This is a genomic window from Chloroflexota bacterium (assembly GCA_016219275.1).
GTDB lineage: Bacteria > Chloroflexota > Anaerolineae > UBA4142 > UBA4142 > JACRBM01.
The window spans coordinates 1-57,671 of the sequence record JACRBM010000002.1; the positions used below are offsets into that span (position 1 = coordinate 1).

Annotated in this window: 48 protein-coding genes (1 of these 48 running past the window's edge); 24 read left to right on the plus strand and 24 right to left on the minus strand. The window is 56.9% G+C overall.

Features of this window, described 5'->3' with window-relative positions; all coding sequences use genetic code 11:
- Window positions 1-200 precede the first annotated feature (200 nt).
- The gene (locus HY868_00025) at window positions 201-2,252 is read left to right on the plus strand and encodes an ADP-ribosylglycohydrolase family protein (protein ID MBI5300491.1); all 2,052 of its coding nucleotides are present in this window, start codon (window positions 201-203) and stop codon (window positions 2,250-2,252) included.
- 43 nt (window positions 2,253-2,295) lie between these two features.
- Here HY868_00025 and HY868_00030 read toward each other — a convergent pair whose 3' ends face one another.
- The 11 genes from HY868_00030 to HY868_00080 form a co-directional block, all read right to left on the minus strand.
- On the minus strand, window positions 2,296-4,008 hold the full coding sequence (locus HY868_00030; GenBank protein ID MBI5300492.1) for a sugar phosphorylase: 1,713 nt from the start codon (window positions 4,006-4,008) through the stop codon (window positions 2,296-2,298).
- Complete coding sequence (locus HY868_00035) at window positions 4,005-6,011, minus strand: alpha-galactosidase (GenBank protein ID MBI5300493.1); 2,007 nt, start codon at window positions 6,009-6,011, stop codon at window positions 4,005-4,007. Before HY868_00035 ends, HY868_00030 begins: the two co-directional genes overlap by 4 nt.
- 45 nt (window positions 6,012-6,056) lie before the next feature.
- The gene (locus HY868_00040) at window positions 6,057-7,079 is read right to left on the minus strand and encodes a Gfo/Idh/MocA family oxidoreductase (GenBank protein ID MBI5300494.1); all 1,023 of its coding nucleotides are present in this window, start codon (window positions 7,077-7,079) and stop codon (window positions 6,057-6,059) included.
- An 82-nt stretch (window positions 7,080-7,161) separates the two neighbouring features.
- Window positions 7,162-8,205 (minus strand): zinc-binding dehydrogenase, encoded by a 1,044-nt coding sequence (locus HY868_00045; GenBank protein ID MBI5300495.1) that lies wholly within the window; start codon window positions 8,203-8,205, stop codon window positions 7,162-7,164.
- Window positions 8,206-9,525 (minus strand): glycoside hydrolase, encoded by a 1,320-nt coding sequence (locus tag HY868_00050; GenBank protein ID MBI5300496.1) that lies wholly within the window; start codon window positions 9,523-9,525, stop codon window positions 8,206-8,208.
- Between the two features lie 106 nt (window positions 9,526-9,631).
- Window positions 9,632-10,723 (minus strand): ABC transporter ATP-binding protein, encoded by a 1,092-nt coding sequence (locus HY868_00055; GenBank protein ID MBI5300497.1) that lies wholly within the window; start codon window positions 10,721-10,723, stop codon window positions 9,632-9,634.
- Between the two features lie 75 nt (window positions 10,724-10,798).
- The gene (locus HY868_00060; protein ID MBI5300498.1) at window positions 10,799-11,626 is read right to left on the minus strand and encodes a carbohydrate ABC transporter permease; all 828 of its coding nucleotides are present in this window, start codon (window positions 11,624-11,626) and stop codon (window positions 10,799-10,801) included.
- 20 nt (window positions 11,627-11,646) lie between these two features.
- The gene (locus HY868_00065; protein MBI5300499.1) at window positions 11,647-12,735 is read right to left on the minus strand and encodes a hypothetical protein; all 1,089 of its coding nucleotides are present in this window, start codon (window positions 12,733-12,735) and stop codon (window positions 11,647-11,649) included.
- Entirely contained in the window at window positions 12,731-13,594 is an 864-nt protein-coding gene (locus HY868_00070; protein ID MBI5300500.1) for a sugar ABC transporter permease, read from the minus strand. Before HY868_00070 ends, HY868_00065 begins: the two co-directional genes overlap by 5 nt.
- Before the next feature lie 109 nt (window positions 13,595-13,703).
- Window positions 13,704-15,134: a carbohydrate ABC transporter substrate-binding protein gene (locus tag HY868_00075; GenBank protein ID MBI5300501.1), complete on the minus strand. Its 1,431-nt coding sequence runs from the start codon at window positions 15,132-15,134 to the stop codon at window positions 13,704-13,706.
- Window positions 15,135-15,294: 160 nt separating this feature from the next.
- On the minus strand, window positions 15,295-16,311 hold the full coding sequence (locus HY868_00080; GenBank protein ID MBI5300502.1) for a LacI family DNA-binding transcriptional regulator: 1,017 nt from the start codon (window positions 16,309-16,311) through the stop codon (window positions 15,295-15,297).
- A 282-nt stretch (window positions 16,312-16,593) separates the two neighbouring features.
- On the opposite strand from HY868_00080, the gene HY868_00085 reads away from it, so the two are divergent.
- The 6 genes from HY868_00085 to HY868_00110 all read left to right on the plus strand — a co-directional run bounded on the left by HY868_00085 (window position 16,594) and on the right by HY868_00110 (window position 22,441).
- Window positions 16,594-17,706: an ABC transporter permease gene (locus HY868_00085; protein ID MBI5300503.1), complete on the plus strand. Its 1,113-nt coding sequence runs from the start codon at window positions 16,594-16,596 to the stop codon at window positions 17,704-17,706.
- Window positions 17,706-18,821: an ABC transporter permease gene (locus tag HY868_00090; GenBank protein ID MBI5300504.1), complete on the plus strand. Its 1,116-nt coding sequence runs from the start codon at window positions 17,706-17,708 to the stop codon at window positions 18,819-18,821. The genes HY868_00085 and HY868_00090 overlap by 1 nt, the downstream gene beginning before the upstream one ends.
- A gap of 4 nt (window positions 18,822-18,825) precedes the next feature.
- A complete protein-coding gene (locus tag HY868_00095) occupies window positions 18,826-19,740 on the plus strand; it encodes a DUF692 family protein (GenBank protein ID MBI5300505.1) in 915 nt (304 codons plus the stop codon).
- 87 nt (window positions 19,741-19,827) lie between these two features.
- Window positions 19,828-20,385 carry a hypothetical protein gene (locus HY868_00100; protein ID MBI5300506.1) on the plus strand — a complete coding sequence of 186 codons (558 nt, stop codon included), beginning with the start codon at window positions 19,828-19,830 and terminating at the stop codon, window positions 20,383-20,385.
- Window positions 20,386-20,446: 61 nt separating this feature from the next.
- Window positions 20,447-21,595 carry an acyl-CoA dehydrogenase family protein gene (locus tag HY868_00105; GenBank protein ID MBI5300507.1) on the plus strand — a complete coding sequence of 383 codons (1,149 nt, stop codon included), beginning with the start codon at window positions 20,447-20,449 and terminating at the stop codon, window positions 21,593-21,595.
- 12 nt (window positions 21,596-21,607) lie between these two features.
- Window positions 21,608-22,441 carry a hypothetical protein gene (locus tag HY868_00110; protein ID MBI5300508.1) on the plus strand — a complete coding sequence of 278 codons (834 nt, stop codon included), beginning with the start codon at window positions 21,608-21,610 and terminating at the stop codon, window positions 22,439-22,441.
- A gap of 56 nt (window positions 22,442-22,497) precedes the next feature.
- On the opposite strand, the gene HY868_00115 is transcribed toward HY868_00110, so the two are convergent.
- Window positions 22,498-24,447 carry a hypothetical protein gene (locus HY868_00115; protein ID MBI5300509.1) on the minus strand — a complete coding sequence of 650 codons (1,950 nt, stop codon included), beginning with the start codon at window positions 24,445-24,447 and terminating at the stop codon, window positions 22,498-22,500.
- A 103-nt stretch (window positions 24,448-24,550) separates the two neighbouring features.
- Here HY868_00115 and HY868_00120 point away from each other — a divergent pair, with 103 nt between their 5' ends.
- The 6 genes from HY868_00120 (at window position 24,551) to HY868_00145 (ending at window position 30,149) form a co-directional block, all read left to right on the plus strand.
- Window positions 24,551-26,176 carry a hypothetical protein gene (locus HY868_00120; protein MBI5300510.1) on the plus strand — a complete coding sequence of 542 codons (1,626 nt, stop codon included), beginning with the start codon at window positions 24,551-24,553 and terminating at the stop codon, window positions 26,174-26,176.
- Window positions 26,177-26,491: 315 nt separating this feature from the next.
- The gene (locus HY868_00125; GenBank protein MBI5300511.1) at window positions 26,492-27,031 is read left to right on the plus strand and encodes a YIP1 family protein; all 540 of its coding nucleotides are present in this window, start codon (window positions 26,492-26,494) and stop codon (window positions 27,029-27,031) included.
- 180 nt (window positions 27,032-27,211) lie between these two features.
- The gene (locus tag HY868_00130; protein MBI5300512.1) at window positions 27,212-28,750 is read left to right on the plus strand and encodes an AAA family ATPase; all 1,539 of its coding nucleotides are present in this window, start codon (window positions 27,212-27,214) and stop codon (window positions 28,748-28,750) included.
- A gap of 55 nt (window positions 28,751-28,805) precedes the next feature.
- Complete coding sequence (locus HY868_00135; GenBank protein MBI5300513.1) at window positions 28,806-29,021, plus strand: hypothetical protein; 216 nt, start codon at window positions 28,806-28,808, stop codon at window positions 29,019-29,021.
- A 92-nt stretch (window positions 29,022-29,113) separates the two neighbouring features.
- Window positions 29,114-29,737: a dTMP kinase gene (locus tag HY868_00140; GenBank protein MBI5300514.1), complete on the plus strand. Its 624-nt coding sequence runs from the start codon at window positions 29,114-29,116 to the stop codon at window positions 29,735-29,737.
- An 82-nt stretch (window positions 29,738-29,819) separates the two neighbouring features.
- The gene (locus HY868_00145; GenBank protein MBI5300515.1) at window positions 29,820-30,149 is read left to right on the plus strand and encodes a cyclic-di-AMP receptor; all 330 of its coding nucleotides are present in this window, start codon (window positions 29,820-29,822) and stop codon (window positions 30,147-30,149) included.
- A gap of 91 nt (window positions 30,150-30,240) precedes the next feature.
- Here the strand turns inward: HY868_00145 and HY868_00150 are convergent, their stop codons facing one another.
- Complete coding sequence (locus tag HY868_00150; protein MBI5300516.1) at window positions 30,241-30,636, minus strand: zinc ribbon domain-containing protein; 396 nt, start codon at window positions 30,634-30,636, stop codon at window positions 30,241-30,243.
- Window positions 30,637-30,924: 288 nt separating this feature from the next.
- Here HY868_00150 and HY868_00155 point away from each other — a divergent pair, with 288 nt between their 5' ends.
- The 11 genes from HY868_00155 (at window position 30,925) to HY868_00205 (ending at window position 45,237) form a co-directional block, all read left to right on the plus strand.
- Window positions 30,925-31,620, plus strand: a complete 696-nt coding sequence (locus HY868_00155; GenBank protein ID MBI5300517.1) for a DUF1016 family protein — start codon at window positions 30,925-30,927, stop codon at window positions 31,618-31,620.
- 1 nt (window position 31,621) lies between these two features.
- Window positions 31,622-32,173: a GNAT family N-acetyltransferase gene (locus HY868_00160; GenBank protein ID MBI5300518.1), complete on the plus strand. Its 552-nt coding sequence runs from the start codon at window positions 31,622-31,624 to the stop codon at window positions 32,171-32,173.
- 243 nt (window positions 32,174-32,416) lie between these two features.
- A complete protein-coding gene (locus HY868_00165; protein ID MBI5300519.1) occupies window positions 32,417-33,532 on the plus strand; it encodes a glutamate synthase in 1,116 nt (371 codons plus the stop codon).
- Window positions 33,533-33,648: 116 nt separating this feature from the next.
- Window positions 33,649-35,250: a 4Fe-4S binding protein gene (locus HY868_00170; GenBank protein ID MBI5300520.1), complete on the plus strand. Its 1,602-nt coding sequence runs from the start codon at window positions 33,649-33,651 to the stop codon at window positions 35,248-35,250.
- Between the two features lie 57 nt (window positions 35,251-35,307).
- Window positions 35,308-37,635, plus strand: coding sequence for an FAD-dependent oxidoreductase (locus HY868_00175; protein ID MBI5300521.1), 2,328 nt, complete (start codon window positions 35,308-35,310; stop codon window positions 37,633-37,635).
- 162 nt (window positions 37,636-37,797) lie between these two features.
- Window positions 37,798-38,064, plus strand: coding sequence for a hypothetical protein (locus HY868_00180; protein ID MBI5300522.1), 267 nt, complete (start codon window positions 37,798-37,800; stop codon window positions 38,062-38,064).
- Complete coding sequence (locus HY868_00185; protein ID MBI5300523.1) at window positions 38,049-38,540, plus strand: type II toxin-antitoxin system VapC family toxin; 492 nt, start codon at window positions 38,049-38,051, stop codon at window positions 38,538-38,540. Before HY868_00180 ends, HY868_00185 begins: the two co-directional genes overlap by 16 nt.
- Window positions 38,540-38,683, plus strand: coding sequence for a 4Fe-4S binding protein (locus tag HY868_00190; GenBank protein ID MBI5300524.1), 144 nt, complete (start codon window positions 38,540-38,542; stop codon window positions 38,681-38,683). Before HY868_00185 ends, HY868_00190 begins: the two co-directional genes overlap by 1 nt.
- A 715-nt stretch (window positions 38,684-39,398) precedes the next feature.
- Window positions 39,399-43,073, plus strand: a complete 3,675-nt coding sequence (gene gltB, locus HY868_00195; protein MBI5300525.1) for a glutamate synthase large subunit — start codon at window positions 39,399-39,401, stop codon at window positions 43,071-43,073.
- A 28-nt stretch (window positions 43,074-43,101) separates the two neighbouring features.
- On the plus strand, window positions 43,102-43,971 hold the full coding sequence (locus tag HY868_00200; GenBank protein ID MBI5300526.1) for a hypothetical protein: 870 nt from the start codon (window positions 43,102-43,104) through the stop codon (window positions 43,969-43,971).
- A gap of 279 nt (window positions 43,972-44,250) precedes the next feature.
- Window positions 44,251-45,237 carry a DMT family transporter gene (locus tag HY868_00205; protein MBI5300527.1) on the plus strand — a complete coding sequence of 329 codons (987 nt, stop codon included), beginning with the start codon at window positions 44,251-44,253 and terminating at the stop codon, window positions 45,235-45,237.
- 17 nt (window positions 45,238-45,254) lie between these two features.
- Here HY868_00205 and HY868_00210 read toward each other — a convergent pair whose 3' ends face one another.
- The 11 genes from HY868_00210 to HY868_00260 form a co-directional block, all read right to left on the minus strand.
- Window positions 45,255-46,559, minus strand: coding sequence for an AAA-like domain-containing protein (locus tag HY868_00210; protein MBI5300528.1), 1,305 nt, complete (start codon window positions 46,557-46,559; stop codon window positions 45,255-45,257).
- A gap of 69 nt (window positions 46,560-46,628) precedes the next feature.
- Window positions 46,629-49,130 carry a tetratricopeptide repeat protein gene (locus HY868_00215; GenBank protein ID MBI5300529.1) on the minus strand — a complete coding sequence of 834 codons (2,502 nt, stop codon included), beginning with the start codon at window positions 49,128-49,130 and terminating at the stop codon, window positions 46,629-46,631.
- Between the two features lie 110 nt (window positions 49,131-49,240).
- The gene (locus tag HY868_00220; GenBank protein MBI5300530.1) at window positions 49,241-50,383 is read right to left on the minus strand and encodes a M20/M25/M40 family metallo-hydrolase; all 1,143 of its coding nucleotides are present in this window, start codon (window positions 50,381-50,383) and stop codon (window positions 49,241-49,243) included.
- A gap of 81 nt (window positions 50,384-50,464) precedes the next feature.
- The gene (locus tag HY868_00225; GenBank protein ID MBI5300531.1) at window positions 50,465-51,355 is read right to left on the minus strand and encodes an ABC transporter permease; all 891 of its coding nucleotides are present in this window, start codon (window positions 51,353-51,355) and stop codon (window positions 50,465-50,467) included.
- Window positions 51,356-51,411: 56 nt separating this feature from the next.
- Entirely contained in the window at window positions 51,412-53,106 is a 1,695-nt protein-coding gene (locus HY868_00230) for a hypothetical protein (GenBank protein ID MBI5300532.1), read from the minus strand.
- Window positions 53,107-53,211: 105 nt separating this feature from the next.
- The gene (locus HY868_00235; protein ID MBI5300533.1) at window positions 53,212-54,159 is read right to left on the minus strand and encodes an ABC transporter permease; all 948 of its coding nucleotides are present in this window, start codon (window positions 54,157-54,159) and stop codon (window positions 53,212-53,214) included.
- Between the two features lie 276 nt (window positions 54,160-54,435).
- Entirely contained in the window at window positions 54,436-54,729 is a 294-nt protein-coding gene (locus tag HY868_00240; GenBank protein ID MBI5300534.1) for a DUF433 domain-containing protein, read from the minus strand.
- A 234-nt stretch (window positions 54,730-54,963) separates the two neighbouring features.
- Entirely contained in the window at window positions 54,964-55,674 is a 711-nt protein-coding gene (locus tag HY868_00245) for an HAD-IA family hydrolase (protein MBI5300535.1), read from the minus strand.
- Window positions 55,671-56,459, minus strand: a complete 789-nt coding sequence (locus HY868_00250) for an SURF1 family protein (GenBank protein MBI5300536.1) — start codon at window positions 56,457-56,459, stop codon at window positions 55,671-55,673. The genes HY868_00245 and HY868_00250 overlap by 4 nt, the downstream gene beginning before the upstream one ends.
- 123 nt (window positions 56,460-56,582) lie before the next feature.
- Window positions 56,583-57,395, minus strand: coding sequence for an SURF1 family protein (locus HY868_00255; protein ID MBI5300537.1), 813 nt, complete (start codon window positions 57,393-57,395; stop codon window positions 56,583-56,585).
- Window positions 57,392-57,671, minus strand: partial view of a hypothetical protein gene (locus HY868_00260; GenBank protein ID MBI5300538.1) — the 3' portion only. Its footprint extends 236 nt past the window's final position; only the last 280 of its 516 coding nucleotides appear in the window; the start codon falls outside the window, past its right edge — the gene reads right to left on this strand; it ends in the stop codon at window positions 57,392-57,394. Before HY868_00260 ends, HY868_00255 begins: the two co-directional genes overlap by 4 nt.

The following is a 57,671-nucleotide window of genomic DNA, read 5'->3' on the forward strand; positions in this document are numbered from 1 at the left end:
GTAGCACCGTTACTGATACGTCGGAAATTTTACCGCCGAGGCGCGGAGCACGCTGAGAACGCAGAGTTCTTTTGATTTTTCTCTGCGCCCTCTGCGTCTCGGCGGTAAACACCAAATTCGCAGTAGCAATGCTACAGTCTCAGATAAACGCGGATTGAATTTTTCTGCGTTCATCCGCGTTCTTTTTTTGAGAGGCAAAGATGGCAACATTGCCACACGATTATCGCGAACGCGTGTATGCCGGCTGGCTCGGCAAATGTATCGGCGTGCGGCTCGGCGCGCCGGTCGAAAATTGGACCGCGAAAGAAATCGCGGACAACTTGGGCGAGGTGAATGATTTTTTGCCACTGCCGCCCGGTAAAATTTTCAAGCCCGACGACGACACCGCGATGCCGATGGTGCTGATTCGCGCGCTCGAAGATTACGGCGTTGATGTCACCGCCGAACAAATCGGCGAAACCGTGCTCAATTATCTCGCCGATCAGCGCGACACGATTTGGTGGGGCGGTTACGGCGTTTCGACCGAACACACGTCGTATTTGAACCTGGCGAACGGCATCGCCGCGCCGCGTTCCGGTTCCATCGCGCAAAACGGAAAAATGATCGCAGAACAAATTGGCGGACAAATTTTTTCCGACGTCTGGGGGTTAGTCGCGCCGAACGACTCGGGGCTTGCCGCCGACCTTGCCGCGCGCGCGAGCAGTGTCGCGAACGACGGCGAGGGAATCCTGGGAGGACGCTTCATCGCCGCGCTCGTGAGCTGCGCGTTCGGCGAAGCCGATCCCGTGCGTTTGATCGTGTGCGCGCTCAAACAAATTCCACGCGCGAGCGAGTACGCGCGCGTCGTGAATGCGATGCTCGATTTTTATCGCGCGCACCCGGACGATTGGCGCGCGGGCTACCAATTCCTCGCGCAGAATTTCGGCTACGATAAATATCCCGGCGTCGTGCACATCATTCCGAATGCAGGCGTCGTCGCGATGGCGTTGCTGTATGGCAATGGCATTTTCTCGCGCGCCGTCCAAATCGCGACGAACGCGGGCTGGGACACGGATTGCAACGCGGGCAACGTCGGCGCGGTGATGGGCGTCGCGGTCGGGCTGGATGGCATTGAACGACACTGGCGCGACGCGATGAACGATGTGCTCGTCGGCGCGAGCGTCATCGGCGCGCGCAACGTGATGAATATTCCTGGGTGCGCGGATGTGCTCGCGCGGCTCGGCGAACAAATCGCACGCGTCGAGTCTGAATCACGCCCGCGTTATCATTTCGATTATCGCGGCTCGACCCAGGGTTTTCTCGCGCAAGCGCAGTTGGGCGAATTTTTTTTGCAGCCGGCAACGGACAGCGCGTTGCAAATTCATTTGCGCGGCTTGAAGAAAAAAGGCGAGGCGCGCGTGTTCGTTCGCACCTACTATCGCGCGAACGAGTTGAGCGCGAATTATTACGGCGCGAGTTTTTCGCCGCTCATTTATCCGGGGCAAACACTCACCGCGCGCGTGTTCATTCCAGCGGACGCGCCGGAGGGATTGATTGCGTCGCTCTTTGCGTGGGACGACAACGCGCGCGTAACACATCAAGAACCCGGCGCAATGCTCAAAACAGGGCAATGGCAAACCATCGCGTTTACAATTCCGTCGCTCGACAATGCGCTGTTCTCGCAGGTCGGCATCGCGTTTCGCAATATCGGCGAAGCATGGACGGGAAATGTTCTGCTCGACGCACTCGATTGGAATGGCGCGCCGAATTTCGCTTGCGATTTCAGTCGCGAACGCAATGAGTACGGCGCGATCAGCGGTTGGACTTTACTGCGTGGGTTCTGGCGAATCGAAGAGGGCGCGTTTCACGGGAGCGGCGCGGGCATGAGCGAAGCGTACACTGGCGACGTGACCTGGCGCGATCTCTCGTACGAAGTTGATCTCGTGCCGGTCGTCGGCGACGATCATCGCGTTCTCGTGCGCGTGCAAGGCGCGCGACGTTCTTACGCGGTCGGGCTGGCATCGAACGATCGGTTCGTCATTTACAAGAACGCGGGCGGCTACGCGCCGGTCGCGGAAACTCATTTCGCGTGGACGCTGGGCGCGCGTTATCGTTTGCGTGTTCAAGCGCGCGGCGCGAACATCGCGGCATCCATCAACAATCAGGTCGCACTAACGTGGACGGATGCCGCGCAACCGTACTGGCATGGACAAGTCGGTCTGTCGAATTTTGCGGGTCACACGCGATACGAACGATTCAAGATCGCATCGTGAGTTTGCCCATCCGTTGAAAACGCCTGCCAGCTGGCAGGCGTTTTCATTTCTGTGTTAGCCAGAGCGCCTGGTACGGTTGTAGCGATAACAAAGTTCCGTCGCCGATCTCCGCGCGCGTAATGAGGTCTATCACGCGTGCAGATTTGTCGCCGAACGCGCGCGTCCAATCCAGGCGCACGCCGACGACGCGATTGCAAACATTGTACAGCGCGATAACGGTCGCGCCGTTCGATGCGGTACGTTGGACTGCGAACACCGATGCGCCCAGGTCGAGCACGCGCATCGCGCCGTGCGGATCGAACGCGGGATGTGCGGTGCGCGCGCGCAGCAAGCGCGCATAGCGCGCGAATACCTGGGAACGCCGTGACCCAGGATCGCCCAGTTCGCGTTCGAGCGGCGCGCGCTCGAGTTTTTCGCGATTGATCGCGCGCGGGTGCCCCGTCTCGCTCACACCGGCTTGCCAACCGCGTGAACCGAAAAGACTGTGAAAATAGATTCCTGGCACACCGACAAGCGACAGCATAATCGCCTGCGCCGCGATGAAACGCTGCATCTGGGTTTCGCGCGATTCGCCCGCGTGCGGATCGTTGAGCGCGTCGAATAGGTTGATGTTTAATTCGTACGGGCTTGTCATACCGTCGGGATCATTTTTGTGCGACACCAAACCGTCGTGCATTTGTGTGTGCGCGACGAGCGCATCCAACTCGGCATCGCTCAGAATACCGCGCGCCGGATTCAAGCCGATGCCGTCGTGCGACGCGAGAAAGTTGAAAAACGTCACATGCGACGAAGGCAACATCAGTGTGTTTGCCCAGCGCGTCAGCGCCGTTGCGTTGCCGGTGTGAAACGTGTGGAGCGTGAGCGGCGGTAGCGCAAAGTTGTACACCATCTGCGCTTCGTTCGCGCCGTCACCAAAGTACGCCACGTTGTCCGCATGCGGCACATTCGTCTCGGTGATCAACACGACGTGCGGCGCGATCTCGTCAAGCACCCCGCGCATGAGTTGAATAACGCGATGTGTTTGCGGCAAGTGCAAGCACGTTGTGCCAAACTCCTTCCACAAAAATCCAATCGCGTCAAGCCGAATCAATTCTGCGCCGCGCGCGACATACCCCAGCAACACATCCATCATGTCGAGCAGAACATCCGGGTTGTGATAGTTCAAATCAATTTGATCCGCGCTAAAGGTCGTCCACACGTTCTTTGTACCGCGCGGCGTAGCGAACGGCGTCAACAGCGGTAGCGTGCGCGGGCGCACCACGCGCGACACATCCGCGCCGTTTGGCGCGACGATAAAGTAATCGCGATAACGCGGCTCGTCGCCGAGAAAACCCTGAAACCACGCGCTCTGCGCCGAAACGTGATTCGCGACGAGATCGAACGTCAGGCGAAAGTGTCGTCGGAATTGCGCGAGATCGTCCCAGGTTCCCAGGTCTGGGTTGACCGCGCGATAATCTATCACCGAAAAACCATCATCGGACGAGTACGGAAAAAACGGCAAGAGGTGAACGCCAGTGACCAGATCGCCGAGATAGCGCGCGCAAAATTCGGCGAGCGTGCGCAACGGCGCTTCGCCCGGCGCACGCACTTGATCGCCATACGTGATGAGAAACGCGTCGCGTTCGGTCAGCTCCGTCGCGCGCGGCGGCGGAATGCGCGCGCGATAGTGCGCGATGAGCGACGACAAGCGCGCCAGAGTTGGCGGCGCGCTATCCTCGCCGTAAAGCATCGTCACGTGTTCGGCGATTTTCGTCATGGCAGATGCTCTGGCGCAGTTGTGATCGGCGTCGGACTCGTGAACAGCAGCACGCCATCGTGCGGCGCGAGTGTGACCGCGATCTTCGAGGTCTTGGCGATCTCGAAGGTCTGATTGATCCAATCGTACACGTACTGCGTGCCCGCGATGCCGAGCGCGTCCAGCGAGTACGTGCGTTGCGTCGGAGTTTCACCGGTGTTGAAGATAAAAATCGCCGCAACTCCATCCCCGGTTGCGGGGGTTCGCACTTGAACGAGTACCGGGTCGGCGACCGGTTCATGGCGCACGCGTTGCGAATGTAGATCGCTAGGCAAGCGTTCGTACGTAGTCGGCGATTGAGCCAGGAATGGAAAATGACACGTCGCGCGTGGCGAATTGACCAGGAACTTGCACAAGCGCAAACGCTCCGGCGAAAGTTCGTCGAGCGCGTCGCTCGTCATCCGCACACCGCCGGTCATGCCGGCGTACAGCGCGAGCGCGCGCACTTCGGCGTCGGTGAGATGATGAAAACGGTCGCGCAACAAGATGCAATCGGGGTCGGTCTGCCACAAGATGTGATTCGCAAAATTGCGCGTGGCTTGATCGCGCAACAACGATTGCGCCGATAAATGCCCGCGCCACTCCACGCCGACATCGCCGCCGATGCGGACGCCGTCCACCAAGCCGACCGATGCCCAAAGCGGACAGCCGCAACCGAGCCAGGTCGCATCGCCGATCTCTTCGCGAATCATTTCCGCGACGCGCCGCCAGATTTCAATGCGCGTCATGCCGGGTGTGTGCCAACGCGCGCGGTCGGGTCCGTACTCCGCGCCCCAATACATGAAATCCGTTTTGAAATATTCGGACCCCCATTCGCGTCGCCACACGCGAAACACGCGCCGCAAATACTCGAACGCGTCCGGGTGGGTCGTATCGAGAATGTAATATTCTTCGCTCCGTTTGTGCCAGCGATTCTCGCCGTACAATTTCCACTGCGCGAGCGGCGCGTCCGTCGCGCGCTCGCGCACGACCCAGTCCGGATGTTCGCGATACAAACGACTGCGATTGCCGACGACGAACGGTGCGATCCACAACCCAGGGACAAATCCCGCCGCGCGAATATCGTCGAGCAGCGGTTTTATGCCGCGCGGAAACTGCGGTTTCACGTCGAGCCAGTCGCCCATTTCCGGTGTAAAGCCATCGTCAATCTGAAACACGCGCAGCGCCACATTTTCTTCCCGCGCGATTTTTTCTGCGCCGCGCAAATGCGCCAAGATATTTTCTTCGTTGATGTAGCCGTAGAGGTTGTACCACGAACACCAACCGGTGATCGGTTCGGCGTGATGCGGTTTTGCGACGATTCCGCTCAACATGTGCGACGCGTCCGCGACAATGCGCGCCCACTCGCGCAACGCGTCTTCGATTTCAGGATGCTCGAAGATGACGAGGCGCTCCGATTCATATCGTCCGGTATACGGCTTGCGATCCCACAACGTTTGAATCGTCAACGCCGTTGGACTAGACCGCGTGTCGAATGTGAACGTGTGTTGAAAACGTTCGTGGCGATCAAAACCCAGGATGACACTGCTCGCACCCGAGCGCGGTACGAGTTGCGTCATCGCAAAACCGGTTTCGGGACGCGTCTCGTACTCTTCCCAAGCACGCAGCGCGTCCGGCTCGACGTAGAAACTGCCATCCCAACTCGTATAGCCGTTTCGCAAATACGCGCGCAGATTTTCGATTTGCGCGAAGCGAATGCCGAATGAATCGAGCGCGAAATTTTGCGATGGATTGGCGATCCAGTATCGCAACCAGACGCGCGATTCGTTTTCGCGCGTGACCTCTACGCCGAACGCGCCATCCGGCAACGAAAAATTCAGTTCGCTGCCGCGCGCGTCATTGTGCACAACTTGGACCGGCGCATCGTTCAGCGCAACGCCGTTCACCACCGGGCGCAAACCGGAGAGTGAGATGTTGGAAAATTCGATACGAATGGAATGGTCAGGAGTGGGTGCGATTTTCATAAAGCCAATCTCCGATGGGATGCGGATAAAAATAGAAAGGCGCGTTCATCCGCGCGCGGAGGAGTCCGCGTCCAATTTGATTTCACTATGCGTCTCCGCCGAACGCGCCGCCGTGAGCACGAGGTCAAGCGATTTTGCGCCTTCGCGCAGCGGCGTGCGCGTGGCGCTATTCGTGCGAATCGCGTTCACCAAATCGCGCAGCTGAAGCGCGAACACATCTTGCGCCGAGACGATGCGCTCGGTTTCCAATGGTTGCATGTCCGAACGTGTGAACGTCGCATTGTTCCAATCCGCAAATTCCGCGACGAGGTTCTGCGTGACAACGCGCCACTCTTTGATCCACACGCCGGGCAGCGCGCCGTTCGTCGCGTAAATTACACCGAGCGCGCCATTCGCGAAACTACACACGGTTGCGCTGACATCTTCGATGGTATAGTCCACAAGGTCGCGATGAAACACATTCGCTTGGCGACCATACACCATGGTCGGCTCACCCAGCAAATAGCGCATCACGTCGAAAAGGTGAATCGCCTGCTCGACCAACTGCCCGCCGGATTTTTCGCGCGCACGCCACCACGGCGCGTGGAGCGCGTTGCAAAAATAGCGCGCGCTGAACAACCCAGGATCGCCGATCTCGCCGCGCGCGAGTTGCTTTTTCAAGTGCGTCACCGCCGCGCCGAAACGATACATGAACCCGACCTGGGTCTTGATCCCCACGCGTTCGGCGGCGTCCACCATGCGCCACGCGTGCGCGGACGTGAGCGCGATCGGTTTCTCGACGAGCAAGTGAACACCGCGCGCCGCCGCGAGTTCCACTTCATCGCGGTGCGCGAATGGCGGCAAGCAAACGACGAGCAAATCCAAATCCACCTGGTCGAGCATCACGCGATAATCGGTAAACGTTTTGGCGCGTCCCGCCGCGTACTGTACCGCGAACGCGCGCGCCTTGAATTCAGTGTGATCGCAAAACGCGACGAGTTCGATTTCATCATTCAGCGCGCGCGCGGCTTGCGCGTGCTTTTGCGCGATGCCGCCGCAACCCAGGATTCCTGTTCGTAGTTTTTTCACAGTGGTTCTGAAAGTTGGAAATTGGAAACTGGAAGTTGGAACTGTGTCCAACATCTATCGTCCAACTTCCAACATCTAATTTCTAATCTCCAAATTCAATCATCGCTTGCACGACCTGCTCCGGCGCGCGGTCGAGCAGTTCGAACAATTCCGTCGCGCGCTCAAACGACGCGGTGTGCGTGATGAGCGGACGCAAATTTAAAATGCCTTCGTGTTGCAATCGAATCGCGGTCTGCCACAATCGCAGTTTGTCCCAACGATATTTCGCTTCGGGGTCCACGCCGGAAATTTGCGAGCCGACGAGATTGACACGATTGTGATGGAATTCTTCGCCAAGATACAATCCTTTCGCTTCGCCCTGGAAAAATCCCATCGCGACAACGCGCGCCGAGTACGCCGCCGCGCGAATCGCTTCGTTCAGCGCCGGCGTCGCGCCGGATACTTCGATGCACACATCCGCGCCGCGACCATCGGTCAGGTCTTTGATCGCTTCCGCGATTTTTTCGCGCGCGTTCAACGTGACGGGCGCGCCCAACTGTTTTGCCATCGCGAGGCGCGTCTCGTGCAGATCAATGCCAATCACGCGCGCGCCGGATTGCCGCGCCGCTTGTGCGACGATTTGTCCGAGCGCGCCGAGACCGAACACCGCGACCGTATCGCCGATGCGAAGGTGCGCGTCGTGCACGCCGTTCAGCGCGACCGCGCCGATGTGCGAAAAGATGCCGAACACTGGGTCGGCGGCGCGCGGCATCACGCGCGGGCGCACGTAATCGAGATTCGCGACGTGATGCGTACGATGTCCCCAGGTTCCGAACACGCGCGCGCCAAGCGGCACATCGGTAACCGCCGCGCCAATTTCAATGACCTCGCCGACTTCTTCGTAACCCAGGTTGTGGATCGGATACTCCCAGCTGATTCCTTCGCCGGGTAGAAACAACCGGCGCGCCTCGTCCCAATGCTTTTGCATGAACGGATTCGTACCGCGATACTGGGTCATCTCCGTTCCCGCGCTGATACCCGAGTACAGCATCTTGATTCGAACTTGATCCGGTTCCAACACCGCGTCGTCGTCGTACGTTTCGTACTCAAGTTGACGCGGCGCGGTCACGATCAGCGCCTTGCCCATTCAAGCGTTCCTCTCGCGTAACAATTCCAGCGTCAATGCTGCCGACCACGAGAACTCAGTCGCGCCGCAACCGCTTCCGTCGCGCGGATCATAGTATTCGCGAAAGCCGCTCTGCTCGATCAATGTGAGACTATCGCGGCGCAGTTGTTCGGCTTGCGCGATGTAACCGTACCGGCGTAATCCTTCGGCGATGATCCAATTGATTTGAATCCACGCGGGACCGCACCAGTATCGTCGCGGGGCGTACCCTGGTTCGTCTTTGCTCGCGCTCGGCAACATGTAACGCGAGTCTGCGCCCGGCGCGTACTCGTGTGGATTCGCGAAATGTTCGTTGACGAGGCGCGCGGCTTGTGCGGGCGACGCCAGCCCGGCGAACAACGGCGCAAACGTTTGACACGCGTTGACGCGAATCGGCGCGCCGGCGCGCGCGTCGTAATCAAAGTACAGACCGCGCGCGTCATCCCAAAAACGTGAATCGAAAACATCGCGCGTGCGCGCGAGCCAGCCGTCCAGTTCCTGGGTCGGCTCGCCGAGTTCGACTGCGAGCGCGCGCAAATCCTCATCCGCGCGATGCAAGATCGCGCAGAACATCACATCCTGGACGAGAAACGGCATTTGCGCGAGAAGCGCGCGCGGTTCCCAGCGCGCGCGCCGACCCAGGTCAATCAAATGCACGAAGCGTTCATAGTCCGGCGCAAGCGGGCGTTCGTCGGGCGAAACGAACTGTGTATCGCGGCGACGGTACGGCGGCAAATCTACCGGCGTGATTTGGTCGAGCGCGGGCGACCAGCGCGGCGAATTGTCCGCGCCGGATTCCCAGGGATGGATGATGCACGGCAAGCCGGTGCCGTCTACGTCGCGCGCGGTGTGGAGCCAGCGATGCCAGGCGAGGAGACGGGAAAAATCGTAATTCGTAATTCGTAATTCGTTTATCGCCGTGTCTGATTTTGATTCCTTGCGCCATCGGTCAAACAACATCCTCACAACCGTCGCAAGAATCGGTGGCTGGGTTAGACCCGACGAAGGAATGTCACCCGCGCGTGCGAGATTTTCGGTTTGCCAAAATTCCGGCGGTGGAAAATACTCGGACGCGCCAGTCGGATAAACGATGTGCGGGACCATTCCGTCGCGCCACTGTGCGGCGAGCAAGGAATGTATTTCGGCGCGCGCGCGCGGCAAATCAAAATGCGCCCAACCGAGCGCGACGAGCGCCGAGTCCCAGTTCCATTGATGCGGGTACTGTCCCAGCGAGGGCTTGGTAAAATTGCCGGCGTCGTTGAGGCGCAGGACGCGTTGTGCGCGTGTAATCAAACCGTCCATATTTCAGTGTCATGGCGCAATAGTGCAATAGTGCGGTAGTGCAATAGTGCGATAGTTGGCGTAGCGACTAACCAACTTTCAGCTATTGCACTATCGAACTATCGCACTATCGCACTATTAAACTAATCGCTTCTCCAGTCGTCGCGTCCATCCAGCGAATCTTGTCCGCGTCGAAATGCAACCACACGTCATCGCCCATCGCGACGGGCTGATCGGGTGCAACGCTTACCTTCGCCATTTCAGAACCGACTTGCATTGTCAGCAGTTTGTGCGAGCCGAGCGGTTCGACAACCAAGACGTGCCCGCGCAATGTGTTCGGTTGTTGCGCCGCCGCAAGCGCGAGATTTTCCGGGCGCATGCCGAGTAAAATCGCTTGTCCATTTTTGCCGGCGAGCGCGGACTTGAGCGAATTTGCCGGCGTAATGTGCGATTCGCCGACCATCACGATGCCATCGGCGCGTAGTGTGCCTTTCAGAAAATTCATCGGCGGCGTGCCAATGAATCCACCGATGAACGTGTTTGCCGGATGATCGTAAATGTTCATCGGCGCGTCGCATTGCACGATGCGTCCGTTCTGCATCACGGCGATGCGGTCGCCCAGACTCAACGCTTCGATTTGATCGTGCGTCACGTAAATCGTCGTCGCCTTGATTTCCGCGTGCAAGCGTTTCAGTTCCGCGCGCATTTGCAAACGCAACAACGCGTCGAGATTCGAGAGCGGCTCGTCCATCAACAGCACGGCGGCTTGCATCACAATCGCGCGCGCTACGGCGACGCGCTGGCGTTGTCCGCCGGAGAGTTGAGCGGGATAGCGCGCGAGGTAATCGGTGAGTTGCAGCAACTCGGCGCCTTGATGCACGCGCCGTTTGATTTCATCGCGCGGACGATTTTGCATCTGGAGTCCGAACGCGATGTTATCAAAGACCGTCAGATGTGGAAAGACCGCGTAGCTTTGAAACACCATCGCGATTTTCCGGTCGCGCGGCGCAAGGTCGGTCACATCGCGGTCGCCGATCAACACGCGTCCGCCGTCCACGTGTTCCAGTCCGGCGAGACAACGCAGCAACGTCGTCTTGCCGCACCCCGACGGACCGAGCAAGACCATGAATTCACCGTCTTTGATTTCGAGACTCACGTCGTTTGCGGCAAGCGTCTTGCCGAAGACTTTGCGGACCGATTGAAAATGAATGCCAGCCATAGTCGCTCCAGTATTCAGTGTGCAGTATTCGGTGTTCAGTCCTGAATACTGAACACCGAATACTGAATACTCATCTTATCGAGAGATACTTCCCCACAAATTAAGCAGGTATCGGCGGATCAAGAAAATAAAAACCAGCGCGGGCACGATCATGAAAAAACCGCCGGCGTAACGATAGTACAGCGGCGAGTCGTTCAGCGAACTGAGCACCTGCGCGGGCAAGGTGCGATTGCGCAATGTGAGGATCGTCGCGGCGAACACTTCGTTCCACGAAATCACGAATGTAAAGATCGCCGCCGCCGCCAAGCCAGGGAGCGCCAGCGGCATCACGACGCGCAGGAACGCTTGGAGGCGATTGCAACCCATGGTTTGCGCGGCTTCTTCCAAATCGCGCGGCACGCCGACGAAAATGCCGGCGGTGACGATGATGACGAACGGCAACGCCATCGCGGTATGCACGAGCGCGACGCCCCAGATCGAATCGTACAAATCGAGTTGCAGAAACACGACGGCGAGTGGAATCGCGAGAATCGCGGTCGGAAACATTTTGCTGATCAAGAGTCCAAGCGACATGGCTTCCTTGCCGCGAAAGCGAAAGCGCGCGAGCGCATAGCCGCCCGGCGCGCCCAGCAGCAGACTGCCGACAATCGTCAACAACGCGACGACGACGCTGTTCCGCACCGAATCGAGCACGCCGCGCGTGTTCACGAAAAACTGCATCGTATCGGTCGAAAAGTCCGTCGGCAACAGGGGCTTGGGCCATTGAAACGTTGCTTGCCGCGTGCTGAACGCCGCGAGCGCGACCAGGTAGAGCGGTGCAAGCGTCCACAGCGCGAGCAGAATCGCCGCGCCGTAGAGCAATACGCGGTTGAAAATATAGCGGCGTGAAAGTGATGATCGCATAGCGAACTGTCCTTTCGTCTCTAAGCGTGAAACGTTTCTAGCATTTCGCCAATTATCCGCACCCGTTCGATGTCGCTGTCGGGTGGCAACTCGTCGGACACTCCCAGGATCAAGCGCGGGTGAAAGAGTTCGATCACGCGTTTGACACAGTCGAGCAGCGTTTCCATCGAGTAAAGCGGCAAGAAATAGATCGCCGGGATGCCATCGAGGAGAATTCGCTCGCCCAATGCTTGTTTGATTTCTTCCAACGTCACATCGCCTTGCGGTTGAGGGGTGCATGCTTCAATTGCTTCAAAGGGACTCTCTGCAATCAATCGCCGGAGCGGCTTCATCGAACCATCAATGTGAATGTGCGTAAATTTGCCCGCATCCTTCAGTTGCTGGTTTCGCTTGGCATAGTACGGCAGGAGATGCTTGCGCCAAATCGCGGGCGGGTCCATGTGCGCGTCAATATTCTCGCCAAAATTCAAGATCGCAATCGGCGCGTTGCGTAACACTTTGTACATCGCTTCGTCGGCGGCAGTGGCGACCTCAACGTATCGCTCAATCACGTCAGGATGATCTTGCATCAAATAGATCGTTCTTTCGAAACCCATGTGCTCGATAAACAAACCCTGAATCGGCGAGCGGCGAAAATAAAATTGGGGTGCGCCGCGTCCATCCACCGCCATGACTTCGCGATCATAAATCTCCTGATCCCAGTACCATTCTTCATCTTGCAAGAGCGCTTCGTAAATCCGAAAATCGTCAAGGGTCTTGAGTTTGAATTCACTGCGATACGAGGTATAGCCATACTCGTCATAGTGAATCACTTCTTGCAAAACACCGTTGGGCGTTTGAAAAGTCTTTTGCAAATGTGTCTGATCCAGCCATTCTTCAGTCACTTGTGTAGCGCGATAGCATTGTTGCAAAGGACGCACAAAATAGCGGACTGAAGCATGGCAGTAATCATACACGTCAAACAAGGAGAAATTTCGCATCTGGGACGGCAGTGTGCCGCGGCGTTGGTTGATGTGATACCAATATTCGAGACGCGGTTGCCACAATACACGACCAATGTCCTTGCCTTGAAAAACTGCCAGATTCATTTCCGCGAAAGTCGAATCAATCATATCCTGCCTCCGCCGGGTTGGTCTTCAACACGCGGAAGTAGACCCAGGTCGCGAGCACGGTGAAGATGAGCACGAGGACCGCGTACGCCGCGGCGACGCCCGGATTGCGATTCGCCACATACCAGTTGTACGATTCGCCCGCCATCACTGGAATGACGCGTCCCGCTAATGCGAAGACCACCGCAAACGTTTGAAACGCAAAGATGGTGCGGATGATGAGCGCGTTTTGTAAACTGGGTCGCAGTAACGGCAAGACAACAAACAAGGTGCGCTTGAGCGTGGTCGCGCCGAACACGTCCGCGGCTTCAAAGTAATCGCGCGGAATCACTTGCAAGCCCGCGAGCAAAATCGTCATCACGATTGCCGTCGCGCGCCATGATTCGGCGATGACAATCGTGCCGAACATCGCAGGGAGATTTTGGTACGACAAGAATAGAAAAGGTCTTTCGAGAATGCCGAGTTGATTCAGAATCGAATTGAGGTAGCCGCGTTCGGTGAAAATGGACAGCCACGCGATGCCGGCGGCAAGATCGGAAATCGCGAGTGGAATCGCGTAGATGTACAGAAAAAAAGTGTGTCCCTTGAAGCGCGTGTGAATCAGCAGTGCCATCACGAGCGCGAGGACGACCTGGGCGGGGACGATGAACAGCAACAAGAGAAACGTGAACTTGAGCGCATCGGCAAAGCTCGTGTCGCTTGCCATCTTTTGAAAATTAGCCAGCGTCAGCGAACCGTCGGGCGCTTGGAACGCGAGCAAGAATGCTTGCAGAATCGGAATCACGATCAGCAGCGTGACAAAGATGAGTGTGGGCGCGAGCAGACTGTACGGCAGAACAGATTCTAATTTTGCGCGCATAAGTACCTCGGGGAGTAGTAGACAAGTCAACAGGTAGACAAGTAGACAAGTATGCGTGTGGAAACTTGTTTACTTGTTTTCTTGTCTACCTGTCTACCGATTGCCAACCCTACTTGGCTAAACACGCGCCAGTGCTGGGTGGATCGGGCGACCAGCAGGGAGCTTTGAGTTCGGTCATCAACGCGTTGAGTTGATTGGCTTGGTCGTTCAGCACTGTTTTGATGTCTTCGCCTTTCAACACGATGCGCGTCAAGGTGTCTTGCTGAATTTTGTTAAAGTCGCCGCCTTTCGCGCCGAGTCCAATTGGCAGGAGCGCGACTTTGGCATCTGTCGCTTTCGATTGCTTGACGACGCCATCGGCTTCGAGGCGAACAAAGTCGGGCAAATTCGTCGGCAAGGCGGATTCGACGATGGGGTAGAAACTGACTTCGCGCAATGTGACGGCTTGCACGGCGGGACGCGTGAGGTACTCGATCACGGCTTCGGCGCCCGCGCGATTTGGCGTGCCCTTGGGGATACCCAGACCCGCCAGGACGCTCATATAGTAGCGACCTTTGGGACCGGCGGGCGCAGGCGCGCCGACAAAGTCATTCGGCTTGTTCTTGAACGCGTTGACCACGCGCGCGGTATGATCAATCGTGACCCAGACTTCTTCGGAGAGCAACGGGTCTTGCATGTTGTTGTAGGTCACCGATTGCGGATTGGTGTATTCCCAGATCGCTTTGAAATCGGTCCACATCTTGACCGCGTCGTCACTGCGATACGTGGTGACCAGACCGCCGGTGTACGACGGATACAGATAACCCTGGGTCAAGCGATGCATCAACCCGGAAGGACCGGCGGGAAAACCGATTTTCTTTTCCTTGGTCGCGGCGGTAATGTTCTTGCCCCATTCGGCGAGTTGCGGGTAGGTGAGCGCATCAATGTTCGCGCCGGCGGGAAGATACTGTAATGCTTTTTTGTTCGCGACCATGATGTACGTCGCTTGCATCCACGGAATGTAATACTGTTTGTCCGTGCCCAGCTTGCCCAGCGTCATGAATTCTTTGACGATGGGGCGGTCGCTCAACTTGGCGACGAGCGGGGTCAGGTCTTCCAACGCGTTCGCGGCGAGCAAGTTGGGGAACGTGCCGTGCAACACGCCGACGGCGCCGACGGCGACCTTGCCGGCTTTTTGTTCTGCCAAGATTCGATCTACGACGACACCCTCGGCATCGGAGATGAACTCGACCTTTGCGCCGGTGATGTCCTTGAGAATGGTGTTACGCATCTTTTCTTGTTCTTCGATGGGGGTCAACTGGGTCGAGAGAAAGACGAGTGGTTGGGCTGGCGCGGCGGTCGGCGCGGTCGTCGGCGCGGGTGGTTTGGTCGGTTCCGGCGCTTTGGTCGCGACGGGCGCGGTCGTGGGCGGGGGCGCGGCTGTCGGGACCGGCGCTTTGGTCGGTTCGGGCGCTTTAGGCACGGCGGTAGGCGGTACCGGGGTGGGGGCTGGCGCGCACGCGACCAGGATCACACCCAGCACCAGCGTGAGAATGAGCATTTTCTTCATCGAGTAAACCTCCTCCTTTGGAAACAAATGGATTCGCAGATTCGTCAGACAAAGGTGAACGCATTTCAAGATTTTCGACCACCTCCTTTCCCAAAACGTTTTGGGAAGATGTTGCAAATTGAACGGTAAAGTGGAGCCGCGAAACAGAAATCTAGCCGCCGGTAGATTCGCGTATGATCAATTCGGGTTGCAAGACCACGCGCGGATCGAGCAACTCTTTGCCTTCGATGCGCGCGACGAGCATCTTGACCAAGCGGCACGCAATGTCGTACACCGGTTGCTTGAGCGTGGTGAGCGGCGGCTGCGTGTGCTCCGAATCTTCGGTGCCGTCGTACCCGGCAATCGCGATATCGCGTCCGACGATCAAGCCGCGCTCGCGCGCCGCGGACAGCGCGCCGACCGCCGTCAAATCGTTCGCGCCGATGAGCGCGGTGGGGGGCTGCGGCAAAGCGAGTAATTGCGTCGCGGCGTGATAGCCGCCGGTGCGCGTGAGATTTCCTTCCGCGACCAACGCGGGGTCGAAAGGAATGCCTGCCGCGACGAGACCGTTCTGATACCCAGCGAGCCGATCCGCTTGCAAGGTAAAGCGCGCCGGCGCGCCGATGTAACCGATGCGCCGATAACCCTTATTTACAAGGTGTTTTACGAGGGTTTCGAAACCGGAGCGCGAGTCAATTTCGATGTACGGGAATTTGAGCGAAAGGAGCGTGTGACCATGCGCGACAAATGGAAAATCGTTTTTGGCGAGATACTTGGCGCGCCAATCGCGCAGGCGCATGCGACTGACGACGATGCCATCCACGAGGCGACTCTGTACCCAACGCGTATAAATTTCGCGTTCGGCGGCGGTATCGGGCGCGGCGGTCGAAACGAGTAGATCGAATTTGTGCGAGGTGGCTTCGTCGCCGAGACCGGCGATGAATTCGGAGAAAAAAGGATCGGTAAAGTGAGGACCGCTCGCCGGCAAAATGTAGCCGATGGCGTCGGCGCGTTGGCGGCGCAGTTGCCGCGCGGCGCGGCTGGGGACATAGCCCATTTCGCGCGCGGTGCGAATGACGCGCTGGCGCGTCTTAGCCGCCACGTCGTCGTACCCGTCGAGCGCGCGGGAGACAGTGGTAATGGAGAGTTTCAAGCGTTTTGCGACTTGACGAATCGTCACCGGTGACATTTTCTTCCAAAACGTTTTGGATGATGACGCCAGTTTACGACAGTTTAGCCAGGTTGTCAAGACCAGTACGCCGGCGATGACCCACACGGGTCATTGCGAGAGACGGTATTCTACCCCCACCCCAGCCCTCCCCCGTTCGACAAACTGCGTCGAACAGGGGAGGAAGCAAGTTCCCTCCCCTGCGAAAGCGGGGGAGGGTAAGGGAGGGGGTTCGCTTCGGACTTTTGAAAAGCCCTGACGTAGTCGCCAATCTACTTTGGCTTTATCCGTGCCGGTGGTATAATGTGGGCAATGTCTCTCCATCGGTTGTGGGCAATCGCGCACAAGGAATTCCGCCACATTCAGCGCGACAAACGCACGTTGTTTCTCGTGACGCTTTCGCCGGCGATCATGCTCATCGCGTTCGCGTACCTCTTTGCGTTCGAAGTGCAAAGCGTGCGGCTGGGCGTCTGGGATGCGGACCAGTCCGCGCTCTCGCGGCGATACATCGCCAGTTTGACCGCGAACGGCAAGTTCACGCTCGCGCGTCAAGTGACCGGTTATGTGGCGTTGCGCGAAGCAATGATGAGCAACGCGATTCACCTCGGCATTGTGATCCCGCCGGATTTTGAAGCGATGCTCGCGCGCGGCGAATCGGTGGACGTGCAAGTGATCGCCGATGGCAGCGACGCGATTTCATCGGCGGGCGGCGTGACGCGCTTGCGTCAGCGGACGAGGGAATTCAGCCGCCAGTTCTCCGACAGCGCGTTGCCGCCGCCGATCACAGTGCAAGCGCAAGCGTGGTACAATCGCGAACTCAGTTCGACGCTCGCGATGGTGCCAGGGCTGGTGCCCGTCGTCATGATTCTGCCGTCGCTCGCCATCGCGCTCGCGCTCACGCGCGAAAAAGAACTGGGTAGTTTTGAAACACTTGCCACCACGCCGATTCGCGGGTTCGAATATCTTGCCGGCAAATTATTGCCGTACATCGTCTACGGCATCGTTAGCGCCAGCGCCGCGTACCTGATGGCGATAATCTGGTTTCGTGTCCCGCTGCGCGGTCCCGCGCTCGATTTGCTCGGGATGACCGGGTTGTATCTGTTCGCGTCGCTGGGCATGACGTTGTTCTTTTCCTCGTTCCTCGCCAACCAGGGCACGGCGATGCGCGTCGTCCTCTTGATTTTTTTCATTCCCAGTTTTTTTATGGCAGGCGTGGTCCTGCCGGTGGATACGCGCTCCGGCGCGGCGCAAATCTTTTCGTTCTTTCTGCCGACGACGCATTTGGTGCAAATCACGCGCGGCGTATTTCTCAAAGGGCTGGGGCTGCCGGATTTGGTTACGCAGTCGTTCAACATGTTCGTCCTGGGTCTCGTACCGTTCATCCTGAGTTTGCTCACGTTTCGTAAGCAGGTCTGATGCTCAAAACGATTCTCAACCTGGCGTGGAAAGAATTATTACAACTTGTGCGCGACCGGTTGTTGCTGATGTTCTTGATCATCGTTCCAGTCGTGCAACTCGGGATGATTGCCGAAGCGACCGGCGCGGGGATTCGCAATATCCGTCTCGCCGTGTGGGATCAAGACAAGAGCCAGTTTAGCCAGGACTTGGTCACCGCGCTCCAAAACTCCGGCAACTTTAACTTGACGAGTCGCGCGTCCAGTTATGGCGAAGTGCAAGAGTTGATGGCGCACGGCAAGATCGGCGCGGCGGTGATTATTCCTCCCGGGTTTTCGCGCGATCTGTTCAAGCCCGGCGTTGGCGCAACGGTTCCGGTAATCGTGGATGGCACGAACGCAATCGTCGCGAGCAACTTGTTCGGCTCGGTCGAGGGCGCGATTGCCGATCTCTCGCGCCAATTCGTGGGCGCATCGGCGAACACCGCACTCGGCGCGATCAATCTCAAAATCGAATTCGCGTTTAATCCCACGTTGAACTTGCGTTGGTCTACGCTCGTGACGCAATTGGGTTTCATCACATACCAACTCGTGCTCATCGTCGCGGCGGTCGGCTTCGTGCGCGAGCGCGAACTCGGCACGCTCGAGCAACTCGCGGTGACGCCGATTCGTCGGTTCGAATTGTTGCTCGGCAAAGGGTTGTTGGCGCTGCTGATCGGACTGGTCAATTTCACGTTGCTCTATCTCGCGTTGGCATACGGTTTTCAAATTCCGATGCGCGGTAGTTTGTTGCTCTTGTTCGCGCTCGGCGTTCTGTTCATCATCGCCGAGATCGGCGTGGGCACCTTGCTCTCGATCATCACGGCGAGTCAACAGCAAGTGATTTTGATGGTCTTCTTGCTCGCGATGCTCGAAGTCACGTTTTCCGGTTATCTCGTGCCGACAGAGAATATGCCGTGGTTCATGCAATTCCTCGCGAGTTTTTCGCCGCTGCAACATTTCAGCGCGATTCTGCGCGCCGTGTACATCAAAGGTTCGTCACTCACAATGGTGTGGCAAAATGTCGTGCCGCTCGTCGCGCTCACTGTGGTGACGGTGAGCACGGGCTGGTATCTGTTCAGTCGCGCGGAATGGTGATCCGATGAAACTTGCCGTCAACTATTCCTTGCCGCTCCTAGACCTGGTTCGTACGCAACGCGTCGCGGTGGATTATCTCAAACTCCCGGCGTGGCGCAACGTCATCGCCGACGCGCAACGCGTGCATCCATCGTTCATCCACTTTCCACTCAGCATCGGTTCCGGCATCGGCGACGCGATGAATCATGAAACGCGTCTACGCGCCGATTGGAACGCAATCGAGGCGATGGCGCGCGAAACAACTACGCCGCTCATCAACCTGCATTTCTTTGCGTCCGCGCGCGATTTTCCGGACATTCCGGTAGACACAGCTGATCCAACGCACATCGCGCGGTTAACCGAGTGCGCGATTCGCGATGTGCGCGCCGTCGTCGCGCGCTTTGGCGCAGAACGCGTGATCGTCGAGAACGACAACTCGGCAGGTGGGACGACGTTGCGCCCCGTACTGTTGCCTCAAGTGATCGCACGCGTGATCGAAGAAACGGGATGCGGCTTTCTGCTCGATCTGTCACACGCGCGCATGGCGGCGCAATACCTGGGCATGGACACGCACACGTACATCGCCGCGTTGCCGGTCAAACGCATTCGCGAGATTCACATAACCGGCATTCAGGTAATCGAGGGACGCTGGCTGGACGCGCTCGCGCGCGTGGAGGGCAGTCGCGATTTTATCGCGCGCTATGCCGGACGATGGATGGATCATTTGCCGATGACCGACGCGGACTGGGACGCATTTGCGTGGGCAATCGGCGAGGTGCGCGCGGGACGTTGGGCGGAACCCTGGGTCGTGACTTTCGAACACGGCGGGATTAGTCCGTTATGGGAAGCGTTCACCGACGCGGACGCGCTTGCGACCCAGGTGCCGCGTCTCGCGGCGATGGTGAATGGGCGAAAAGAAGAGGGAAACGAAAGGAAATGAAGGAAATATGGAAACGGGTCACTATCTACCCCTCGTTTCCCTTATTTCCTTTACTTCCCGCACTTGCTTGTTTCTTGAGCGATAACTATGGCTTCGCTAGACGATCTTATCGCGCAGTTACGCGATTTGAATGACGATGAATTACAACGCGTCCGCGCATTCATCGAAATGCTGCGCGGCGCGCGCGCGTCCGCCGCGTGGTCGTTCGATTTCCTCGCGCATTTCGACCACGCGGCGAAATCGGCATCCCGCAATCCCGGCGGCATGGAAATTCGCGTCGCCGACGCGACCTGCGCGAGCATCACGCGTCTCGCGTTGTGGGAACATCCGCCGGTCAGCGGCTCGGCGAGTGTGGGCTACCTCGTGCCGATTCCGAACGGACTGCGCGAAATGAAACTAAAATTTTCTGTCGGCATTCGCGATGGTTCGGAATTGCCGCCAGATCGTTTCATTGCGTTTCGCGTGCTCGTCAATGGGTTCAAGTTTTGGAGCACCGTCAAGAACACGCACGCGTGGGAGGAGCACGCGGTCACGATGCCGCAACTCGGCAGTGATGTTGCGCGCATTGAATTCGTGACGGATGGCTTGGGCGATAATCGTTGGAATTGGGCGGTGTGGGGTGAGCCGCGACTCGAAGGCGAGTAACCCCACCTCAACCTTTCCCCCACATGGGAAGAGTGACAACTTCAATGGCGAAGGAGGAACGATGGATTTTCAGTTGACCGAAGAACAGCGCGCGATCCGGGACATGGTGCGCGATTTTGCAGAAAAAGAAATTGCGCCGCGCGCGGCAGAGATTGATCGCACAGACGAATTTCCCGCCGACATTTTTCGTAAGATGGGCGAGCAAGGATTGCTCGGCTTGCCGTACCCCGAAGAGTACGGCGGCGGCGGCGCAGACACCGTATCGCAGGCGCTCGCGGTCGAAGAAATTTCGCGCGTGTCCGGCTCGGTTGGGTTGACGTACGCCGCGCATCTCTCGCTCGGCTGCGGTCCATTTTATTTGTTCGGCACGGAAGCGCAAAAGAAAAAATGGCTTGTCCCGCTCGCGCGCGGCGAGGGACTCGGCGCGCTCGCGCTCACCGAAGCCAAGGGTGGGAGCGACCTTGCCGGTTCGGTTACGACGACCGCCGAATTGCGCGGCAATGAGTGGATCATCAACGGCTCGAAAATGTACGTCACGTCCGGCGCGGTCGCGCGCTCGATCACGACCTTGTCCATCACCGACAAAGCGCAAGGACATCGCGGCTTGAGCATGATCATCGTCCCGCGCGATGCGCCGGGATTGGTCATCGGCAAGTCGGAAGAAAAGATGGGCTTGCACGGTTCGATGACGACCCAGGTTTTCTTCGAGGATTGCCGCGTGCCGAAAGAAAATTTGCTCGGCGCATTGGGTACGGGATTCAGGCAAGCGATGCAGACGCTCGACGGCGGGCGCATCGGCATTGGCGCGATGGCGGTGGGGCTGGGTCAAGCCGCGCTCGACGCGAGCATCAAGTACGCGCAAGAACGTCAGGCATTCGGTAAACCGATCGGGGATTTTCAGGCGATTCAATGGATGATCGCGGACATGTCGGTCGAACTTCAAGCCGCGCGATTGATGGTGATGCAAGCCGCCACACTGCGCGACAATAAGCAAGCGTTTGCGACGCAAGCCGCGATGGCGAAACTGTTCGCGTCCGAAGCCGCCGACCGTGCGTGTTGGAAAGCGATTCAGATTCACGGCGGCGCGGGGTACTTGCGCGATTTTCCGGTCGAACGCTTTTATCGCGACAATCGCTTGACGATGATCGGCGAGGGGACGAGCGAGATTTTGCGGATGGTCATCGCGCGGAATGTTCTCAAGAATCAATAGGCGAGATTGAGAATGAATGACGAGTATTCAAAACAAAAACAAAAACTCGAAGAGTTCTTCAGCCCAGCGTACTTAGACACATTGCCCGATCCCTATCATGTATTTTCCAAAGTTGTCGAGTACCATGCCGGCTTGAGCGAGGATGAGAAAGCCACATTTGAAGATGCAGCGATGGATTGGTTGGATATACAGAGTACGGAATTGACAAATGCGGAAAGGCGCCGGCTTTTTAATGGAATGCAAGTGTGTGGCGACCTCAAGCTAACGCGCGCAGTCGAAAAGATTTTGGGAATTGCACGGAGGTTTGCTCCTCTACGCGATCCTGCTAACGCATACCAGAATGACATTCCGACATCTATCGTAAGTTGTTCCATCGGTATGCTGGAATTGATTGGCGACCTCAGGGCAATTGATTTCCTGAAAACAGAGGCAAGCCATTGCGGTGACGAAAATCCTACCCGTGCAAGCGTTGCCGCAATTGGTGCTCTGGCCACATTTGATTTGGATGCCGCGTTGGATTTCTTGCCTATCGAGGTTATGGGCGATGTACGATACTGGGAGCAACGCACGTGGCAGGATAAGTACAAAAAGTTTGGTGTGTTCCATATCACTTTGTTCGATTTGATAGGAACATATGGACGGGACATTGTCCCCAAGATCGCCAACCGTTTACGAGGACTTACATCAGAACAAAAGAGATTTGCACTAAACGCATTCAAAGATATGATGCAACGCCCAATCCTTGAGGCGGCTGACGGTAGAATAACACAGGACGAGGAGAAGGCAGCTCTGGTCGAACGATTTGTGGAGGCACTGGGGTTGACTCTTGGAGAACCACAAAAATAGCAATAGATTGATAAACAAAAAACAGGTAGACAAGTAATTACTCCTTGTCTACCTGTTTACTTGTCTACTTGTTTCGTTTTGCGCTTGCGCGCGATTCGCTCCTCGACAATGCGCGGCTGACCCAGGTTCGCGATGCGCTCTTCCGCCATCGTGCAGTACTCGGGCGTGATTTCGTAGCCGACGTAGTGCCGCTGCGTCATTTTCGCCGCGAGCGCGGTGGTGCCGCTGCCGACGAACGGATCGAGCACGACATCGCCCATGTTAGTGTAGAGTAAAATCAAGCGGAGCGGCAGGTCGAGTGGGAACGGCGCGGGATGCGCGGGCGCATGTTTGTTGCGCCGCCGGCTGTGCGTGTCGAATTGCCAAATCGAATTTTGCGCGTCCGCGATTTCCTCGTGCGGACTGCGCCACACGCTTTTCGTCCACTCGACAAATTCCAGGTTCTCGATGCCGCTCTCGTTGCCGTGCGTCACTTGGAGTTTCCAGGTCTCTTTGCAAAACACCAGGATGTACTCGTGCACATCGCGCAGAGTCGGATTCGACGCGCGGGCGAAACTGCCCCAGGCGGTAGAAATTCCCGCGCTGTTATGACTGACGATGCCATTCGCCAGAACGAACAGATGCGGCGCGTGCGCTAATTCGACATCAAAGAAACGCGCCTTGCGTTCGGAAATTTCCTTGATCTGAATCGTATCCCAGTTCATCGCATTGTGGTGTGATGATTCGGCAAGATAGAGTTTCCAACGAATGACTTGATACCGCTTGCCAGTCTCGTCCGCGGTTGCCCAGCCAGCCGAATGGTGCAAACGATATCCCAAGGAACGCGTCAGCGCGCGCATCACCGGCATAAAACGCAGATTCGCGCCGGTGGTATTTCCTTCCCAACAATTGTTTAACGCATCGAAATGTCCATCGCCGTCCAGCCAACCCTGCAAAAACGCGGCGCGCCACTCACGCGGTGCGCGCAGTACGCTGTCCAAAGGCAACTTGGTGCGCGCCGATGTGCCGGCGATAAACTCGCGGATAATGACGTACGCGATCTGCCCAGAGATGTTGGCTTTGATTTTATTTTCGACAATCCGATAATTGACCGCGCATCCAAACGACGACCAAACTTGCTCAAGTCGCTCGACGAATTTGATTTCATCTTTGTGGAGCGTGTAGCTGATTGAACTAACGCCGCGTCCATTGCGATGATTGATGCTTCCCTCGGCAAGATAAAGACCCAGCGCCCATGCCAGTGATTCACTTGCAAACGCCAGAGGAATCGTACCTTCATACTCCGGCGTCGCGCGTGAACGTTTCAGACAATCGCCGACGTGAAGGTTTTTTGCCAATACCAAGGTCCCGTCAGGACGCGGAAAACGATGATTCGCGGTGGCAGTGACCGCCGAACCATCGGAGAAAGTCAGTACTCGTCCTGAGAGATGTTTGGTTTCCCAGAGATTGACGATGGGTTGCCAGCAAGGTCTCCCCGCTTGATCTACGGCTTCGATGTCTACCTTGTGCCACGTGTCATAATCGTGCAAATCGGAGAGCCGACGGCAAGAGACGCTTCCGGTCTCCCGGTCTCTGACAAAGAACTTGGTGTTGCCGGAGAGGCATGGACCTTTATCCCAGATTATCTCGCCGCGCATCAACAGACCCAGGTCAATCAACTGTTTCGCAATGTACGTGTTGAGCGGGACGTACGGCTTTCGCCACGTGTTCGCGATGTTGACTGCAATGCGACCGCCGGGCACAAGGACGCGCGCGCACTCTTGCCAGATCAATTTGAGATAGCCCAGGTATTCTTCCAGCGCCATCTCGTCATAGTGCGTGGTGTAATCTTTGCCCACGTTGTACGGCGGCGACGTGACGATGAGTTGCACCGAGCCATCGTCCACCTCGCGCATCGTTCGGCTATCCGCGCAGTAAATCTTGTCGAGTTCCACGCGCGCTATTGTAACATAACCGCGCGCGTGAAGCAAAAAGAATCGCACGCACATTCCCGGAAGATAGTCCATGTGGGTATTGACCCACCACGCGAGTTGTTCTATACTAGCCCGCGCGTGTTCGTTCGACCAACAGAATACAGCGCAAATTTATCCACTATGAGGGAGAGTCTGAATGTTTCAGCGACAAGCACGTTGGGTATTTCGCATCGTTTTGACCGTAGGGTTTGCATGGGGATTGCTAACTCTGGCTACGACCGCGTTGGCTCAGGGAGCCGTTACCCCGGTCAATTCGGGCTTCGACCCAGCCACTCACGCATTCAGTTTTGAAAACTACGGCGGCGATTCTGGCTTTACCAATTTGACTCCCATCGAAATGAAACGATTGTTTGGTAACCAGGTATGCGTTAGCGAGGAAGGTGGCAACTGTCTTTTATCGCCCGTTGCCAAGCAATGGATGGACGAGACGAACAAGCAAATGAACGGGGGGCACTGTGAAGGGATGGCGGTGCTTGCCGCGCTCTTTTACACCGGCAAATCCAAGCCCGCCGATTTTGGCGCGCCGCTTGCCAAGGACATGCCGATCATCGGTAATGAACAGTTGCAACGTGAGATTGCCTTTTGGTGGGCGACGCAAGCCACGATGCCGACGCGCACCGCCGTCATCAAAGCGACACCGAAGGATATTGTGGCGCAACTTGCCGATGCGTTCAAGCCCGGCAAGGACGCGTCCGATACATTTTCGATTGGCATCTATAAACGCGATGGCAGTGGCGGACACGCGGTCACGCCCTACGCGATTGTGGACAAGGGCAACGGCATCGCGAATATTTTGGTGTACGATAACAACTATCCAAACCAGGAACGCGCGATTATCGTGGATGTGAACGCGAACACCTGGCAGTACAAAGCGTCCATCAATCCGAGCGTCGAAGCCGATTTGTACGAAGGCGATGCGACGACCATGTCGCTTGACCTGACGCCCGCGTCCGCGCGGCTCAGCACTCAACTGTGCACGTTCTGCGAAGCGAGCGCGAATCGCGTGAACGGTTCTGCCGCGCCGATCACCCAGTACAACGAAATCTACCTTGACGGTGCGGGCGTGCGCGCGCTCATCACGGATGACAAAGGGAACAAACTCGGACGCGTGGACAACAAGATCGTCAACGAAATTCCTGGCGCGCTGATTCAACGCTTCAAAGCGGGTGTGGAAACGTGGAGCCAGGATGAGGAACCCAACTATTTGGTGCCGCTCGGCGTCAAATTCACGATCACGCTCGACGGCACGGCGCTGAAGAAAGAAACACGCGCGGGAATCGCGATGATCGGACCAGGTTACAGTCTCGACATCGAAGACATCAAGATCGTTCCCGGGCAAAAAGACACGCTCGATGTGTCGCCGGACGGCAGCAAGTTGTCGTACAAACCCGGCAAAGGCGAATCGCCGGACATCGAGCTCGCCATCGAGGGCAAGGACAAGGTGGATTACGATTTTCTCGTCAAAGGATTTGACCTCGAAGAAGGCGGTGCGGTCAATGTCGCACTCGATGTGAAGAGGGGGCAATTGAGCGTCAACACTATCGGCAACAAAAAAGCCGGGTCGTACGACCTTGCCATCGGTCGTTATGATTCAAAAGGCGAGCAGGAATTTGGCAACACGTTCAAGCTCGAACCTGCCGACACGGTATACGTGGATTACGGCAAATGGCAAGGCAACGGCAAGCCGCTGACCGTCGAGATTGATTACAAGAGTGACGGCACGATTGATGAAACGGTGGAACTCGAAGATTTGCAAAAATAGTGACTGTTCATCCTTGCGAAGATTTGAAGGCGCCATTCACCAGGAATCGAATTTGCCGTCGTCGCTCAATTCCTCGGAAAAGTGATTAGTAACCTTCGCAAGGATGGGCTGAGTAGATACCAAAATTAAAACACTGTGAGGATTGACTCGGCGCGCGTTTAGTGTTATCGTAAGCGCCGAGTCAGTACAGAGTTTGTTGGCTCATGTGCGAAAAGGGGGTGATCACTCAGCGTCGAGTTGTAAACCAAGTTCGTTTCAGGCGGTCGTGTGCGTAGCGTTATTCAAACTCACTTTGATTCCCAAAAGGAGCGTACCATGTTAGACCGTATCATGGGTGTGGTCACCCTCAAAGCCCCGACCTATCGCGAGATTGCCGATGATCAAAACGCAACTGGGCAAGCCGCAATCATCGTCGTGGTGATGGCGTTCTTTTCCGCGATTGTCGGCGCGATCATCCTTGTCGCGACGAGTTCGATGCTTCCACCCGAAGCGGCGGCGTCGGCTGGTTCACCCATCGGCGCCGCGTTCCGCACCCTCATTAATCAGATTATCGGGTGGTTTGTCGGCGCGTGGGTGATCGCGTTCGTATCCAAAACGTTTTTTGGCGGCAAGACGAACACCGGTGAAATGTTACGCGTGTTCGGCTACACCCAAGTGTTCGGCATTCTCAATATCATTCCGTGCCTCGGAACCATTGCCGCGCTGGTTCTTTCCTTGGTCGCCGCAGTGATTGGCATTCGTGAGGCGTCCGAGTTCGACACAACCAAAGCTGTCTTGACCGCGATTGTCGCATTCGTCGTCTTGCTGATCGTCGGCAGTATTATTGGACTCGTGTTCGGCTTGGTCGGATTATAGACAGTCGTTCAAGCCCCGCAGGTCAATGACCTGCGGGGCTTTGTCTTTTCTTAACCGACTGTTCACCTCTTCTTTACGCGCGTCGCGTTGACGCTTGGGCAAACGGTGGTATAATTTGGGCGTGGCGCTCACGATATTTGCCGCGAAAGGAAATTTCTGGTTTTGACTACGCAACCGTCTATGATGGACGACCTGGATTTGTTATTGGATGTTCTGCCGCCGCATGTGCAATCGCATTTGCGCGAGATCAATCGCAACGACGAATTGCTCGAAGTGATTTTGGATTTGGGACGCGTGCCGGAAGCGCGCTTTGTCGGACAAACGGTCCCGCTCAATTCGCGCGAGGTCAATCACGACGATCTCGATTTTGTCGTGTCGCGCATCGGCATGTTCACCGACGATAATCGCGCCGGCATTCCGCGCACGTTGCATCGCATCTCGTGCATCCGCAATCGGCAAGGCAAAATCGTCGGCTTGACCTGCCGCGTCGGGCGCGCGGTCTATGGCACGATCGAGATCATTCGCGATATCGTCGAATCGGGCAAGAGCATTTTGTTGCTCGGTCGCCCTGGCGTCGGCAAGACGACGATCTTGCGCGAATCGGCGCGCGTGCTCGCGGACATCAAGCGCGTGGTGATCGTGGACACCTCGAACGAAATCGGCGGCGACGGCGATATTCCGCATCCCGCCGTCGGCAAGGCGCGGCGAATGCAGGTGCCGACGCCATCGCTCCAACACGAAGTGATGATCGAAGCGGTCGAGAACCACATGCCCGAAGTAATCGTGATTGACGAGATCGGGCGCGAACTCGAAGCCGAAGCCGCGCGCACGATCGCCGAACGCGGCGTGCAACTCATCGGCACCGCGCACGGTCGCTCGCTCGACAACTTGATGATGAATCCAACGCTCGCCGATTTGATCGGCGGCATTCAATCGGTGACGCTGTCGGATGAAGAGGCGCGCCGGCGCGGTACGCAAAAATCCATTCTCGAACGCAAAGCGCCGCCGACGTTTGGCGTGCTCATCGAGATTCAGGAACGTAATCGGCTCGCGATACATCACGAAGTTGCGATGGCGGTGGATTCGCTTTTGCGAGGACGTATGCTGCCGCCGGAAATTCGCACGCGCGGCGACGATGGCAAAGTGAACATCGAGAAACCGATCACCGCGCGGGTGGGCGTATTGCGCGAAAATTCGCGCGAGCGCGGCGTGCGCGGTGAACCGGCGCCCGCGCGCACCGAACCGTCGCCTTTGCGCGCGATGAAATTGTTTCCGTACGGGTTGAGCCAAGAACGGCTCGAAGAAGCCGCCAAATCGTTGCGCTTGCCGGTGCAAATCGTTGGCGACATTGGCGGCGCGGACGCGGTGCTGACGCTGAAGAACTACTACCGCAAACGTCCGCCGATTGTCACCGATGCCGAGCGTCGCGGCGTACCGGTATACGTGTTGCGTTCGAATACGCTCGCGCAAATGGAAGGCGTGCTCGAAGATTTGTTCGGCGTGGATGGACGCAGCGACCCAGTGGACGACGCGATGCGCGAGACGCAAGCCGCGATTGACCAAGTGTTGAGCGGTGCGAACTCAGTCGAGCTTGCGCCGCAAACGGCATACGTGCGCCGACAACAGCACGAGCTAGTCAAGCGCGCGAATCTATTCTCGCGCAGTCTCGGCAAAGAACCGAAACGCCGCGTCCGAATTTATGGGAGTGAAGTGGGATAGTTCGATAGTGCAATAGTGCGGCAGTGAATTAGCGCACTTGCTAGAGAGATTGAACATGGAGACCTATCGCGTAGAAACAATTGTTGCGCCGAATCGCGTGCTGACGATTCGGGGAATTCCTTTCCGCGCGGGTGAAAAAATTGAAGTCATCATCCTGAGCCGTTCAACGAAACATACTGACGGAGAGCGTTATCCATTACGCGGTAAACCACTCCGCTTTCACAAGCCGTTCGATAGCGTGGCGGAGCAGGATTGGGATGCTTTGCGATGATCGTCCTCGATACGCATACCTGGGTTTGGTGGGTGCACAACAAGATTTTGAATTATCCCCACATCATAACCGTAAAGTAAAACGAGTCATCCTTGTCTCTTTTTATCACTTTCGAAGGTCCCGAGGGAAGCGGCAAGACAACGCAAGCGCGCTTGTTCGCCGAGTATCTGCAAGCGCGCGGGCGCGCGGTGTTGCTCACCCGCGAGCCGGGCGGCACGGCGATCAGCGAGCAAATTCGCGAAGTGATTCTCTCCACGCGCAACCTCGCGATGCAAAACGAAACCGAAGCGTTGCTCTTTTCCGCCGCGCGCGCACAAATTGTTGCGGAACTCATTCGTCCCGCGCTTGCCGCCGGCAAGATCGTCGTGTGCGACCGCTACGCGGATTCGACGCTGGCATATCAAGGGTACGGGCTGGGTCTTGACCTCGACGCGTTGCGCGCGATCACGCGGTTCGCCACCGGTGGACTCGTGCCCGATCGCACATTTTACGTAGACGTGCCGGTCGAAGTGGGCTTGGAGCGGCGGCATCGCGGCGAAACGAATCGGCTCGACCACAAGGCGGTTGCGTATCACACGCGCGTGCGGGACGGGTTTCTTGCGCTCGTGAAAGCGGAACCGCAACGCTGGATCGTGGTGGACGGCACGCCGGGAATCGAAATCGTTCAACAAGAAATTCAACGCCACGCAAAACGCTCTTTCGATTTCGGGTTTTAGATTTCAGATTGTCTTTTCGCATTAGCGATACAATCTAAAATCATACATCAACAATCTGAAATTCCCCATGGAGGGAAGCGCGATGAAAATGGTCATGGCGATTGTGCAAAACGACGATTCCGGTGCGCTTGCCAACGCGTTACGCAAAAAGAATTTTGCTTCGACGCTGATCAGCACGACCGGCGGATTCTTGCGGGAAGGCAACGCGACTTTTATGATCGGCGTGGAAGAAGCGCGGATGGACGAACTGCTCGCGTTGATTCGCGATAGTTGTGTGACGCGCACCCAGTTCGTCAACCCGATGCCGCCGGTGATGGAGCCAGGCGAATTGTACCTGGCGCAACCGGTCGAGGTCCAAGTCGGCGGCGCGACCGTGTTCGTGCTGGGCATCGAACGATTCGAAAAATTTTGAGATTTGGAAGTTAGAAAATAGAAATTGGAGGTTGGAGCGAGTCCGACTTCCAATTTCTATTTTCTATCCTCTAATTTCCAACATCCAACTTCTAACCTCCAAAATCCATTCCTGGGTCGCCTTCGCCGGCAAGACCGGGCATACTCTTTTCGATTTCCTCCGGGTTTTCGCCGGACTCGAGCCGATCCACCATCTCGGTGAATTCGGGACCTAAATCCTCTCCCCCCATTTGATCGCCCATCTTACGCATAAACCGCGCGACACTTTTTGGATCGTTCTCATCCACATCGCCAAAGCTGGACGGATCGGACATGGCTTCGAGCCGCGCATCCTCCGACTTGACGGTGGCGACGCGCGAGACGAGACGCGTGAGATGCTCGCCATTGCAATTTGGGCAGTGCGGCGCTTGCTGCGTATCGGCGAACGAACGAAAGAAAACGCTGACGCGGCGACGGCAATCGCCGCAACGATATTCATAGATCGGCATAAGTCATCCTCCGCGCCCGATTATATTGAAAATGAAATGCTTGGCAAGGTGAGGCGCAGTGAAACACGGTTTTTCAAAAGTCATTTGCAGACCCATCCCCCTGCCCCCTTCCCTATAAGGGAAGGGGGTTGGGGGTTAGGTTGGCAAGTGAGTCAAGCGACTTTTGAAAAGCCGTGGCGGCGAAAAACCACTGACTTTTTCGCGGAGCAGATTCCGTTTGACTGGGAACGGAATCTGCTTTATAGTTTATTCAGTAAAAAGTAATCACAAATCTTTGGAGCGTAACCAATGGACCAGACATCCTTTCGTGGCAAGACATTCACTCACGACGATGTACTAAATGCGATGGAACGTTTTGACAGAGAATTTCGCGCATCATTCCCGGAAAAGCGTTGGGTAACCTATGCGATTAAGTGCAACGCCAAGATTTACCCACCGAAACAAATCATGCGGCTTGTGACCGGGCTGAATGATTTGGGTAGCGGAGGAAGACCGGTAAACTCCCGTTTTGAAGATTTGGGATTTACGATTGTCATTTTGGATGAGAACGAATCTATTACGCCAGATGGTGGACAGGTTGAAGATGCAGAGACGGAAATCGCCTTTTCGCTTGAATATGATCTGGAAAATTCGCTGGTCGCCAATTTATCCCAAATCGAAAAAGGACTGCGTCTCTACAAAGAAAGAGGGATTGTTGGTCAACAGGTAGACGCACAAGCGGCTGGACGCATTGATCTTTTAGCCATTGATGCCAATAATGACTTGGTTGTGATCGAACTCAAAGCCGGGGAAGCAGATCGGCAGGTATGCGGGCAAATCCAAGCCTACATGGGTTGGGTGAAGGAGAATTTGGCGGGTGAGAAAAAAGTGCGGGGGATTATTATTGCAAATGACTTTACAGCAAGGGCAACTTATGCGGCTAAAGTCGTGCCAGACCTCAATCTAAAAAAATACAATATCAGTTTCAAATTTACAGACATGTAAAGTGTCTACCTACTTTCTCTTCGCCTCCCGCCTCGGCTTCCGCGAATGGCGCGAAACCGACTTCGACCTCGCGCTTGGACTCTGGGGCGATTACCAAGTAACCAGGTTGATTGACGCGCGCGGTCAACTGGACGCATCCCAGGTGCGCGAGCGGCTCGCCAAAGAAATCGCGAACGCACAACAGTGCGGCGTGCAATACTGGGCGCTCTTTCTTTTGGCGAACGACGAACACATTGGCTGTTGCGGTCTACGACCGTACGATTTGGCGCGCCGCATCTACGAAATCGGCTTTCACATTCGCACGCGTCATTGGCGATGCGGGTACGCGTCCGAAGCCGCGCGCGCGGTGATGGCATACGCGTTCGAGCGGCTCGGCGCGTCGGCGCTCTTTGCCGGACACAATCCCAAGAATGACGAATCGCGCGACCTTTTGCTGAAACTTGGCTTTCGATACACGCACGACGAATTCTATCCGCCGACTGGCTTGAATCATCCCTCGTATTTACTGACCGCTGAAGAATTTCACCGCGAGCGGGATGCCAAGACGGAATAAGGAACTCGTCCGCTCGCCTCCTCTGTGCACTTTGTACAACCGCGCCCCCCCTGGATTGCCACACCTTGCCCGTAGACGCTCCCGCGCGCTTATCGTATATTCGGCATTAGAAATTCGTTAAAGTTGGGTTCGCGCCAACATGCCGGGGTACGTCCCTGGAGACCGTCGAATCGAATATGTTCGACAGGCAAAAAGACCGCCAGAACCCGGCGGTCTTTTTTATCACGCGGAACGGAGGCAACTATGTGCCGAATGGCGGCGATAAAATCAAAGGAACCGGTACCGCCCGTTTTGCTGTTGCGGATGATGCTCGCGATGCAAAAGGGTCACGACAATTCCGGTTTCGCGATGGTGATGCAAGACCTCGGCGGCGCGTTCGCCGAGTTTAAAAAATTTCCACTCCTCTCGATGGCATGCACCTCGCAGGGGCTGGAACGCGCGGAAGAGATTCTCGAAGGGCTGGGCTTTTCGCCCAAGTTCGATTATCAGCCGGACGTGGTTGCGGATGATTCGCTCGATTTCAAGCGGATGCCGCATTACATCTTTCGCAACTATCGCTACCCGGAACCGCTCAACGTCTATCACGATCAACCGACGCCCGAACAGAAACAACTCTTGCTTACCACGCGGCTGAAACTGCGCGAGGCGCTCACACACGACAAGCAAGGTTTCATCTATTCGTTCTGGCCCGACGTGTTGACGCTGAAAGAAGTCGGCGATCCGCGCGACATTGGCACGTACTTTCAGATGTGGAACGAAGACCACTGGCTCAAGGCGCGCGTCGTCTCCGCGCAGTGTCGCCAAAACACGAATTACAAAATCGTGCGTTACGCCGCGCATCCGTTCTTCCTCGAAGGATACACCTTGATGGGCAACGGCGAGAACACGTTTTACCAAAAGAACAAGGAATTTCAACAGCGACTCCATCCCGCATACATCGGCTTTGAATCCGACACCCAGTGTTTTCTCTACACCCTGCACTATGTCCTCGAAGAATTGCAGTGGCCCCTCCAGTACTACAAGCATGTGATTACCCCGCTGACGTTTGAAGAAATGCAAACGCGTCCCGACGCGAATGTGTTGATGCGGATTCGCCAATCGCTCATGCACCTCGAAATCAACGGACCGAACACCGTCGTCTTTGTGATGCCGAACCATCAAATGGGCGTCATTGCCGACGCGAAAAAATTGCGCCCGTACGTCATCGGTCGCGATGGCGATATGGTCGTGTCCGCGTCCGAAGTGTGCGGCGTCAACATGGTGATTCCGAATCGCGATTACGAACAAGACCTTTATCCCGGCGAACGCGAGACCGTGCTCATCAACAACGCGCTGGAGGTGGAACGATGGCAGCAGTAAATCTTCCCGTCGTGAATGTGCCCGTGCGTTCGAACGGCAGCCAGCCGAACGGCAATGGCAAGAACGGCGCGCGCGGCAATCAAATCAAACCAACTTTCGTGCGCGATACGCACCCGATGGATTTTCCGTGGAAGATCGAATGGAATTCCGAGACGTGCATTCGTTGCGGCTCGTGCGTCGCGACGTGCACGTTCGGCGCGATCAAACCGCAACTGCAACGCAAAAGTCAAACGCTCAGCACCGGTCATCTGCCCAATCCGGTTGAATCGTCTCAGATCATTATGGCGATCAAGCAGGTGAACGACCCGAAATCCTATTGTCGCGGTTGCTCGATGTGCGAAAAAGTCTGTCCGACGAATTCGATTCGTCCGATTGAAAATGAACACAATCGCTTTCCACTCGTCGCGCGTCACGGCGCATCGCCGATCAAACGCGGCGGGCGCGGACACGGCATGCCGCATCGCGTTCTCGATTACATCAAGGTCGGGCGCATCAGCCAGATGACCGATCCCTCGCTCGACGCCGCGCGGCACACGTTCGATATTCTCACGCCGCTCGGACGCGGTTTGCCGGCGGATGAACTGCCGCTCAAAATCGAAAACGGCAAACTCGTCGCGAATGGTTGGACGCCGCCGATTCGTTGGATCTATCCGGTATTGATCGGCGATATGTCGGTTGGCGCACTATCGTGGCGCATGTGGGAGGCGCTCGCGCTCGCGGTGGCGTACCTCAATGAGGAATGCGGGATGCCAGTGCGAATGAGTTCCGGCGAAGGCGGGATGCCGTCGCGATTATTGAAATCCGAGTACCTGAAATATTTCATCATTCAAATCGCGAGCGGACACTTTGGCTGGAATCGTATCATCAAAGCGATGCCGGAGATGGTGACCGATCCCGCCGCGATTCTCATCAAGATCGGGCAAGGCGCGAAACCCGGCGACGGTGGTTTGCTCCCCGCCGAAAAAGTCGCACCGCACATTCAAGCGATTCGCGGCGTGCCGAAAGCCGACCTGATGAGTCCGCCGAATCATCAAGGTTTGTACAGCATCGAAGAGTCGGTGCAAAAAATGTTTCTCAGCATGAACGCGGCATTCAAGTTCCGCGTGCCGGTCGCGATCAAGGTCGCGGCGAGTTCGACGAGCGTCGCCGTGTTCAACAATCTCGTGCGCGATCCGTACCACATCGTCGGCGGCTTTTTCCTCGACGGTATTCAGGGCGGCACGGGCGCGGCGCACGAAGTCAATCTCGATCACAGCGGTCATCCGATTCTGAGCAAACTGCGCGATTGTTATCTCGCGGCAGTCGAGCAAGGCAAGCAGGGACAAATTCCGCTGTTCGTCGGCGGCGGGTTTGGCGATAGCGGCGATCTCGCGGCAGACGCGTTCAAAGCGATTTGTCTCGGCGCGAACGGTGTGTTCTCGGCGAAGATTTGGTTGCAACTTGCCGGGTGTGTCGGCAACGAAAAAGGTCGTTGCAACGCGTGCAACACCGGGCATTGTCCCGTCGGCATCTGCACCCAGGACCCGCGCCTCGTCGCGCGGCTTGATGTGGATGCAGTCGCGCAAAATATCGTTGACTATTTCCTCGCGCTCGATCAAGAGTTGAAAAAATTGATGGCGCCCATCGGCAACTCGACCTTGCCCGTCGGTCGCAGCGATGCGCTCGTAGCGATGGACAAGGAAATCGGCGAACGGCTGAACGTCGCGTATGCGTGTTAGTTATTGGTAAATGGTAATTACCAATTACTAATTACTATTTACCACCGAAGGCAAACAATGAAACACTTGACCACATACGGTAACAATAAACGCAAATCAACCCAGGTTTTGCTCCAAGAAGTGTACGCCGCGATGGCGGAGGGCGAAACTGAATTCGAGATTGACGCGTCTGGTCAGCACAACATCGGTGGACCGGTGTGGAGTCTCGACGGCAAGCCGCTTAAATTTCTCGTAACGAATCCAGGTCAGCGCGTCGGCTCGATGGGTATGCCAGGGACGGAAATTGTCGTCGAAGGTCCGGCGCCGGCGGATGTCGGTTGGCTCAACGCCGGCGCGACGATCACGGTCAAAGGCGATGGCGGCGACACGACCGGGCACTGTGCGGCGGACGGTGTCATTTACATCGGCGGACGCGCGGGCACGCGCACCGGCTCGTTGATGAAACACGACCCGGCGTATGCCGAGCCGCAGTTGTGGATTCTCAAAAATACCGGCTCGTTTCCGTTCGAGTTTATGGGCGGCGGCATCGCCGTCGTGTGCGGATACGACTCGGAGCAATTCGATTCCGTCATCGGCGACCGCGCGTGCATCGGCATGGTCGGCGGCGCAGTGTTCGTGCGCGGCGCGATCAGCAAACTGCCGAGCAATGTCAAACTGATCGAATCGCTCGACGATGCGGACTGGGAATTTTTGCGCGCGGGCATGCCGAAATTTTTGCGCTCGATTGAGCGAAATGATTTGGGCGATACGTTGCTCGTGCGTCACGAGTGGCGCAAGATCATCGCGAAGAGTTATGAGGAACTCAAGCAAGGTAAAAAGCGCACATCGCTCGGCGCGTTCCGCGCGAATCGCTGGATTCAGGGTGGCTTGTTCGGCGATGTCGTCACCGATCCCGGCGACGTGGTGCCGCTTGTCGCGATGGGCGATTATCGCGCGTATTCGCCGGTGTGGAACAACGCGGTCTTTGCCGCGCCGTGCGAGTACGCCTGTCCAAGTTACATCCCGACCCAGGATCGCATCAACCTGCTTCGCAAAGGCAAAATCAAAGACGCGCTCGAACTCGTGTTGCAGTACAACCCCTTTCCTGGGTCGGTCTGCGGCGCGGCGTGTCCGAACCCGTGCATGGCGTCCTGCACGCGCCAGACGATTGACTTTGCCGTGCTCGCCGGTCCGCTCGGCAAGTACTCGATGGACTTGGCTGCCGCGCCGCTCGCGCCGCACAGCGGCAAACGTTTCGCGGTGATCGGCTCCGGTGTCGCCGGTCTATCGGCGGCGTGGCAACTCGCGTTGCGCGGGCACACCGTCGCAATTTTCGAACGCGATAACGTGCTCGGCGGCAAGATGATGAACGCGATCCCGCACAATCGGCTCGAAAAAGAAATCGTGCAAACCGAAATTCGCCGGATTCTGTCGCTCGATGTGCAAGTGAATCTCGGCGCGGAAATCACGCGCGATTATTTCGAAGAGATTCGCGATTTGTACGACGGCGTGATCATCGCGATTGGCGCGCACAAGGCGCGCATGTTGCCCTTCGCCGGCAACGAACGCGCGTACACTGCGCTCGATTTTCTGACGAGTGCGAATGCCGGTCGTCCAGTCGCGGATGTCGCCGGCAAATCGGTCGTCGTCGTCGGCGCGGGCGATGTGGGGATGGACGCGTGCACGACGGCGTGGCGGCTCGGCGCAGCGAGTGTGATCGCGGTGGACATTCAACAACCGGCGAGTTCCTCGCGCGAGCGCGCGGAGGCGATGGCGCTCGGCACCGAGGTGCTTTGGCCCCGCACGGTCGCCGAGTTCAACGACGGGCAGTTGTTCTTCAAGGATGGCGCGCCGCTCAACGCGGATGTTGTCGTCGTCGCGATCGGCGAAGTGCCGGACGTGGGTTGGGTGCCGGAAAATTACGCGCGCGTCAAAAATAGCTGGCTCGACGCGGACGAGTACGGTCGCACGCGCGATCCCAAAGTGTTCGCGATCGGCGACGTGGTGAAACCGGGGTTGTTGACGCAGGCGATTGGCATGGGACGCGTCGCCGCGCTCGCGCTGCACGCCCAAGTGATGGGCGAGACGTTTGTGCTCGAACGCAAAAAGCAAATTCCGGCGGAACGCTTGAACCTGATCTACTTTACACCGCGCGTGAGCCAGTGCCCGACCGATCCGCTCAAGGAAGGCGACCGCTGTATCTCGTGCGGCACCTGCCGCGATTGCAACATCTGCGTGACGATCTGCGGGCAGAACGCGATCACGCGGCACGAGCATCCGAACGGCGCGTACGAATTTCGCGTGACGGAAGAGTTGTGCATCGGTTGCGGGTTCTGCGCCGCCGCGTGTCCCAGCGGCATCTGGACGATGGTGCCGAATTTGTTGGAGGAGACGGAGAAGGAGTAACGGACTGCGTGGTGCGTATCGCGTAAAACGTGATGCGTGAAACGAGATTGTCAATATGAACGGAGCAAGTGTCACGAGGGAGACTTGCTCCGTTTTGTTTTGTGATTTGTTTCGCCTGGTGCGTTGGAATCGTGGTATAATGCAGGCGAAGGAGACGGTGCCATGACTCTGACCCGCAAGCCAACCAAACGAACGGTGCGACGCGCAACACGTAAACCGCGCGCGACACTGACAACGCGCCAAGCGATTGTGCGGATTGACGCGATGATGCGCGAATTGCAAGTGATGCGGCGAGAATTAACCTTGCCCAAAGCGAAAGCAACAACGAGCATAACCAATGAGTTGTTCGGCGCGTTAGGCAAAGGCACCATGGACGAATACGATATGGATTTGGATTGGAAGAGATTTAGCGAATGGCATACCCGTTAAAGACTTTTACCGAAGATGCCATTTATCTTGACACGATGCTTCCTTACATGCTCGTGCGCGGGATTGACCCTGCTGTCAAGGTGTTCTTCGAAAAGATCGAACACGGGGTGTTGATTGCGTACACTTCAGCGTTGACCTTTGACGAGTTGGCGTATCGCTTTTTACTGGCGTTAATCAAAGAGCGACACGCGGGAGCGCCGTTAGATTATCTCCGCGCGAACGAAGAACAAGCCATCGCAGAATTCGCGCCGCAAATCGTTGTCGAGCTGAATCGCTTACGAACATTGCCTAACTTGACCGTCCTTGACGTTTTTGTATCCGACCTCGACGTGATGAGCGAGGCAATGACGCAATACCACCTGCGCCCACGCGACGCGTTGCACTTTGCCGCGCTGCAACGCGTCGGTTGTTTTGCGTTGGCAAGTAACGATCCGCACTTTGATCGTATTCCCACGATCAAACGGTACACGCTTTGATGTTTTACGGGCATCCAAACGACACGTACGAATTTCGCGTGACGGAAGAGTTGTGCATCGGTTGCGGGTTCTGCGCCGCCGCGTGTCCCAGCGGCATCTGGACGATGGTGCCGAATTTGTTGGAGGAGATGGAGAAGGAATAATCCGCGAATTACGCGAATCTCCGCGAATAAAAAATGCGCTGGTCATTGAGCGACCAGCGCATTCTTTTTCTATAGACGTTATCGTTTTCTCAAGGTATATGTATTATGATGAACGGGAGAAACAAATCGAAACCGTGACTAACGCTGAGGTGGTACGATGCGTTACAACCAAACATGCTTCCCTGTGCTTGGCTCACGCGAATAGAGTATGTTCCGGTTTGTGGTACTTGCCAGATCAGACGCGACGCTTTGCCGCCGTTGCCATTATCATCCGAAGCAAGTTGCGTAGCACCATCAATCCTACAGACATAACCAGGTAGCGATTATTCTCGCGATCAAAGATGGCATTATCCATATTCTACCACGCTTTCCCCGCACCAACAAGGATATTTCAACCGCGCTGCTGTGCAACACGCACAACTGGATGCGCTCGCGGGTTGCATACCTTGTCCGTAGACGTGAACGAATCTTGTGTTTATACTGCGAACAATTCATCTGGGTTCGCGACGCATTGAGGCGTACCCGACCATTGTCAAGAACCGCCCAGTCGTGGCGGTTTTTTTGTCCCGCGATGGGCACTCCAAAGCAATCTACCATTCACCCTCCCTTGTAAGTACGGGGGAGGGAAGGGTGGGGGTAGATTGCTTTGTTCGTCTTGTTTGGGTAATTAAAAAATCATAAATCTCTCTTGCGCTGGACGCAAGAAGGAGCACTCATGCAAACCGACTCCGCCTCTTCCGCGACGAATTGGCACGTGCCCCAGCGCGTTCACATCGCCGCGACCGATTTGCCGGCGACGCTCGCCGAACGCGCGGCGTGCGGCACCGGATTTATCACGCACCTCTCCGCGCAACCCGCGCACGCGATTGTGCGCGATGCGCTCTCCATCGTGGCGCGGCTCGCGCATCGCGGCGCGGTCTCTGCCGATGGTCGCACCGGCGACGGCTCCGGCATCCTCACGCAAATTCCCCATACACTTTTTGCGCGCGAATTGGAATCACGCGCGACTAAAATACCGGCACGCGGCGACCTGGGTGTCGGTATGCTGTTTCTCCCGCGCGATGAATCACACGCGCGCGCGAAATCCATCATCGCCCGCGCGTTTGAATCGCGCGCGATTCCCTTGCTCGCATGGCGCGAGGCACCGATTGATCTTGACGCGCTGGGCGAACACGCGCGCAAAACGCGTCCGCAGATCGAGCAGGTCATCGTCGCGCGACCAGCGCATCTCGACGGCGACGCGTTTGAACGCGCGCTCTTTCTCGCGCGCAAAGAGATCGAGCGACGCGCTCGTGAACAAGAATTGCGCGTCTATGTGTCGTCGCTCTCCGCGCGTACCATTGTTTACAAAGGTCTTTTCGTCGCGTCACAACTCCCGCGCTTTTATCGCGATCTAGCCGATCCGCTGTACGAATCCGCGTTCGCGCTCTTCCATCAACGCTACTCGACGAACACCTTCCCGACCTGGGAACGCGCGCAGCCGTTTCGCATGTTGTGCCACAACGGCGAGATCAACACCTTGCAAGGCAACCTCGCGTGGATGCGCGCACGCGAACCGTTCCTCGCGTCCGAGATGTGGAGTCATGAATCGCTCGCGCCGATCATTGATACGGACGGCAGCGACTCAGCAATGCTCGATAACGCGCTCGAATTATTGACGCTGTCCGGGCGCGATGCCGCGCACGCACAAATGATGCTGATGCCTGAAGCATGGGAAAAAGTTCAAGACATGCCCGCGCACTGGAAAGCGTTCTATCGTTATCACGCGACGTTGATGGAACCCTGGGACGGTCCCGCCGCGGTCGCGTTCTCCGATGGGCGCGTCGTCGGCATGACGCTCGACCGGAATGGCTTGCGCCCCGCGCGCTACCTCGTCACCGACGATGGTCTCGTCGTCGCGTCGTCCGAAGCGGGTGCGCTCGAAGTAGACCCAGGACGTGTGATCGAAAAAGGCAAACTCGGTCCAGGTCAAATGATCGTCGCCGATTTAGCGCGCGGCGAGTTGTGGCACAATGAGCGCGTGAAGGATTTTTACGCGTCGCGCGCGCCGTATGGCGAATGGCTGGATGCGAACATTCGAACCTTGAGTGCAGAGGAGCAGGGGAGCAAGGGTGCAGAGGAAATAACTTCTCCCCTGCTCCACAGCACTTCTGCCCCCTTGCTGACCCTACATGCCGCATTCGGCTACACCGACGAAGAACTCGGCGTCATCGTCAAGCCGATGGCGAACGACGGCGCAGAACCAATTGGCTCGATGGGCGACGACACGCCGCACGCGGTCTTGTCCGATTTCGAGCGACCACTCTATCACTTTTTCCGGCAACGCTTTGCCCAGGTCACGAATCCGCCGATTGATCCACTGCGCGAAGAACTCGTGATGTCGGTGCGCGCGATCCTGGGTGCGCGCGGCAACGTCTTGACCGAAGCGCCCGCGCACGCGCGCGTGCTCGAACTCGCGTCGCCGATCCTCACCGACGATCAACTCGATACGATTCGCGCGCGGAACGATGCGTTCCCACACGCGACGCTCGACGCAACGTTCGACGCGCGCGACCCGGACGCGCTCGAACGCGCGGTCGGGCGCGTGTGCCGCGAGGCGCAACGCGCGGCTGAAAACGGCGAAACGATTTTGATTCTCAGCGACCGCGCGATCAGCGCGACGCGCGCGCCGATTCCGATGTTGCTCGCGGTGAGCGCGGTGCATCACCACCTTTTGCGGATCGGCAAACGCTGGCGCACGAGTTTGATCGCGGAGGTTGGCGATGCGCGCGATGTGCACCAGTTCGCGTGTCTCATCGGTTTTGGCGCGAACGCGCTCAATCCGTACCTCGCACTCGCCAGCGCGCGCGCGGCGTCGAAAAAAGATTTGGTCGCGGACCGCGCGGAAGAAAATTTCGTCCACGCCGCCGAAAAAGGCATTTTGAAAATCATGTCGAAAATGGGTATCGCCACACTTGATGCGTATCACGGCGCGCAAATTTTCGAGATCATCGGGATTGATCACGCGGTTGTCGCGCGAAATTTTCCGGGCACGCCCGCGCATGTCGGCGGCATCGGTCTGCGCGTCATCGCGCAAAAGGTGTTGGAGCATCACGCGCACGCGTTTCACCGCGCGAGCACGCACCTCAAGAATTACGGTTTCTTCAAGTACAAAAAAGACGGCGAGCATCACACGTACAATCCGCCGGTCGTGCAGACCTTGCACGCCGCGGTGCGCACGCCGGGCGCGCTCAATGGCGGTTTCCGCGAAGCGTTCGCCAAATATCGCGATTACGTTTCCGCCGTGCACACGCGCACGACCGAAATCTCAGATCATCTTGACATCGCGTTCGGCAATGCGATTCCGATTTCGCGCGTCGAACCGGCGTCCGCAATCATCCAGCGTTTTTCCGCCGCCGCGATGTCGCACGGCGCGCTCTCGCTCGAAGCGCACATCGCGATGACCGAGGCGTTGAACCGGCTCGGCGCGAAAAGCAACAGCGGCGAAGGCGGCGAAGCGCCCGCGCGTTACAACTCGTCTGCGAACAGTCGCATCAAGCAAGTGGCGTCGGGGCGCTTCGGCGTGACGCCGGCGTACTTGATGTCGGCGGACGAATTGCAAATCAAAATGGCGCAAGGATCGAAACCGGGGGAAGGCGGACAACTGCCGAGCCACAAAGTCACCGCCGAGATCGCGGCGATTCGTTACAGCCAACCTGGGATCGCGTTGATTTCGCCGCCGCCACATCACGACATTTACAGCATCGAAGACCTGGCGCAGTTGATCTACGATTTGAAGCGCATCAATCCGCGCGCGCGCGTCTCGGTGAAACTTGTCGCCGAGTCCGGCGTCGGCACGATTGCCGCGGGCGTCGCGAAAGCGTTCGCCGACATTGTGCAGATCAGCGGACATTCCGGCGGCACCGGCGCGTCGCCGCTCAGTTCGATCAAGCACGTCGGCGCGCCTTGGGAAATCGGACTCGTCGAAACGCAACATGTGCTCGTCGCGAATGATCTGCGCGGGCGCGTGCGGATTCGCGTGGACGGCGGATTCAAGACCGCGCGGCACGTCATCGTCGCGGCGTTGCTGGGCGCGGACGAATTTTCGTTCGGCACCGCGCCGCTCATCGCGAGCGGATGCGTGATGGCGCGCGCGTGTCATCTCAACACCTGTCCGACCGGCATCGCGACGCAAAAAGAGGAACTGCGAAAAAAGTTTCCGAATCAGCCGGAATGGATTATGGCGTTCTTCCAATTTCTCGCCGAAGAGACGCGCGAATATCTTGCCGCGCTCGGCGCGCGTTCGCTCGACGAGATCATCGGACGCGTCGAGCGATTGTCCATCGCGACGCGCCACACTTCGATGCCCGTCGGCGCGCCGAGCGAAATGGCGATGGCGATGGCGGAATAGAGGTTGGAAATTGGAGATTGGAAACGCGATGTTTGAGATTGAGATGCAAGAACCACGAATGGATTTGACCGGATTACTGAGCGACCCCGACCCGACTGGCGCGCAACCGCGCCGCAACATCTTGGCGCGCAACGATCCACTGCCGTCCGAGACGCTCGACGACGAATTGTTCGCCGCCGTGTTGCGCACGATCCAGAATCGCGCGTCCATTGCGTTGGAACGCGCGATTCGGAATACCGATCGCACGGTTGGCGCGCGCATCGCCGGTGAAATCGCGCGGTCGTACGGCGACCCAGGATTGCCGCGCGATTCGATTCGCGTGACGTTGCGTGGAAGTGCGGGGCAAAGTTTCGGCGCGTTCTGCATCAACGGTTTGCATCTCACGCTCATCGGCGAGGCGAACGATTACGTCGGCAAAGGCATGGCGGGCGGCGAGATTGTGATTCGCGTGCCGGAAACCGCGCGGTACGCCTCAAACGAGAACGCGATTCTTGGCAACACAGTGTTGTACGGCGCGACCGGCGGCGCGTTGTTCGCGGCGGGCGTCGCGGGCGAACGCTTTGCGGTGCGGAACAGCGGCGCGGTCGCCATCGTCGAAGGCGTCGGCGATCACGGGTGCGAGTACATGACCGGCGGTGTGGTCGTGGTGTTGGGGCAGACCGGGCGCAATTTTGGTGCGGGGATGTCGGGCGGCATCGCGTACGTGTACGATCACACGCGCACGTTGGAGAAACGACTCAACGCGCAACTCGTTGCGATGCAACGCGTCACGGACGACGCGCGTCTACGCGAGTTGGTCGCGCAGCACGCGGAGAAAACGGGAAGCGCGTGGTCGCGCGGCATACTCGAACGGTGGAGCAAATCACTTGAGGAATTTTGGCAGGTGAAGCCAAAGTAAAATGCAACGCGCTGGATGTTGGATCCAGCGTGTTGTTATTTTTACTAGACGGTATTCGGAATAAGCAACCACAGATTTCACGGATTGCACAGATTATTTTTTTTCTGTGAAATCCGTGCAATCCGTGGTTCAATAGTTGTTCGTTTGTTTTTCCGGATAACGCCTATTTTTCAACACAGAGCGCACAGGTTTTTCTTTTTGCGTCCGCTGCGCCTCTGTGCTAATAACGCCCTCCACCTTTTCTTTGACATTCCCACACATCGTTCTATAATCGCGCGTATGAACACAATCACCGTATCGTTGCGAAAATTCATCGCGCGACAAAACGCACTGGGAACGTTGTCATTTTGGACGTTTGCCGCGCTTGCTTCGCATTCGGCGTGGGGCACGTATCCAGTGTTCACGCGCTATTTGCAGACGATCAGTCGCGTGCCCAGTTTGTCGCTCAACGGCTTTGCCAACGTCATCGTCCTGTTGTTCTTTGTTATACTTTTCGCGCGACGCATCAACTGGCAAGTGTTTCGCCGTCGCTCGTTGTGGCTGTTCGCGCTGATCGTCGTGCTGCGCTCGACGACGAATTTGTTTTCGACGCGGTACACGCTCGCGATGTACGTCCAGATCATCACGATGACAACGCCGTTCATCATCGCATTGCTCGGCGTGACACTGTTACGCGAGCGACTCGTGCCGTACACCGGGCGCGCACTGATGCTGTCGGTCATCGGCACGTTGTTGATGGTCGTCGGCGATCCGTTTCACGCGGGTGCAGACCTCGCGCTCAAATCGTCCGACTGGCTGGGCATCGGTCTCGCGTTGGCGAGCGCGTTTTTTCTCGCGCTGTACATGGTGCTCATTCGCCGTTCCGTTCAACGCGACATCTCGCCCGAATCGTTGTTGGTGATGCAAGCCGGCGCACTCGCGGTGACGATGACGATGACGAGCGCGCTTGTTGGCGAGGACTGGTCGCGTTGGCAAACGCTGGCGTGGGGCGACTGGGCAGTGTTCGCCGCGTTCGTGAGTGTGACCATCATCGCGGGCAGTGTGTTTCAAATGTCATCACTCAAACATCTCAAGGCGGCGTTCTTCAGCAGTCTGATGCCGTGGCGATTCGTCATCACGTTCTTGCTCGCGACCGTGATGCTGGGCGAGCGCATCACGTCGGCGTGGCAGGCGCTGGGGATGTTCGTCGTGTTCGCGACGATCACGTGGTACGTGTGGAAGCAGAATACGCAAAGCAAGATAAATCACGACGCGCCGGTGGAATGATCGGCGCGTTGTTTGTTTTACTTCTTGATCAAACTCTTGAGGAATTCTACCCCTGCTTTGATTGCACCGGGTGGAATTTTGCTTGCAATGTCTTTTAGTCTTGTGAATTCGTCTTTGGTGATCGGTCCCATAAATTCCCAGCCCTGAATTGAATCAAAGTCCTTTGTAGTCCGCAATCCGGTTACTACATTCTCCATCAACCAAGTCACGATTCCTGCCGATGCCACGCGCCAATTTTCACCCAGCCACGCTACTGAGTTTGGTGCCGGTTCTGATTCAACGATACCAAGTTCGCGCAAGTGACGCAATTCAGGTCCGAACCGTTCCAGTTTGCCAAGTTTGCCAATGTCAAATGAGCGACCATCCGCGTAGCCGCGATATTCAGCAAGTGCGAGAAGAAACAACGCACGTTTTTCTTCATCGGTGAGGTGTCGCCAGAAGTCGGCAAAGTGTGCTGCGGCGCGTTGGTGAAAGAGCGCGGTCGTGTTGGCATAACGTGCGTCGCCCACGTCGCCGTTCGCAATCACGTCGTAGAGCGATGCGCCCGCGACCTGGATGAGAAACGGCTGTCGTCCTGCAAGCGAAAAGAGCCAATCGAAATCGGTAGACGAAAAACGAATTTTGGCATCGCCGCGTGCGAGTGTCGCTTCGAGCAGTTGTTGCGCGTCCTCGCGTGCAAATGGAAGCAGGCGAACTTCGATGCTGTTGTTGAAGAATGGCGAACCGAACGGGTTGAGTTCGTGGCTCTTGCGATTCATCTGCGCGACTGACATGCGGCTTGCGGTGATGATCGCCAAGCCATCGGTACGTGTAGCGAAGGAACGCAACGCGCCAAAAAATTCTGCCTTGTTAAAGTTAGGATGATTGAGAAGCGTATCGAACTCGTCAATCAGCAAAACGACACGCCGTTCTTGTTTCGCCAGTAGTTTGAACATCGCTTCGAGCGTGAACGATCCGAAATCGTTTTGTGCGACGATCTCGCACTGCTGTTTCAACTCGTCGCCGTCGGTAATCTCGCCGACGCGCGTTAGCACAAATTGCCAAAAATCGTTCGGCGTGAAATTCGTGGATAGCATTTCGCAATCAATTTCGGTGCATAGTTGTTGCTCCGAAACTTTGCCAAACCACTCACGCCGCACACTTTCCTCGCAGAGATAACGCAGGAGTGACGATTTGCCGATGTGCGGCTCGCCGACAATCGCGCTACTTTCGCCGTTCGCGAGGCGCGAGAACAGCGTTCGAATTTCGGTGCGCCGACCGATGTGTTGATTCGATGGAACCGGTTTGCCGTAGAGGAAGGGATTCAATTGATTATTAAACATCTTTGCCTCAGCAACAGGATCAACAAGGACCATTGTGTGGGTAATTGTGTCTGGTAATTTCAGATTCGCTTACAGGAACTTGCGAGATTCTGAACCCCATTGAATAATCCATAGAAATGCAACACTGTTTATCAAGCTGAATCCAATATAGAACCCAATAGATTGACCAAATACAAGATAAGTCACCAAGCCCATAATTCCTGCTACTGCCATGCTGGCTGATGCAAAAAAGAAAACTATGAGAAGTAAAATTAGGTTAATAACAAACCAATTGTTTCCATCGTCTAGGAGAGCGCAGTTGCGGGAAGATAGATCGTTTTCGACCAAGAGTATGCCGGACGAAACGCCAAGGATGCCAAAGAATGCTATACTATTAGAGACTTCAATTGAGGCGAGGTACCAAGAAGAAATGAATCTATCTGCAACGGATGAGAGAACGCCACCTGCCAAAGAATAGAAGGCGATATGGAGCATGATAACAATTCCAATTCGCGATAAAGTGCGAGGACGTACCCGCCGACGCCTCTCTGCTTCATGTTTCTGTGCCAGTTCTTCTAGCTTCAGTTGTTCTTCTCTCTTTCTGTGCTCGATAACCGCGTTTTGTCTTCTTTCAAATTCCTCTTTCTCTTTCGATTGTTCTCGTGGATCAGACACACCTCTTTCGGACAAGATTGCTTTGGTAAGCATTTGGGCGGCATCTTTGTAGTCAGGACGAACGTAGATAACATTGGCAAAAGCCCGTTGTGCATCAGATTCCTTGCCTTGTTGCATTGCGCCTAACCCTTCGGAATATTGTCGTGCAATCTCCTGTTCCTGCTTTGATCTTTCCAATCCGTCTTGCCAACGTTCCTCTTTGGGATCCGCTTCAACAAGCCGCTGATACACGGTAATAGCCGCTTCCCATTCTTCGCCTTGTGTTAGTTTTTCTGCCAATGCGACTTGTTGCTCAAGTTCGCGTTTCCGCAAAAGTATATCTACCTGAGCAACTCTTTCTATTGCTTTTGCCTCTGTAAAGGCAGTGCGTGCAGTTTCTAGATCAGCGTCAGCAAGTGCAATTTCACCACGCTGTATCCACATCGCAATGCGACGTTCCATTGCCTCTCTGCTGTTTGGAGAAATAGTTAGGATACGGTCATAATCCCTCACCGCGTTTTCGAAAAGTTCCCTTGTGGTTGCTCTTTGCAATAGTGCTCGCTCAAGTGCAACACGACTCCCAGCATCATCAATCTTGTACGCTTCTTCCAATTCCCGCACCGCGTCATCAAACTTGCCTTGCGCGCGATAAATATCGCCAAGCAACAATCGCGCCTTCAAATGATTTGGGTTGACATTGAGCGCGCTTTGCAATTGTATAATCGCACTTTCCAAATCACTGCGCCGGTAAAATCCGGTTGCGCCTTGGTAAAGTGTTTCCGCAAGCGGCACAACGCGATCCAACTCATCTTTTACCTTGGGCAATGGCTTTCGCTCAACGACCCACCGTCGCAACAACTCGACAAAGAACTTGGAGCCACCATCGATCTGTTTGAGCATCTCCCGCTCGACGAGCGTTTTCGGCGCGAGTTCCAATTCGCGGATCAGAATGCGAATGCCTTGCGTTTGCAAAATCGAGGTCAACCGGTCATCGGTGATAACGGTTTGCTCGTCCGTGCCGGACGCAATCACGGAAAAGATGACGCGTTCAGCGGGCGGCAAGCCATCCCAAATCCATTCGAAAATATTCTCGCCGGCTTCCAACACCTTTGGCACAATCTCGTCCACATCAGCGGGCGTGATTTCAACGCGTAGCGGTTCGTTCGCGTACGCGCGCTCGAACAAAAGTTGGCAAATCAATTGTGTAAAGTACGGATGCCGCGCGGTCAAGTCTAACACACGTGTTACCGCGGCGTTGGTGAAATACAACAGGTGATCGCGCTCAGCGGTGCGAACAAGTGCACGCGCAGCTTCATTGTCCAAAACGGAAACGCGATAAAACCGCGATGCTTTGAATGCCGACTTGAACTCGATGCTCAATTCTTCTGCCTTGCGTCCGACAACGAACACAAAAGCCAGTCGCGGTTCATTTGTCATCAAATCACGCAGATATGGAAAGAACGCAAACGCGGCAGAGGTCGGCGCAAGTTTTTCTTCCGCACCAACGTTTAACACATCGAATTCATCGAATAGTAGAACCAAGCGGTTATCGCCGAGCGTGGTGTAGACCGTCGGCAAAAATTTGTCGCGAAAGCCACGCCCTTCGTTGTCAAAATCGGTGCGCGCAAGTTGGGGTAAACGCAATTCTTGTGCGATCGTCGCGGCAAGCTCAAACGAAACTTCCGCGAGCGATTTACGCGCGCGATCCATCAAATCGAAATAAACGGGAACGAAATGGGAGGAAGCCAGGCGCGAACGAAGGTTGAGCAGGATAGACGTCTTGCCAATACGTCGCTGACCAAAGAGGACAACCGAATTTTGGTCAGGTGAGGAAAGCACAGTTTCGACGACGCGGAATACATCCTCGCGTCCGAAGAAACCGCGCGGGTCGCCAAGTGCTTTACCGGCAATGTACGGATTGCGGGGTGGGGTAGGCATTCTTGCTTCAACTCCAATCCGAGTTTGAGAGCGAGCTAACCTAAACCTATTTTACCACGTTTCTTGTGCCAAAACAAAAGACCCTTGAAGAAAAATCTCCAAAGGTCTTGTCACCGTATCGCCGCGCGAATCAATTCCCGATACGCGCGTTCTCCCATCGCCAATTCCTCCACTGCGATCCATTCATCCACGATGTGCGCTTGCTCGATGGAGCCAGGTCCGAGAATGAACGTGGGGATGCCACACGCCGCGCTCGCGGACGCGTTTGTGCCGAATGGCGCGGCGAATGTTTCGCCGGGCAATCCTGCCGCGCGCAACGCGTCGCACAGCTTGCCGACCCAGGTTTCATTCGCGCGCCAGCCCGCGATGAAATCCAACGTGGCAAGCATCGCGCCGGTGTAACACCTCTGCGCGAGCTCGTCGAATTCCCAAGTGATACCCGCGATTCCGGCAACGATGTCGTTCCACTGCGCGCCGATGTGTTCGCGCGATGCTTCGGGGAGCATTCGCTCGACGAAGCGCGCGTGGCACGCGTGCGGCACAAACCCGGCGCCGGGAAGCGGCTCGGATACGATTTCGGTCAACTCGATGATGCTACGTCCGAGTTGGGGATCGCTTGGCAACTCTAACGCGCGCACGCGATTAACGACCTCAAGCATTTTGTAGACCGCGTTGTCACCCAGTTCCGGACGCGACGTATGTGCGCTCTTACCGCGCGCGTGAACGACGATACCCGCGCGTCCTTTTTGCGCGACGCCAAGTTTCAGTTCGGTCGGTTCGCCGACGATGACGAAATCGGCGGGGTGTTGATCGAGAATGTGCGCGAACGCCGCGCCAGTGAGATTTTCTTCGCACACGGATGCGGAGACGATGATTTGTCCGGCGAGTTCAGCGCGTGGGATGCTTGCCGCCGCGCAAATCATCGCAGCGAGTGGTCCCTTGTCGTCGCACGCACCGCGTCCCCAAACTTTTCCGTCGGCGAGTTCACCGCTGAACGGATCGCGCGTCCACTCATCGCGATTCGTCACCGGGACGACATCGAGATGCGCGTCGAGCAAGATCGTTTTGCCGGGACGCGCGCCGCGTCGAATGGCAATCACATTGCCGTACGTGTCGGCGCGAACGTCGTCGAAACCCAGGTCGCGCAGCGCGCGTGCGGCAATGTCCGCCGCGAGTTTCTCATCGCCGGAAAAACTGGGGACGCGGACAAGTTGCTGGCAGAGGGAGAGAACAGAGGGCGCGAGTTTCTTCATTTTCTTCATTTCCTTCATTTCCCTCGCGTGTGATGAAAAGGAAATCAGGGAAATGATGGAAACGAGGGAAAGGGGAAACGGCTAGAGATTTTTCAAACGCGGATCAAGCACATCGCGCAAGCCGTCGCCGAGGAGATTGAAACCGAGGACGGTCAACGAAATCGCCAAGCCGGGGAACACCACGGTGTGCGGCGACGCTTCCATATACTTGCGCCCATCGTTCAGCATCACGCCCCAACTAGCGGCGGGTGGCGGCACACCCAGACCCAGGAAGCTGAGCGACGCCTCGACGACAATCGCGGTGGCAAAGTACGTCGTCGTCACGACGATGAGCGGCGCAAGCGTGTTCGGCAAAATGTGTTTGAACAGAATCCACACCGGATTCACGCCGATGCACTGCGCGGCTTGCACGTACTCTTTCTCGCGTTCGGTAAGCACCGAGCCGCGCACCGTGCGCGCAAAAATCGGAATACGCACGATCGCGATTGCGGTCATCACGGTGACCAGACTAGCGCCGAACGCGGCGATGAGCGCGAGCGCGAGCAGAATCGCGGGGAACGCATAGATCGCGTCCATCAAACCCATAATCACCGTGTCTACACGTTTGCCGATATAGCCCGCCGCCGCGCCGGCGATCAAGCCGACGACCGAACCCAGGAACACGGCGACGAGACCGACCTGCAACGAAATTTGCGCGCCGAACAACACACGCGTGAAAATATCGCGACCCAGGTGATCGGTGCCGAACCAGTGCGCGGCGCTCGGCGCTTGCAAGCGATCGCGAATGTTGAGTTGCAATGGATCGTACGGCGCGACCCAGGGCGCGATGAACGCGATGACGATGACCACCGCGGTGATCATGATGCCGACGAGCGCCAGCCGATTCTTCAGCAAGCGCACCGGCAAATCCCAGATGCCGCGTTCTTTGCGGGGAGTCAGGTTGGTTGAGGTTGCCGTCGTTAAAGTAGACATGCTATTCAAAGGATGAAGGATGAAAAAATCATCCTTCATCCTTTTGCCTTCAGCCTTTACTTGTCGAGCCAGGTTACGTTCAGCCCATCCGATGCATCCATCATCATCAGCGCGGGCGACGTGCCGGGTTGATAACCCTTGACCGTGTTGCGCCATGCTTCCGACCACGGCAAGCCGGCGACATAGATCGTCGCGGCATCGTCTTGGACGAGTTGCACGACTTGCTTGTAGAGCGCTTTGCGTTTTTCGATATCCGTCTCGGCGCGACCCTTGGCGAGCAGGTCTGCCATCTGCGGCGTATCGTAGCCGCCGACGAGCCAGTTGCCGCCGCTCGCTTTTTCGAGATAGCCGTACGGACGATCGGGGTCGAAGATGCCGGTCATCGTGCCGATCAAAATGTCGTAATCGTACGCCGGACCTTTTTTGTTCCACGCCGCCGAATCCACCATGTCAAATTCGACGGTAAAGCCAATCTGTCCCAGCATTGCCTGCAACAGTTCAGTGCGATCTTTTTGACTTGCCATCAGCATCACTTTGATCTTGGTACCCTGGGCAAGCTTGGAAGCGGCGAAATACTCTTTTGCTTTGGCGAGGTCCACCTTCGGCATCGGCACATCGAGATACCACAAATTGTCTTTCATGAACGGCTGGTTGTGAACCTGACCCAGCCCGAAGAAAATCGCGTCGTTGTACAGCGCGCGGTCGAACACGGCTTGGACAGCGAGGCGCGCGTTCTTGTTCGAGAACGGCTCGCGCTTGGTGTTCAACACAAAGCGTTCGCCGGAGTTGATGTAGTACACCTTGGTCGTAAAGTTCGCGTCTTGCTTCTCGACCAATTTTTTGACATCGGCGATGGGCAGTTCTTCGGTCATGTCCACTTCGCCGGTGCGAATCGCGTTGAGACGCACGTTCGGATCGGTGATGACTTTGAGCACAACGCCGTCGAGCAGGGGTTCGCCTTTCTTCCAATAGTCCGGGAATTTCTTGAGCGTGTACGTATCGCCCGGCTTGCTCGTGTCCATCATAAACGGACCGGTGCCAATGATTTTGGAGACAGTGCCATCCGCGTTGTACGAACTCTTGTGAATGATCGCGGCGCGATTCAACAGCGCAAGGTACGAGAGGAACGGACCGCTGCCACTCGTGATCGTAAACTTGACGGTAGACTTGTCCACGACTTCGGTTTTCAAGCCGATGCCATTCAGCGTCGAGCGCAGCGCCGCGCCGGCTTTTTCGTCGAGGATACGATCAAAGATGAATTTCACATCATCGGCGGTGAGTTCCTGCCCATTGTGAAACTTGACGCCCTTGCGCAGCGCGAACGTCCAGGTCTTGCCATCGGCGGACGCGTCCCATTTTTCGGCGAGCACGCCGACGAATTTGCCCGCGCGGTCAGGCGCGACGAGCGGTTGTGCGACCAGAATGTTCAAGCGAATGTCGCCGTACTGAATCGCTTTGAGCGGATCCATCGAAGTCACATCTTCGCGCATCGCGAAGGTCAGCGTGCCGCCCGATTTGGGCGTGCCCGCCGCCGGTTTCGTCGCGACTGGTGCGGTGGTTGCCGCCGGCGCCTTGGTCGGTTCGGCTTTTGGCGCGGCAGTGGGCGCGGTGGTTGCCGCGACCGGCGCCTTGGTCGGTTCAGCGGCTGGCGCTTTCGTCGGCGGCGCAGACGTGGGCGCGGCGGTCGGCGCGGCGCACGCGGCGACGAGCGCCACCACGACCAACAATGCAAAGACCAATGTTCGTTTCATACATCTCCTCCGTATCAAATTTTCTGATTTCCTAGAGTTCCTTCATTTCCCTCCATTCCTTTTTGGCGAGGAAGAAAGGGAAATGAAGGAACTACGGAAATTGAATCAACCCAAGCGAATCCTGGGATCGAGAATCGTATAAATCACATCTACCGTCAGATTGACAAAGACAACCATCACCGCGATGACGAGAATCACGCCTTGCACAACCGGGTAATCGCGCCCGAAAATACTATCCACGACGAGCAAGCCAATGCCGGGCCACGCGAAAATCGTTTCGACGACGACCGCGCCGCCGAAGAGAAAACCGAGTTGCAAGCCGACCATCGTTACGGTTGGAATGAGCGCGTTGCGGAGCGCGTGACCGATCAACACGGCTTTTTCCGCGAGACCTTTGCCGCGCGCGGTACGCACGTAATCCTTGCCCAGCTCTTCGAGCATCGTCGAACGTGTGAGGCGGCTCGTTGTCCCGGCGAGCGACCAACCCAGGGTGATGGCGGGCAGGATCAAGTGTTGAAGTGATTTGCCGAAATCGGCGAACGGCGACACGTACCCGATCGAAGGGAGCCAACGGAGATAAACCGCAAAGATGAGCGCGAGCATAATGCCCGCCCAGAAATTCGGCAGCGAGATGCCGAAAATCGCGAACGTCATCGCACCGAAATCTACCCAGGTGTTGCGGCGCACCGCGGCGATCACGCCGAGCGGCAAGGCGATGACGAGCGAAAAGAGCAGCGCGGCGAACGAGAGGTACAAGGTTGCGGGCAAACGCTGACCGATCAATTCCGTCACCGCCATCTGCGCTTTGTACGAGCGACCCAGGTCGCCGGTGATCGCGCGCCCGATCCACTTGACGTACTGCACGACGATGGACTCGTCAAGCCCCAGTTGCGCCCGCAGAGCCGCGCGGCGAATTTCGTCCATTCCTTCACTGCCGTACATCACGTCAATCGGATCGCCGGGCACGAGGCGAATCAATGCAAAGGCAATGATGGACATGAGCAGGAGAATCGGCAACAGGGAGAGCGCGCGGCGAGCAAGATAAGCAAACATGGTGTTTCAAAAACGGGCACAAATCAGTCAACACAGCGAACATCGGTACCGGTTAGCAATTGCATCGTAGCACCTCTGAGTCAAATTGCGGTCAAAAACAAGTCGCAGGTCAGCGCGTTGTTGATCCCAAAATCTGAGGAAATTTTTCTATTGGACTTGCAAGTTCGGACGAAACTTGCCCAAGCGATTTGTACGCGCGGTCTGTTCGAAGAAACCGCGCGGGTCGCCTAGTGCTTTACCGGCAATGTACGGATTGCGGGGTGGGGTAGGCATGGATTATCCCTCCGCGAACTCACCGAGGTTTTTCTGGTTGTTTCGTGCCGCGGTAATTCGCTTCGATAATTCGATCGCGCGGATGAGTGTGGCATTATTCTCTGCGATAATCTGCTCGATCTCCTCCGTGTGATCGTAATAGTAACTGAGCGCGTCGTAAACTTCGGCGAGTGTAAGCGGAGGATGCCCCTCGACAAGTTCTTGCGGCGTCGTGCCAAGCCGCGTCTGCTCGACTATCGTTCGCACGGTGACGTACCCATTACGCGTGATTGGCTCGCCGCCTTGATAACCTTCCATCTTCACAATGTACGGATGCGCCGTTTGAACGACCTGGTATTGCGTCACCGTCTCCCGGAGTTGCTTGAGTTCCTGTTTGATGTTGGCAATCTCGGAATAAAGTTGCTCGTTCGTGATTTCGCTCGTACGTTCTCCTTTCGGTACGACCACATTTTACCACGTTTCCCGCGCCAAAACAAAAGACCTGGGAGATTTTTCTCTCAGGTCTTTTCGGGTGTTCCTCTCCGCGCGCGCTCACACCGCGCTTTGCAACACCTCGGCTAACTCGGTCAGGCGGCGCACGCGCGGCACAACGCGATAGTCGGGATACCAATTATCGCGATCGAGCAGGATCGCGTCCCAGCCCGCGCCGCGCGCGCCGTCCACATCCGTGTGCAAACCATCGCCGACGTAGACCAATTCGCGCGGGTCGCGTTGCGCGAGTTGCGCGGCGTGATCGAAAATTGCGCGCGCCGGCTTTTCGACGCGGACGAGTGCGGAAACGACGATGTGCGCGAAATAACGCTTGAGTCCGAGCGTCTCCAACACCTCCGCGCAGTTCGGCGTAAAGTTGGAGATGACGCCGAGTGTCACGCCGCGCGCCTGGAGCGCGTCGAGCGCAGGACGCGCATCGTCGAACGCGCGATTGAACGCGCCGCGCCGGAACTCGCGATAAAAATGCGCGATAGCGGCATCATCGCGCACGAGCGCGAGCCGCGACCACCCATCGGCGAACAGCGTTTTCCAAAACGTTTCGCCGGCGCGTTCGTCGAGACTAAGCGGCGGCGCTAGACGCGCGCGCGCCGGAATCTCGTCGTCGAGCGCGGCGACCATCGCGCGCACGGCGGCGAAATCGAGCGTGACGCGGCGCGACCGCGCCAGCGCGACATACTCGCGCGCGACGCGGTCGCGGTCCATGCTCATCAACACTCCACCCACATCGAAAAAAATCGCGTGATACTTCATGGCTGAATTTGCTCACTGTGTTGACGTTTTCGTTCTTGATAACGAATAAAGTACGGATAACCGGCAACGGTAATGATCGCAAAGAGAAACCATTGCGTCGCATACGCGATATTCGAACCGTCGCTCAATGCCAATTCCGGCGCGGTGCGAATCGGCAACGCGGGCTGGATGCCGGGGACAGGTTTGGGCGCGGCGCGGTCGGGCGATTGTTGGATGTACACCGGCAAAATCGGGTAGGGCATTTGCGCGCCGATCTGCGTCAGGATGAGCGTGTCCCACAACTTGAACGGCGTAGATGCGTTGGGCGTACTCCCAGCTTGCGTTTGACTTTGCGAAATGCGAATGATGCCGCTGACCTGCACGACACCTGGCTCGTCGAATTTTTTCCAATTGTCCGGCGCGGCTTCGTTCAACGGAACCCAGCCGCGATCAATCAACACCGCTTGCCGCGTGCCGCTGATGACGAGCGGCGTCAACAAGCGAATGCCAATCGCGTTTTCGTTCCACACTTGGTTGCGCCAACCGATTTGATTCGCGTGATCGTACATGCCCGATACCATCACCGCGCGATATTCCAATTTGATCAGGTCGCCACTTTGCAGCTCTGGCGTCAGCGCAACGGGCGGCGCGCTGAGCGAATCGGTGATGCGTTTGTCGGACGCGATGCGCTGTGCGTTGCGATCAATCTGCCAGATTCCCAAACGGATGAATACGCCAAACAAGATGACGACGAACAGCGTGACCCAGCGCCAACCCGGACCGAGCATTGTTCTGAGCATGGACATTATTTTTGTGATCCTCAACAATTTTTGCCCACGAAGGACACGAAAATTTCTTGCATTTCTTTGTGAACTTGGTGTCCTTCGTGGGCAAAGTTTTCGACTCGAATGGCGTCTAATGAATTTCTGCTAAACCTGGGATTGATTGTTCGGACGATCACGGCGAAGAACGATACGCGGATAACCGATCGCGACGATTGCCGCGAACAAGAACCATTGCAGCGCGTACGGCAGATGCGACCCTTCGCTCAAATCCAATTCCACTGGCATGCGTTGCGGAACGGCGCTCGCTATCGGCGCGGTTTGACCTGGGATGTTGACCAGACTCATGGACGTATCCGCGAGAATCGTTGCGCTGCCATTGGGGGTCTGTTGAATGTAGATCGGCAAAAGCGGGTAAGGCAGTTGCTCCGCGATGCGACTAACGTTCGCGAGATTCCACACTTGGTGCGCGCCGGGCGAATCGTTGATGCCGCCAAAATCCGGTTGCGTCTGCGCGCGTCGAATCACACCGCGCACTTGGGCGATCCCAGGTTCAGCGTAGCGACTCCATTTGTCCGGCGCGGCATCGTCGAATGGAATCCAGCCGCGATTGACGAGCACGGCTTGTTGGGTGCCGCTGATGATGAGCGGCGTGAGCAACGTCACGCCGACCTGGTTTTTGTACGCTTGATTTCGCAACGCGACTTGATGCGCCTCATCGTACTTGCCGACGACATGCACCGCGCGGTACTCCACATTCGTCAGATCGGTTTCGAGCGCCGCGCCAGACAATTCGAGCGATGGTGCGGTCACGTGCCCGCTGACGCGCGCGTTGAACGCGCGCCGCTGTTGCAAACGATCGAGTTGCCACACCCCTAGCCCGAGCATCACCGCGACCGCGACGAACGCGAGCAAGGTCGTCCGCACACGCTTGCGGCTGAAAAAAATCCGCAGGATCACGCGCGCTCCGGTTTTTTGCGCGGCGTGAGGGGCACCATCACCAAACTGTACAGCAAGATCAATGCCGCCATCGGCGGACCGGCGAGAAAGATCGCTTGAAAGCGCGTGAACGCGGTCACGCGCGGACGCACATCCACACCCAGGTTACGCGTCGGCTGGAACGAACAGGCGTACGAGTATTCGTTCGCTTCGTTCAGGTTCAGCGTCGCGCTCGCGCCGGGCGGGACGAAGGTCGGTCCCAGTTGGTGGCTCGCCGAGTCTTGATTGATCACAACG

Bases quoted from the DNA above. Each gene is read 5' to 3' on its own strand.
- HY868_00025 (MBI5300491.1), top strand. From the start codon at position 201: ATGGCAACATTGCCACACGATTATCGCGAACGCGTGTATGCCGGCTGG.
- HY868_00030 (MBI5300492.1), bottom strand. From the start codon at position 4,008: ATGACGAAAATCGCCGAACACGTGACGATGCTTTACGGCGAGGATAGC.
- HY868_00035 (MBI5300493.1), bottom strand. From the start codon at position 6,011: ATGAAAATCGCACCCACTCCTGACCATTCCATTCGTATCGAATTTTCC.
- HY868_00045 (MBI5300495.1), bottom strand. From the start codon at position 8,205: ATGGGCAAGGCGCTGATCGTGACCGCGCCGCGTCAACTTGAGTACGAA.
- HY868_00050 (MBI5300496.1), bottom strand. From the start codon at position 9,525: ATGGACGGTTTGATTACACGCGCACAACGCGTCCTGCGCCTCAACGAC.
- HY868_00055 (MBI5300497.1), bottom strand. From the start codon at position 10,723: ATGGCTGGCATTCATTTTCAATCGGTCCGCAAAGTCTTCGGCAAGACG.
- HY868_00060 (MBI5300498.1), bottom strand. From the start codon at position 11,626: ATGCGATCATCACTTTCACGCCGCTATATTTTCAACCGCGTATTGCTC.
- HY868_00070 (MBI5300500.1), bottom strand. From the start codon at position 13,594: ATGCGCGCAAAATTAGAATCTGTTCTGCCGTACAGTCTGCTCGCGCCC.
- HY868_00075 (MBI5300501.1), bottom strand. From the start codon at position 15,134: ATGCTCATTCTCACGCTGGTGCTGGGTGTGATCCTGGTCGCGTGCGCG.
- HY868_00080 (MBI5300502.1), bottom strand. From the start codon at position 16,311: ATGTCACCGGTGACGATTCGTCAAGTCGCAAAACGCTTGAAACTCTCC.
- HY868_00085 (MBI5300503.1), top strand. From the start codon at position 16,594: ATGTGGGCAATGTCTCTCCATCGGTTGTGGGCAATCGCGCACAAGGAA.
- HY868_00090 (MBI5300504.1), top strand. From the start codon at position 17,706: ATGCTCAAAACGATTCTCAACCTGGCGTGGAAAGAATTATTACAACTT.
- HY868_00095 (MBI5300505.1), top strand. From the start codon at position 18,826: ATGAAACTTGCCGTCAACTATTCCTTGCCGCTCCTAGACCTGGTTCGT.
- HY868_00100 (MBI5300506.1), top strand. From the start codon at position 19,828: ATGGCTTCGCTAGACGATCTTATCGCGCAGTTACGCGATTTGAATGAC.
- HY868_00105 (MBI5300507.1), top strand. From the start codon at position 20,447: ATGGATTTTCAGTTGACCGAAGAACAGCGCGCGATCCGGGACATGGTG.
- HY868_00110 (MBI5300508.1), top strand. From the start codon at position 21,608: ATGAATGACGAGTATTCAAAACAAAAACAAAAACTCGAAGAGTTCTTC.
- HY868_00115 (MBI5300509.1), bottom strand. From the start codon at position 24,447: ATGGACTATCTTCCGGGAATGTGCGTGCGATTCTTTTTGCTTCACGCG.
- HY868_00120 (MBI5300510.1), top strand. From the start codon at position 24,551: ATGTTTCAGCGACAAGCACGTTGGGTATTTCGCATCGTTTTGACCGTA.
- HY868_00125 (MBI5300511.1), top strand. From the start codon at position 26,492: ATGTTAGACCGTATCATGGGTGTGGTCACCCTCAAAGCCCCGACCTAT.
- HY868_00130 (MBI5300512.1), top strand. From the start codon at position 27,212: ATGATGGACGACCTGGATTTGTTATTGGATGTTCTGCCGCCGCATGTG.
- HY868_00135 (MBI5300513.1), top strand. From the start codon at position 28,806: ATGGAGACCTATCGCGTAGAAACAATTGTTGCGCCGAATCGCGTGCTG.
- HY868_00145 (MBI5300515.1), top strand. From the start codon at position 29,820: ATGAAAATGGTCATGGCGATTGTGCAAAACGACGATTCCGGTGCGCTT.
- HY868_00150 (MBI5300516.1), bottom strand. From the start codon at position 30,636: ATGCCGATCTATGAATATCGTTGCGGCGATTGCCGTCGCCGCGTCAGC.
- HY868_00155 (MBI5300517.1), top strand. From the start codon at position 30,925: ATGGACCAGACATCCTTTCGTGGCAAGACATTCACTCACGACGATGTA.
- HY868_00165 (MBI5300519.1), top strand. From the start codon at position 32,417: ATGTGCCGAATGGCGGCGATAAAATCAAAGGAACCGGTACCGCCCGTT.
- HY868_00170 (MBI5300520.1), top strand. From the start codon at position 33,649: ATGGATTTTCCGTGGAAGATCGAATGGAATTCCGAGACGTGCATTCGT.
- HY868_00175 (MBI5300521.1), top strand. From the start codon at position 35,308: ATGAAACACTTGACCACATACGGTAACAATAAACGCAAATCAACCCAG.
- HY868_00180 (MBI5300522.1), top strand. From the start codon at position 37,798: ATGACTCTGACCCGCAAGCCAACCAAACGAACGGTGCGACGCGCAACA.
- HY868_00185 (MBI5300523.1), top strand. From the start codon at position 38,049: ATGGCATACCCGTTAAAGACTTTTACCGAAGATGCCATTTATCTTGAC.
- HY868_00190 (MBI5300524.1), top strand. From the start codon at position 38,540: ATGTTTTACGGGCATCCAAACGACACGTACGAATTTCGCGTGACGGAA.
- gltB (MBI5300525.1), top strand. From the start codon at position 39,399: ATGCAAACCGACTCCGCCTCTTCCGCGACGAATTGGCACGTGCCCCAG.
- HY868_00200 (MBI5300526.1), top strand. From the start codon at position 43,102: ATGTTTGAGATTGAGATGCAAGAACCACGAATGGATTTGACCGGATTA.
- HY868_00205 (MBI5300527.1), top strand. From the start codon at position 44,251: ATGAACACAATCACCGTATCGTTGCGAAAATTCATCGCGCGACAAAAC.
- HY868_00210 (MBI5300528.1), bottom strand. From the start codon at position 46,559: ATGTTTAATAATCAATTGAATCCCTTCCTCTACGGCAAACCGGTTCCA.
- HY868_00215 (MBI5300529.1), bottom strand. From the start codon at position 49,130: ATGCCTACCCCACCCCGCAATCCGTACATTGCCGGTAAAGCACTTGGC.
- HY868_00220 (MBI5300530.1), bottom strand. From the start codon at position 50,383: ATGAAGAAACTCGCGCCCTCTGTTCTCTCCCTCTGCCAGCAACTTGTC.
- HY868_00225 (MBI5300531.1), bottom strand. From the start codon at position 51,355: ATGTCTACTTTAACGACGGCAACCTCAACCAACCTGACTCCCCGCAAA.
- HY868_00230 (MBI5300532.1), bottom strand. From the start codon at position 53,106: ATGAAACGAACATTGGTCTTTGCATTGTTGGTCGTGGTGGCGCTCGTC.
- HY868_00235 (MBI5300533.1), bottom strand. From the start codon at position 54,159: ATGTTTGCTTATCTTGCTCGCCGCGCGCTCTCCCTGTTGCCGATTCTC.
- HY868_00240 (MBI5300534.1), bottom strand. From the start codon at position 54,729: ATGGAAGGTTATCAAGGCGGCGAGCCAATCACGCGTAATGGGTACGTC.
- HY868_00245 (MBI5300535.1), bottom strand. From the start codon at position 55,674: ATGAAGTATCACGCGATTTTTTTCGATGTGGGTGGAGTGTTGATGAGC.
- HY868_00250 (MBI5300536.1), bottom strand. From the start codon at position 56,459: ATGTCCATGCTCAGAACAATGCTCGGTCCGGGTTGGCGCTGGGTCACG.